The sequence below is a fragment of the Halosolutus amylolyticus genome (assembly GCF_023566055.1).
Classification (GTDB): domain Archaea; phylum Halobacteriota; class Halobacteria; order Halobacteriales; family Natrialbaceae; genus Halosolutus; species Halosolutus amylolyticus.
In genome coordinates this window covers 1-57,671 of sequence record NZ_JALIQP010000008.1, presented here as the reverse complement: position 1 = coordinate 57,671, position 57,671 = coordinate 1, and the positions used below count along the sequence as shown (strand labels likewise).

The 57,671-nt window shown below is 64.7% G+C and carries 40 protein-coding genes (1 of these 40 running past the window's edge); 19 read left to right on the top strand and 21 right to left on the bottom strand.

Annotated elements, in window-relative coordinates; all coding sequences use genetic code 11:
* From MUN73_RS21705 to MUN73_RS21695, 3 genes are all read left to right on the top strand, one after another.
* Positions 1-1,263: the 3' portion of a flippase gene (locus MUN73_RS21705; protein WP_250142605.1), read on the top strand. 207 nt of this gene lie to the left of the window's left edge; only the last 1,263 of its 1,470 coding nucleotides appear in the window; the start codon falls outside the window, past its left edge; the stop codon is at positions 1,261-1,263.
* A gap of 205 nt (positions 1,264-1,468) precedes the next feature.
* Positions 1,469-2,545, top strand: coding sequence for a DUF1616 domain-containing protein (locus tag MUN73_RS21700; protein WP_250142604.1), 1,077 nt, complete (start codon positions 1,469-1,471; stop codon positions 2,543-2,545).
* Positions 2,546-2,883: 338 nt separating this feature from the next.
* The gene (locus MUN73_RS21695; RefSeq protein ID WP_250142603.1) at positions 2,884-3,963 is read left to right on the top strand and encodes a CARDB domain-containing protein; all 1,080 of its coding nucleotides are present in this window, start codon (positions 2,884-2,886) and stop codon (positions 3,961-3,963) included.
* Between the two features lie 198 nt (positions 3,964-4,161).
* Here MUN73_RS21695 and MUN73_RS21690 read toward each other — a convergent pair whose 3' ends face one another.
* Positions 4,162-5,133, bottom strand: coding sequence for a glycosyltransferase (locus MUN73_RS21690; RefSeq protein WP_250142602.1), 972 nt, complete (start codon positions 5,131-5,133; stop codon positions 4,162-4,164).
* Between the two features lie 372 nt (positions 5,134-5,505).
* Between MUN73_RS21690 and MUN73_RS21685 the strand changes: the two genes are divergently transcribed.
* Positions 5,506-7,224 carry a hypothetical protein gene (locus tag MUN73_RS21685; protein WP_250142601.1) on the top strand — a complete coding sequence of 573 codons (1,719 nt, stop codon included), beginning with the start codon at positions 5,506-5,508 and terminating at the stop codon, positions 7,222-7,224.
* A gap of 46 nt (positions 7,225-7,270) precedes the next feature.
* On the opposite strand, the gene MUN73_RS21680 is transcribed toward MUN73_RS21685, so the two are convergent.
* The 4 genes from MUN73_RS21680 to MUN73_RS21665 form a co-directional block, all read right to left on the bottom strand.
* Complete coding sequence (locus tag MUN73_RS21680; protein WP_250142600.1) at positions 7,271-8,239, bottom strand: NAD-dependent epimerase/dehydratase family protein; 969 nt, start codon at positions 8,237-8,239, stop codon at positions 7,271-7,273.
* 2 nt (positions 8,240-8,241) lie between these two features.
* A complete protein-coding gene (locus tag MUN73_RS21675) occupies positions 8,242-9,162 on the bottom strand; it encodes a DUF362 domain-containing protein (RefSeq protein ID WP_250142599.1) in 921 nt (306 codons plus the stop codon).
* Positions 9,159-10,259, bottom strand: a complete 1,101-nt coding sequence (locus MUN73_RS21670; RefSeq protein WP_250142598.1) for a Gfo/Idh/MocA family protein — start codon at positions 10,257-10,259, stop codon at positions 9,159-9,161. Before MUN73_RS21670 ends, MUN73_RS21675 begins: the two co-directional genes overlap by 4 nt.
* 89 nt (positions 10,260-10,348) lie before the next feature.
* Positions 10,349-11,299 (bottom strand): polysaccharide deacetylase family protein, encoded by a 951-nt coding sequence (locus MUN73_RS21665; RefSeq protein ID WP_250142597.1) that lies wholly within the window; start codon positions 11,297-11,299, stop codon positions 10,349-10,351.
* Positions 11,300-11,577: 278 nt separating this feature from the next.
* Here MUN73_RS21665 and MUN73_RS21660 point away from each other — a divergent pair, with 278 nt between their 5' ends.
* On the top strand, positions 11,578-13,170 hold the full coding sequence (locus MUN73_RS21660) for an alkaline phosphatase family protein (protein WP_250142596.1): 1,593 nt from the start codon (positions 11,578-11,580) through the stop codon (positions 13,168-13,170).
* 365 nt (positions 13,171-13,535) lie between these two features.
* A complete protein-coding gene (locus MUN73_RS21655) occupies positions 13,536-14,918 on the top strand; it encodes an ATP-binding protein (RefSeq protein ID WP_250142595.1) in 1,383 nt (460 codons plus the stop codon).
* A gap of 101 nt (positions 14,919-15,019) precedes the next feature.
* Here the strand turns inward: MUN73_RS21655 and MUN73_RS21650 are convergent, their stop codons facing one another.
* A complete protein-coding gene (locus MUN73_RS21650) occupies positions 15,020-16,360 on the bottom strand; it encodes a hypothetical protein (protein WP_250142594.1) in 1,341 nt (446 codons plus the stop codon).
* A 285-nt stretch (positions 16,361-16,645) separates the two neighbouring features.
* On the opposite strand from MUN73_RS21650, the gene MUN73_RS21645 reads away from it, so the two are divergent.
* From MUN73_RS21645 to MUN73_RS21630, 4 genes are all read left to right on the top strand, one after another.
* Complete coding sequence (locus tag MUN73_RS21645) at positions 16,646-18,448, top strand: hypothetical protein (protein ID WP_250142593.1); 1,803 nt, start codon at positions 16,646-16,648, stop codon at positions 18,446-18,448.
* A 62-nt stretch (positions 18,449-18,510) separates the two neighbouring features.
* Complete coding sequence (locus MUN73_RS21640) at positions 18,511-19,740, top strand: GNAT family N-acetyltransferase (protein WP_250142592.1); 1,230 nt, start codon at positions 18,511-18,513, stop codon at positions 19,738-19,740.
* A gap of 312 nt (positions 19,741-20,052) precedes the next feature.
* On the top strand, positions 20,053-21,000 hold the full coding sequence (locus MUN73_RS21635) for a hypothetical protein (RefSeq protein ID WP_250142591.1): 948 nt from the start codon (positions 20,053-20,055) through the stop codon (positions 20,998-21,000).
* Between the two features lie 669 nt (positions 21,001-21,669).
* On the top strand, positions 21,670-23,469 hold the full coding sequence (locus tag MUN73_RS21630; protein ID WP_250142590.1) for a hypothetical protein: 1,800 nt from the start codon (positions 21,670-21,672) through the stop codon (positions 23,467-23,469).
* A 283-nt stretch (positions 23,470-23,752) separates the two neighbouring features.
* On the opposite strand, the gene MUN73_RS21625 is transcribed toward MUN73_RS21630, so the two are convergent.
* Complete coding sequence (locus tag MUN73_RS21625; protein ID WP_250142589.1) at positions 23,753-24,349, bottom strand: DUF7344 domain-containing protein; 597 nt, start codon at positions 24,347-24,349, stop codon at positions 23,753-23,755.
* A gap of 733 nt (positions 24,350-25,082) precedes the next feature.
* Here MUN73_RS21625 and MUN73_RS21620 point away from each other — a divergent pair.
* The gene (locus MUN73_RS21620; RefSeq protein WP_250142588.1) at positions 25,083-26,033 is read left to right on the top strand and encodes a transcription initiation factor IIB; all 951 of its coding nucleotides are present in this window, start codon (positions 25,083-25,085) and stop codon (positions 26,031-26,033) included.
* Here the strand turns inward: MUN73_RS21620 and MUN73_RS21615 are convergent.
* Positions 26,026-26,202: a hypothetical protein gene (locus MUN73_RS21615; RefSeq protein WP_250142587.1), complete on the bottom strand. Its 177-nt coding sequence runs from the start codon at positions 26,200-26,202 to the stop codon at positions 26,026-26,028. The two genes, MUN73_RS21620 and MUN73_RS21615, sit on opposite strands and share 8 nt — an antisense overlap.
* Before the next feature lie 585 nt (positions 26,203-26,787).
* On the opposite strand from MUN73_RS21615, the gene MUN73_RS21610 reads away from it, so the two are divergent.
* Positions 26,788-28,710 (top strand): DEAD/DEAH box helicase, encoded by a 1,923-nt coding sequence (locus MUN73_RS21610; RefSeq protein WP_250142586.1) that lies wholly within the window; start codon positions 26,788-26,790, stop codon positions 28,708-28,710.
* On the opposite strand, the gene MUN73_RS21605 is transcribed toward MUN73_RS21610, so the two are convergent.
* The 3 genes from MUN73_RS21605 to MUN73_RS21595 form a co-directional block, all read right to left on the bottom strand.
* Entirely contained in the window at positions 28,707-29,036 is a 330-nt protein-coding gene (locus MUN73_RS21605; protein ID WP_250142585.1) for a hypothetical protein, read from the bottom strand. The genes MUN73_RS21610 and MUN73_RS21605 overlap by 4 nt on opposite strands.
* A gap of 571 nt (positions 29,037-29,607) precedes the next feature.
* Positions 29,608-30,090 (bottom strand): DUF7970 domain-containing protein, encoded by a 483-nt coding sequence (locus tag MUN73_RS21600; protein WP_250142584.1) that lies wholly within the window; start codon positions 30,088-30,090, stop codon positions 29,608-29,610.
* A complete protein-coding gene (locus MUN73_RS21595; RefSeq protein WP_250142583.1) occupies positions 30,083-30,910 on the bottom strand; it encodes a ParA family protein in 828 nt (275 codons plus the stop codon). Before MUN73_RS21595 ends, MUN73_RS21600 begins: the two co-directional genes overlap by 8 nt.
* A gap of 1,232 nt (positions 30,911-32,142) precedes the next feature.
* Between MUN73_RS21595 and MUN73_RS21590 the strand changes: the two genes are divergently transcribed.
* The gene (locus MUN73_RS21590; RefSeq protein WP_250142582.1) at positions 32,143-33,816 is read left to right on the top strand and encodes an ATP-binding protein; all 1,674 of its coding nucleotides are present in this window, start codon (positions 32,143-32,145) and stop codon (positions 33,814-33,816) included.
* 87 nt (positions 33,817-33,903) lie between these two features.
* On the opposite strand, the gene MUN73_RS21585 is transcribed toward MUN73_RS21590, so the two are convergent.
* The gene (locus tag MUN73_RS21585; protein ID WP_250142581.1) at positions 33,904-35,022 is read right to left on the bottom strand and encodes a DegT/DnrJ/EryC1/StrS family aminotransferase; all 1,119 of its coding nucleotides are present in this window, start codon (positions 35,020-35,022) and stop codon (positions 33,904-33,906) included.
* Between the two features lie 306 nt (positions 35,023-35,328).
* Between MUN73_RS21585 and MUN73_RS21580 the strand changes: the two genes are divergently transcribed.
* Together MUN73_RS21580 and MUN73_RS21575 are read left to right on the top strand one after the other, a co-directional pair.
* Positions 35,329-36,954, top strand: a complete 1,626-nt coding sequence (locus MUN73_RS21580) for an alkaline phosphatase family protein (protein WP_250142580.1) — start codon at positions 35,329-35,331, stop codon at positions 36,952-36,954.
* Positions 36,955-36,956: 2 nt separating this feature from the next.
* On the top strand, positions 36,957-37,967 hold the full coding sequence (locus MUN73_RS21575; RefSeq protein WP_250142579.1) for a lipid II:glycine glycyltransferase FemX: 1,011 nt from the start codon (positions 36,957-36,959) through the stop codon (positions 37,965-37,967).
* A 61-nt stretch (positions 37,968-38,028) separates the two neighbouring features.
* On the opposite strand, the gene MUN73_RS21570 is transcribed toward MUN73_RS21575, so the two are convergent.
* Together MUN73_RS21570 and MUN73_RS21565 are read right to left on the bottom strand one after the other, a co-directional pair.
* Positions 38,029-38,289 (bottom strand): MarR family transcriptional regulator, encoded by a 261-nt coding sequence (locus MUN73_RS21570; RefSeq protein WP_250142578.1) that lies wholly within the window; start codon positions 38,287-38,289, stop codon positions 38,029-38,031.
* Between the two features lie 873 nt (positions 38,290-39,162).
* The gene (locus tag MUN73_RS21565; protein WP_250142577.1) at positions 39,163-39,372 is read right to left on the bottom strand and encodes a DUF7563 family protein; all 210 of its coding nucleotides are present in this window, start codon (positions 39,370-39,372) and stop codon (positions 39,163-39,165) included.
* 286 nt (positions 39,373-39,658) lie between these two features.
* On the opposite strand from MUN73_RS21565, the gene glmU reads away from it, so the two are divergent.
* The gene (gene glmU / locus MUN73_RS21560; RefSeq protein WP_250142576.1) at positions 39,659-40,840 is read left to right on the top strand and encodes a bifunctional sugar-1-phosphate nucleotidylyltransferase/acetyltransferase; all 1,182 of its coding nucleotides are present in this window, start codon (positions 39,659-39,661) and stop codon (positions 40,838-40,840) included.
* Positions 40,841-41,326: 486 nt separating this feature from the next.
* Here glmU and glmS read toward each other — a convergent pair whose 3' ends face one another.
* Positions 41,327-43,141: a glutamine--fructose-6-phosphate transaminase (isomerizing) gene (gene glmS, locus MUN73_RS21555; RefSeq protein ID WP_250142575.1), complete on the bottom strand. Its 1,815-nt coding sequence runs from the start codon at positions 43,139-43,141 to the stop codon at positions 41,327-41,329.
* 969 nt (positions 43,142-44,110) lie between these two features.
* Here glmS and MUN73_RS21550 point away from each other — a divergent pair.
* Positions 44,111-44,296: a DUF5786 family protein gene (locus MUN73_RS21550; RefSeq protein WP_250142574.1), complete on the top strand. Its 186-nt coding sequence runs from the start codon at positions 44,111-44,113 to the stop codon at positions 44,294-44,296.
* 252 nt (positions 44,297-44,548) lie between these two features.
* Here the strand turns inward: MUN73_RS21550 and MUN73_RS21545 are convergent, their stop codons facing one another.
* The 6 genes from MUN73_RS21545 to MUN73_RS21520 form a co-directional block, all read right to left on the bottom strand.
* On the bottom strand, positions 44,549-45,271 hold the full coding sequence (locus tag MUN73_RS21545) for a helix-turn-helix domain-containing protein (protein ID WP_250142573.1): 723 nt from the start codon (positions 45,269-45,271) through the stop codon (positions 44,549-44,551).
* Positions 45,272-45,608: 337 nt separating this feature from the next.
* Entirely contained in the window at positions 45,609-48,767 is a 3,159-nt protein-coding gene (locus MUN73_RS21540) for a bacterio-opsin activator domain-containing protein (RefSeq protein ID WP_250142572.1), read from the bottom strand.
* A 413-nt stretch (positions 48,768-49,180) separates the two neighbouring features.
* Positions 49,181-49,600, bottom strand: a complete 420-nt coding sequence (locus MUN73_RS21535) for a universal stress protein (RefSeq protein ID WP_250142760.1) — start codon at positions 49,598-49,600, stop codon at positions 49,181-49,183.
* Between the two features lie 202 nt (positions 49,601-49,802).
* Positions 49,803-50,513, bottom strand: coding sequence for a cytochrome c biogenesis protein CcdA (locus MUN73_RS21530; RefSeq protein ID WP_250142571.1), 711 nt, complete (start codon positions 50,511-50,513; stop codon positions 49,803-49,805).
* 26 nt (positions 50,514-50,539) lie between these two features.
* Positions 50,540-51,133: a TlpA family protein disulfide reductase gene (locus tag MUN73_RS21525; protein ID WP_250142570.1), complete on the bottom strand. Its 594-nt coding sequence runs from the start codon at positions 51,131-51,133 to the stop codon at positions 50,540-50,542.
* A gap of 1 nt (position 51,134) precedes the next feature.
* On the bottom strand, positions 51,135-51,938 hold the full coding sequence (locus tag MUN73_RS21520) for an SCO family protein (RefSeq protein ID WP_250142569.1): 804 nt from the start codon (positions 51,936-51,938) through the stop codon (positions 51,135-51,137).
* Positions 51,939-52,270: 332 nt separating this feature from the next.
* Between MUN73_RS21520 and MUN73_RS21515 the strand changes: the two genes are divergently transcribed.
* Entirely contained in the window at positions 52,271-53,395 is a 1,125-nt protein-coding gene (locus MUN73_RS21515) for a DUF7350 domain-containing protein (RefSeq protein ID WP_250142568.1), read from the top strand.
* Between the two features lie 2,378 nt (positions 53,396-55,773).
* Complete coding sequence (locus tag MUN73_RS21510; protein ID WP_250142567.1) at positions 55,774-56,994, top strand: orc1/cdc6 family replication initiation protein; 1,221 nt, start codon at positions 55,774-55,776, stop codon at positions 56,992-56,994.
* Positions 56,995-57,671 lie beyond the last annotated feature (677 nt).

Below are 57,671 nucleotides of genomic sequence, written 5' to 3'. Positions count from 1 at the left end.
TACGTCTCCGAGTTCAAAGAAACGGATCCCAGGCAAGTACCACACATCCTGACGTCCTCGCTACGGTACCGGTTGCTACTCATCGGCCTGGTCGCAGTGACTCTCGTCGCGAGCCGTGAGTTCGTTGCCGCGATTCTCGACGAACCGGAACTCGCCACGTTGCTGGTCGTCGGAACCGGATATCTCGCGGTCCAGTCGATTAACAACTTCAACATCACGGTCTTCCAGGGATTCAACGCAGTCCAGTACAGCGCCGTCGTGTCGATCGTCGACCACGTCGGCAGAATCGCGTTCATTCTCCTCTTCGTCTCCCTCGGCTGGGGCGTTCTCGGGGCCCTCACCGGATACGTCGTGAGCGGCGCGATCGCGGCCACATTCGGGCTGATTTTTCTCTACCTCCGATTCTACCGATCGTTCGACGCGGCCGAAACGATTCAGGACGGCCTCCAGCGTCGGATACTCGAGTACAGCGTGCCACTGACAGCGTCTCGGAGCGCAAACATCATCGATCGCCGGGTCGACATCATTCTCATCGGGTTCTTTCTCAATCCGGTGGCCGTGGGATTCTACACGCTTGCAAAGCAGATTTCAGATTTCGTCATCGCACCCGCGGATTCCGTGGGATTCGCACTCTCTCCCAGTTACGGTGAGGACAAGGCCAACGATCGGCTGGTACGTGCCGCACGGATCTACGAATCCTCGCTACAGTACGTGTTGTTACTGTACGTCCCGGCCGTGGTCGGACTGATACTGGTCGCCGATCCGACCGTCCGGTTCATTTTCGGTTCGGATTACGCCGAGGCCGTTCCGGTCTTGCAAGTGCTCAGCCTCTTCGTGTTGTGCAAGGCAATCAACAGCGTTACACAGCAGGCGATCGACTATCTCGGCCGGGCGCGATTTCGGGCCGTTGCGAAAGCGGTCACGTCGGCCGGAAACCTCCTCCTCAACATCGTTCTCATCCCGACGATCGGCGTCGTCGGCGCGGCCGTCGCGACCGTGTTCACGTTCGGCCTGTACACGATGACGAACGTCTACATCATGCACGTCGAACTGCCGCTACAGTACGATCGGCTCGTCAAGATCGGTGCCGGCGCGACCGTCATCTCGGTCGTGATGGGCGGAATCGTCGTGGCGGCGTCGGCGCACATCACGGGACTGGTATCGCTGGCGGCTGTCGTCGGCCTCGGCGTCGCCGTATGGGGTACCCTCGCGACGGTCAGTGGCCTTCTCGACGTTCGAGAGACGCTCTCACTGCTGAGCTGACGGCCCACTGCTGGTCGCCGATCGACGGTTTCAGCGATGCAACTCGCGCCGTCGAGTCGCCAGCCGCCGGTCAGCACTGACGTCGGGAGAGACGGAGTCGATCCGTCGCTCACGGTTCCCGTTCACCGGCCATTGGGCGCTCCAGCGGTTACCCGACGACTAACAATAGCTGGCTCGGTCGAGGAATCGATAGTTCCCACGCTCTATGAAAGACGTCTTGACCAAACCGTTCGCAGCCCTGCAGCGACGCGGCCGACAGCTTCTGGGCGGTGTCCCGGGTGACCTGCTGGTCGTCGCGGGGTTCGTCCTCGTCGCAATGGTCGTGCTGGGAGTCGGGAGCGTCTCGTCCTCGCTCGTGCGGGCAGCGATCGCCGGGCCACTGCTGTTTTTCGTCCCGGGGTACGTCCTCGTCTCGCTGTGTTTCCCGCGATCGACGCCCGTCACGGCGACGGCTACCGATCGGCCGACGCTGTTCGTACAGACCCGGTCGATCGACGACGCCGGGCGCGTCGCCCTGTCGTTCGGGACGAGTTTTGCTCTCCTGCCCCTGCTGGGACTGGTAGTCGCGTCCACGCCGTGGGGGGTGACCGACGGAACCGTCCTCGGAGTGATCGGCGGCCTCGCGCTGGTCGGCACCTGTCTCGCGATCGGCCGCCGGTTGGCCGTGCCATCCGTCGATCGATACCACGTGGGGTTCGCTCGTCGATTCGACGCCGCTCGCGCGGCGATATTCGAGACCCGATCGCCGGTCCACACCGCCATCAACGTCGCGATCGTGCTCAGCATGATCCTCGCGGTAACGACTGTGGGCTACGCACTGGTTGCTCCCCAGCAGGGCGAGGAGTACACGAACCTGCAACTGCTCACGGAGGACGAGTCGGGCGAACTCGTCGCTGGCGGGTATCCCGACGAGATCAGCCCCGGTGAGTCGATCCCGCTCGTCATCGCGGTCGAGAACCAGGAACAGGAGGAGATGAACTACACCGTCGTCGTCCAGGAACAGCGCATCGAGGACGGCGACGTCGTCGAACGCACGGAGTTACGCCGGATCGACTACGTCCTCACTGACGGTGGGACCGGGTACGGCGAGCGGGAGATCACCCCGGTCGCGGAGAACGGAACAGTCCGAATCTCGGTGCAGGTCTACCAGGACGACGTCCCCGAGACGCCGACGCAGGAGGACGCCTATCGTCACACGTACTTCTGGACGGCGGTGACAGATGGGAGCGACGGAGCTACCGACGACGGAGCAGACGATACCGACGACGGAGCGGACGAATGAACGCGATCCCTCGAAGCGACCGCCGACCAACAGTTGCGACACACGGGAGCGTCGTGATCGATCGGGGAGACCGCAGAGCGACCGGGACACCCGATGGACGGAGTAACACGTGGTCGAAGCAGCATCGATCGATGCCGTACCGATACCCTACGGACGCGTGATCGAGACACGACCCGCAGACCCGGCTGGAACCGCCGACGGAACTCTGATCGTACACTGACCGTTCGACCCGATTGTCGTTTTGGGAAAGCGAACTACCAGCTGTAGGTACATATCCCCGTTCGGAAACTGTGATATAACAAATTGCGAACTCGGCAATGACAGTGCTGAGGCGAATAATGACACAGCGAATCATCACGGCCATCACTACGCTCGCCGTCGTCGCCGCGCTCGTGGTCAGTGCGACGGTTGGCGCCGGAAGCGTTACGGCGAATACCGCACCCCCGATCGACGACGAGTACGCGGTCGTGCAAGGAGACGAGTGTATCCCGATCGAACCGCTCGGGTTCGGCCACCAGACGACCGAGGAGTACTACGACTATCGAACGCCGGAGAACGTGACGGAGACGATACGTAGCGGGACGACGTACAGTTCCCACGGAACGACACAATTCCAGGAGGACGATACGAGTATCCTCTTCCTGCACGAGAGCGCCGACGGGCTCAGTCTCGTGATGGTTCACGATCAGTACGATGGTAGTTCCGATGGTGGTGCGGCGACGTTCCAGATCAGCAACCTCCCCGAAGAAGGCGAGTGGGTCGTCGAGGACGACAACTACAGTGACGGCGAAACCGAGTGGGACCACCGCGAGACGTCGAGTCGGATCTCCTGGGCGTGGTCCGCGAACCGGACCGACGGCGCCGCGTTCAACGGCGGCCTGGACGACGAGTTCGACATCGAGATCTACCCTTCGTTCAACGAACAGGCCACCCTGTCCGGCGTCTACGACGGCGAGGTGAGCGACTGGGAAGTGATCTCCGGCCCCGAACACGATACCGAACGCCACTCGCTGAACATGGACCGGCCGATCAGGATCACGTCCGAGAGCTGTAGTTCGTACACGGTCACGGATCTCGACTACGACGACACGGTCGCGCCCGGCGAGACGACCGAGGTCGAGGCGACCATACAGAACGAGGGGTCCAGCAACGAGACGTACCCCGTTCGGTTCACGCTCGACGGCGAAACCGTCGCCGAGAAAGAAATCTCGCTGGAGGCAGGTGAATCGACCACGGTGTCGACGTCACTCGAACTCGACGAGCGCGGTACCTATACGATCGGCGTCGTCGACGAGTCTGCCGAGATAACAGTGGGAGACGAGGGCGGAGGCGACGACGACGAACTCCCCGGCTTCGGTGTCACGGCAGCTGCACTCGCCGCGATACTCGCGGCGCTCGTCGCACGATACCGATCGTAGCCGATCGGAGTCGATCGCGTCCCGGACCGACGAACGCATCAGGCTCGTTTTTTCAGCAGTTCGTGACCCGGCGAGAGAAAGAGCGGAGCGAGACGAGTACTGACGAGCTATCGACAGCAACGTGGCGGACGACACAGAACGTCGACGAAGCGTGTCGGTACTACGGGTGACCGTTCAGGTGGTTCGAGCGTGTCGGTACTACGGGTGACTTGTCAACCGATTCGATCGATCCCGTTCGGCCGACGGCTGCCCGGCACAGACGTCCCGGTAGACCTCGTGGATCCGGGCTGCCATCCGGTCCGTGCTGATTCTATCGGCCAGTTCACGGCCGTTCGATCGCGTTCCCCGGTCGAGAACGGTGGCGAGCGCGCGCCGGAGTTCGGCGTCGGTACGACAGACTTCCGAGGGTGAGACGCCGTCGAGACGCTCACGGACGTCGCCGACGTCGACGGAGACGACCGGGAGGTTACACGCCATCGCCTCCTTGACGACGTTCGGCGATCCCTCGCGATCGGACGTGAGCAGGAGACAGTCCGCGGCGTTCATGTAGCGTGGCATCCGCTCGTGTGGGACGTCACGGGCCGTCTGGAGACGGACTGGGTTCGAGACGTCGTCGCGAACCGCCTCGACGATCCGTTCCGCCCGGGGATAGTTTTTCACCTCACGTTCGGCCTTGTACGGGAAGAGCACGTGTTTCGCGTCCGGGTCCCAGCCGAGGCGATCGATCGCCTCGGACTGGGGCATCGGTTCGAACAGGTCCACGTCGATCCCGTGCGGGATGACGTGACTGTCCTGCCCCAGTTCACGCTTCATTCTCTCGGACATGACGATCGTTGCGTCACAGCGTTTCGCACACAGTTTGCTTAGCCAGCCGAGTTCACCGTCGAGGTCGGTCCCCCACAGCGACAGCACGACCGGGAGGTTCGGTTGCGCGAGCGCGAACGGTGCCGTCAGCCCGTAGTTCGCGTGCACGAGATCGTACGAACCGAACGATTCCGAAAGCACCGTCGGGTGAAACCGAACGTAATCGAGGACCGATCGACTCGTATCCGCCGTCACCGCACCGGGGACGGAGATCGTCGTACAGTCGATACCGCGCTTCTCGAGCGCTCGTACCTGCGTTCTGAACGGTGGCGAGTTCTCCTTGGCCGTGAGATGCAAAACGTTCATCTGAAAGAGAGTTATTCCCAGGATTCGCGTCTCGGGACTTTGTTATGCATCAACTGGGCGGCGGACGGCCGGGATACCACCGCTGGCGGACCCGTCGACGATCCAGCTGTGGACGAACGGGCGGGACGCTCGACGGCTGGCCAATGCAGGCACGGAGCGTTCCAGCGGCGATCGACCCCGAACCCCGCCGTGGAACCTGGCTCGGTTTCGAAAGCCGAACGAAACCCATAGATCGGTACTACCGCCGTAATCGCCAGCATAACAAGGACGGTCCCGACGGACTGCTCGATAATGTCGCACGCGAGAACAGCGTCGCCGCGGTTGGTCGAGAGTGTCCTCGTCGTCGTCGGATTTCTCTCCGTGACCAGTGCCGTGCTCGTTGCGCATCGGACACCGGCGACGGGGTACGAACTCTCCCCGTACGCGACGGCGCCCCGTGCGTTCTGGGCGTTGCTCGGGTGTTCACTGCTCGTCTCGTTGCTCGTCTCGCTACAGACGTCCGTCGGCTGGCTCCGCCGCATCGCGCTGGGACTCGGCGGCATCGCCCTCGCGGCGTTCGTCGGGCTCCCGGTCATCCGGGGGTACCAGTACTACGGCGCCGGCGACGCGCTCACACACCTCGGCTGGATGCGAGGCATCGAAGCCGGCGCGTTTCACCCGAGCGAACTGTACTACCCGGCCGTCCACACGATCGCGACGCTCGTCGGGGTAACGTTCGGGATCGACCTCGCTCAGGCTGCGCTCATCGTCGTCGTCGCGCTATCCGTCCTCTTCTTCGTGTTCGTCGCGGCGACGACGTCACGGCTCTTCGAGAGTCCCTACAGCTCGATCGTCGGCACGTTCTCCGCGTTTCTCCTCCTCCCGATCACCAACCTGAGTACGTTCGTCGTCATCCACCCGATGACCCAGGGAATCCTGTTCTCGGCCGTCATCACGTACCTCCTGTTTACGTACCTCGAGGACCCCTCACCCGCCGCCGTTCGATCCGCGACGGGGGCCGTACTCGCCCTCACGCTCGTGTCGACCGTCGTGTACCACCCCCAGCTTGCGGCCCACCTGCTCGTCTTTCTCGTCAGCATATGCGTCGTCCAGTACCTCGCCCGACGGTTCCGGCCCGAGCACCCGATCGCATCTCACCGCCGGATGTACGGCCAGACCCTCGTGCTCGTGGCCGCGTTCGCCCTCTGGGCCTCGAAGCACGGACTCGTGGTCGACGTGATCGAGTTCACGTTCTCGAACGTCGTCGACTACTTCGCGGGTGACGGGGACGCGTCCGAAGCCGTCGGTTCCCAGAGTGCGTCGCTGGCCGAGCTGGGAGCGAGCGTCGTCGAACTGTTCGTCAAACTGTTCGGAGCCAGCATGGTGTATCTCGGGCTGACGGGACTGATCGCGCTGCCGACGATGACGCCGTTCGGCGATCGGCTCACCGACGAGACGAGCGGAACGATCCCGTACTTCGTCGTGGGCCTTGCGGGCCTGGGCGTACTCGCCGGGGTCTACTACGTCGGCAACGTCTCACAGATGTACTTCCGCGTGTTCGGGCTGATGATGCTGTTCGGGACGATAGCTGGTGCCGTCGCGATCTCGTACGGGCTGTCCCTCCCGTCCCGGAGACACGCCGCGGGTATCGTCCACGGGATCGCGATCGCCGGGATCGTGGTCCTGTTACTGGCGTCGTTGCTCGCCGTGTTCCCGTCACCATACATCTACAAGAGTTCGCCCCACGTGACCGAGATGTCCATGCACGGTCACGAATCGGCGTTCGAACACGCGGACGAGGACGTCACGTTCGTCGGCATCCGGGCTGGACCCAACCGGTACATGGACGCGTCGAACGGACGACTCCAGCACACCCGTGGACACAAAGGAGCCGTGACCGGCGAGGAAATCGACGAGGGCATCGCGTCACAGTACTCGGCGGACCGGTATCTCACCGTGACACAGAACGATCGCGATCGGGAGGTGGTCGCCTACCAGGAGTTACGCTACTCTCGGGACCAGCTGAACTCGATATCGGGCCAGCCAGGCGTCGACAAGGTACAGTCGAACGGGGAGTTCGAACTGTACTACGTCCACGGTCGGGCCGAGTAGCCGCGCGAAAGACGTCGGCGCGTGACGTACGACCGCAACGACCGCGCTACTGCAGTTCCGATCGGTACCACTCCATCGTCGCCGGCAGGTGCGCCTCGATCGGCCGGTAGGTGTAGCCCAGGTCCTCGTGGGCCTTCCGGGAGGTGTAAAAGAGCCGTCGCGTGGCGAGCCGTGCCATCTCCCGATCGAACGGGAACACGTGTCGATCGCCGACGGCCCGTGCGGCTTCGGCGACCGGACCGGCGGCGTGGATCGCCGTCGCGGGAACCCGAACGCGGGCGGGGGAGCCGCCGGTGTACTCGGCGATTCGCGAGACGGCCCGATCGTAGCTCAAATTCTCACCGCCGAGGATGTAGTGCTCCCCGGACACCCCGTTCGCGGCGGCCGCGAGCAGGCCGTCGACGACGTCGTCGACGCCGACGATGCTGAGGCCCCCCGGAAGGCGCGCGGGCATCGTCGACTCGTACCCCATCGCGATCAACTGGGCCGTGAACGCGTCGTCGCCGGGACCGAATATCGACGTCGGATGGACGGTCACGGCGTCGCCAGTCGCGGCGTACTCGTCGACGAGATCCTCCGCCGCCGCCTTCGCGGACTGGTAGGCCCCGATCGGTTCGGCGACGTCGGTCTCGTCGGCGACCTCACCCTCGGTCTTCGGGCGGCGCGTCCCGGCGGTGCTCGTGAAAACGAGTCGACCAGTGTCACATGCCCCACAGGCCTCGACGACGGCCCGCGTCCCGTCCCGGTTGACGCGCTCGACCGTCTCCGGGCCGGCGCTCCAGAGTCCGACGCCCGCGAGGTGGAAGACGACGTCGGCCCCGTCGACGAGCGATCGAAGCGTACCCTCGTCGAACAGGTCGCCGACGTACCACTCGACGTCTTCGCGTCGCTCCCGGTCGGAGGTGGCCCGGCTGAGGCCCCGGACCGTCCAGCCGTCCGCGAGCAGTCGATCGCAGAGGTGGGTGCCCAGAAAGCCGGTCGCGCCGGTGACGGCCGCGGTCTTCGTTCCCATCATGGTCATCGACCGTCGAGCTGTGGCGGCACACCGTCGCCGCTGACGGCCGCGTAGGTCCGGTAGGCGATCGAGACAGCCGGGTGCGGATCGGTGGGCGGCGGTAACTCGCCGGAGGGACACCGATCGCGGAGCGCCGCCACGTCGACGCCGTCGACACGGATCCCGTCGGGGTCCCCGGCCCCGAGCCCGTACTCGAGCGCCTCGTCGTCGGCGAGCGATCGATCGAGCAGCCTGGCCCCGACGGCGTCGACCGCCGCGGTCGGCCCGGCGAACAGCGTCTCGGCCGCGTACGGCTCACCCGCGTACGCGATCGTCGCGTCGAGCACGGCGAGTTCGGGGTCGACGACGGCCGCGGCCGCGGCCCCGGCGACGCCCCCGTCGATCGAGCAGTCGACGTGGCGGGCGAGCGTTCGCATCCCGCCGGCGATCGGGCCGTCCCGGGTCGGTCGCAGCGCCGGGACCGGGATCACGGACCCCGACGCCAGTCGATCCGGGACCGCGAGGGCGACGGGCTGGTCGCCGAGTCGGACGGTCTCGTCGTTCCTGGGAGCGTCGGCAGGGTCGAACAGCGACGCGTCGAACCGCTCGAGGACGTCGTCGTAGCCGAGGTACTCGCCCGTTCGCTCCGCGGAGACGTACTCGCTCGATCCGGCGACGGCGATGGCGGCGCTCGTCTCGCGTTCGAGATAGGCGACGAGCGCCCCGATCACGGCCGGATCGGTGACCACGCCGGACGACGGGTGGAACGGGTAGTGTGCGTCGGGAACGAGCGTGATCCTGTCGGCGTCGGCCAGCGACGCGGTGCGTGGCTCGAGCAGGCGACGGATCGGCGTCTCGAGGGCCGCCATGCGTGCGTCGACCTCCGGCGTCCAGCCGCGGCCGCGTTCGTGTTCGTCGATCGTGACGCCACGGACGGTGCTCACGGCATCACCTCCGACAGTTCCGTCTCCGTCTCGTCCGTCCTCACGCAGTCGTAGGCCGCCTCCGCCAGTTCGAGCGCCCGTCGTCCGTCCGCGCCGCCGATCGGCGGGCGTTCGTTCGCACGGATCGCGTCACAGAAGTCCGCCAGCGCGTCGTAGTGCGCCTCGAGGTAGAACGTCGGGGCGAAAACGTCCGGCTCCTCGCCGGTGAATCGCTTCGCGACGTTTTCGAGGGCGGCGCGAGCGGCACTCGCATAGAAGTTCTCGGGGAGGAACTGGTCGTTGCTGATCGACCCCGTAATCCCCTCGAGGCGGAGGCGGGTATTCACCTCGGGGAGTTCCTCCCACTGGTAGGAGCCACAGTGGAGGGTGATCATGGTCTCCGTCGCCGGCGATCGCAGGAGGACGGTGGCCGCGTCCTCGACCGGCACGTCGAGCGAGTGGCCCGTCGCCGCGTCGCGGACCTCGAGGTCGCCGAAGATCCACTCAAGGAGGTCGAAGCAGTGAATGCCGAGTTCGAACAGGGACCCGCCGCCCGCGGCGTCGGGGTCGTGGGGCCAGGCGGGCGGGTCGTCCTCGGCGGGCGGCCGACCGAGCGGGCTGTCGTTGAGACGCGTCATCGAGGCGTAGGGAACGTGGCCGACGCGACCCTCCTCGTAGGCCCGCCGGACGCCGCGCATATCGGTCTGGTAGCGGAGGGTATGGTCGACGCCGACAGCGATCCCCCCGCGATCGGCGGCCGCGAGCATCTCGTCCGCCTCCTCGGTCGAGCGAGCGAGCGGCTTCTCGACGAAGACGTCGACGCCGGCGTCGGCGGCGTGGCTGACGGCGTCGGCGTGGAGGAACGGCGGCAACGCCACGATCGCCGCGTCGATCGTCTCGCTCTCGAGGAGATCGACGTAATCGTCGTACGTTCGCGGAACCCCGGCGCGCTCCGCGCGGTCCCGATTTTCCGACAGAGCGTCGGCGGCGGCGACGACCGAGACGTCCGGCATCGCGAGCGCCGATTGCAGGTGGACCATGCCGATGTTCCCGACCCCCAGCACGCCGACGGTGAGCGCGCTGGAGTCGGAACGCCGGTCGAAAAGTCGTGCTCTCATCTGCCCGAGAACGGGGCGTCGGCGGGCTTTGTTATCATCGTCGTACAGCGAGTGCCGTCGCTGTAGCCCACAGTTCCGATCGCAGGCGCTCAATAGCCGCTCATCGGCTGGCTGTTGACCGGGCTTACGGTTCCATCGACCCCCCTGGGGACGTCGACGCGGCGCGCGACGTCGCCGATCGTCTCGATCGTGAGATCAGTCTCGGCGCGCTTCCGGTCGAGATACGAGAGGATCGTCCGCATCCGGCGATCGTCGCGCTCGTGCGTGAGATTGTTCGGATGGAGCCACATGTGGAAGATGCCGTCCGATCGCACCGCTTCGTCGATCCCCCGCCGCGCGACCATCACCATCGGATCCGTCCAGATCGACTCGGCAACGGTCCGTGCGGCCCCCTCGAACCCGAAGAGGAACAGCGATGCCGGGACGTTCACCAGCCCGTACTCGTCGACGAGCGGTTCGACGAGGAACGATCGGTCGCGGACCGTCGAGTCGAAGACGGCGCGGGCCCCGTGGCGGTTCGGCGTTCGGCCGCGGTACGCGGTCAGCCCCTGTTCGGCCAGGACGTCGCGGTGGCCGACGTCGTTGCGCGGGTAGATGAACGAGTCGATCGTCCGATCCCACTCGGCCGCGATCTCGCGGCTCCGCTCGAGTTCGGCGACCGCGAGTTCGCGGTCCGTCTTCGGGTGCCCGAACAGGACGTGTGAGAAGGAGTGACTGGCGAACTCGTGGTCGACGTCGGCCTCGAGCAGATCCGTCACGAGGTCGGGGCCGAACCGGAGGTCCTCCCGATCGCGCCAGTCCGTCCGCTCGCGCTCGAACCAGCCGTCGGGCGCAGGGTGATCGGCGTGGCGACCGTCACAGGACGAGAGCATCAGGTGGCCAACCACGCCCCAGGTCGCGGGAATCTCGAACTCGTCCAGCAACGAAAGCATGGTCGCCCAGCCGCGACGGCCCGCCTCGACCCGTCGCGGCGGCGGCGACGTGAAGTCGTGAAACCCCCACCCGAGTTCGGCATCGAGCGAGAGCACGACGCTACCCACGGCACCCACCCTGGTTACGGTATGACATACCCGTGTCGAATTCGGTTCGGTCGTTTTGTTATTGATCACTTTTCGATCCTAACGACGGCGGAGAGTGTCCCAGTAAGGAGAATCAGAGGACGGAACGGACACAACGTTAATGTGCGTCGGTCGGTAGGGGGAGCGAACACCCCTCGCCGGGCGACCACAGGGGGCTGTTACCTCTCTATAACAAAGCGCTCGTCTCGCCACCTGCTTTCCAGCAGGCAGTCTCCCGATTCAATACTCACTACTCAATCATGAGCGGATCCTCACAGACGGCCGAGCGAGCGTTCGTACTCGGTCTCGACGGCGTACCGTGGCGACTCATCGAACAGTGGAGCGAGAGCGGTGAGCTCCCCAACTTCGCCCGACTGCGCGAGGAGGGTGCTTCCGGATCGCTTGAGAGCACCCGCCCGCCGACGACCCCGCTCGCGTGGCCGTCGATCGCGACGGGCGTATGGCCCGACAAACACGGCATCTACGGGTTCCAGAACCTCTCGGCGGAGTACTCCCACGAGATGTACACGGGTTACGACGTCCGACAACCGACGCTCTGGGAGCAGGTCGGCCCGGCCCACGTCGGGAACGTCCCGATGACCTACCCCGCACGCGAAATCGACGGCACCATGGTGACGGGGATGATGACGCCGTCGACGGATCGGGAGTTCACCCATCCCCCCGAACTCCGCGACGCGATCGACGATCGGATCCCGGACTACGAGATCAGCCTGGACTACCCCGATTACGCCGGTCGCCTCGACGAGTTCCGGGATGCCGTCGCGGAGATGCTCGCGAAGCGCCGGGAACTCCTCCGGCTGCAGATGGAGGAGGCGGGCGACGACTGGCGACTGTTCTTCTTCGTCTTCACGGCACCCGATCGCTTCCAGCACCTCGTCTGGGACGAGGACCTGTTGCTCGAGCATTACGAACTGCTCGACGACCTGCTGGGCGAAGTCATGGCCTACACGGACGACCACGACGCCGACCTCTACGTGGTCTCCGATCACGGCTTCGGTCCGATCCACGAACTGGTCTACGTCAATCACTTCCTCGAGCGGAACGGCTACCTGTTCCGTGAGGAAGACGACGGGACGCGGGGTGCGCTCGCGAGTCTCGGGATCTCCCGGGATCGGATCACGGACGCGCTCGATCGAGTGGGCATCTCCGAGGAGGTGATCGTCTCGACGCTCCCGCGGCGACTCGTCGACTCGGTCGCCGAACAGATCCCGGGCGATCACGCGCTCTACGACGTCGATTACGATCGAACCAGGGCGTTCGTCCACGACGCCGGCAACGTCTACGTCAACGACACCGACCGCTTCGAGGACGGCGTCGTCGATCCGGGCGACATCCCGACCCTCAAGGCGGAACTCACCGACCTCTTCGAGTCGGTCACCGACGAGGACGGCAGGTCCGTCCTCGAGGTCTTCGACGGCGACGAACTGTTCCCCACCGACGAGGACTCCCCCGATCTCATCGTCAACGGCATCGACGGCTACGAGGCGCGCAACTCGATCACGGACGAACCGTTCGGCGACACGGGATCGACCGCAGCGAGCCACCGTATGGACGGGATCGTTCTCTGCCGCGGCCCGTCGATCGACCCGGGGGCGACGTTGCGCGGCGCACGCGTCGTCGACGTCGCACCGACGCTCCTGCACGGGATCGGCGAACCGGTCCCGAGCAACGCCGACGGGCGGGTGCTGTTCGACGCGTTCGACCCGGACGCGACGCCGTCGACGACGAAAGTCGACCGAATCGACGTAACGCGTCGCGAACAGGCCGATTCGGTCGACGACGATTTCACCGACGTCGAGGATCGGCTGAAGGGACTCGGCTACATGGAGTGACGGCAGGCCGTTCGGACGCGGGAGAGTCTTCGTTCGGACCCGATCTGTCCGCCACACGGATCGTCTTCGGATCAGAACGCACCACCGCGCTGTCCGTTCCGAGTACCCCGATCGTGACGCCGACCGCGACGTTCTAAACGACCTACACAGTCTACACATTCTAAACGTTCTACAAGCGTGACGGTCCGTCACCGCCGGCGTTCGTCGTGTCTCGGGTGTCTCGGAGACGAATTTACAGTCGGGCGTCGTCGAACGATGCCTGGTAGCTGTCCCAGAACCCGGCCCCACAGAGAAGAAATTACGATTTCAGAAATCGCGGTTTCCAAAATCGTAACACCCATATCGAGCGCGAGCGAGTGGTACCCATGGATACGTTCGTCGATCGAGAGCGCGAACTCGACGACCTTGAGTCGCGATACGATGCCGATCGCGCCGAGTTCGTCGTCCTCTACGGGCGTCGGCGACTCGGAAAGAGCGAACTCGTTCGCCGGTCGATCGCCGACCGGGACGACGCGGTCTACTACCAGGCGATCGAGTCGACCGCGCAGAATCAGCTCGAGGGGTTCGTCGACGCGGCGTCGGACGCGTTCCCCGCGCTGAGAGACGTCCGGCGCGACTGGGAGGCCCTGCTGGGCGCGCTCGGCGACCGGGACGCGATCGTGGTGATCGACGAGTTCCCGTTTCTGCTCGAGGAAGACGGCTCACTCCCGTCACGGGTACAACGCGTCTGGGACACGCGCCTCCAGGAGACGGAGACGACCCTCGTCCTGGTCGGGTCGTCGATCAGCGTGATGGAAGACGAGGTCCTCGCGGGCGGGAGCCCGCTGTACGGTCGACGGACGGCGACGATCGACCTCCAGCCGCTCTCGATGGGTGACGCGGCGCAGTTCTATCCGAACTACGACGACGAGACCGCGATCATCGCGTGGGCGATCTACGGCGGGACGCCGTACTACCTCCAGACGATCGATCCGGATCGATCGATCGCGGAGAACGTTCGGGCGTCGATCCTCTCGGAGCGGGGTCTCCTGTACTCCGAGCCCGAGTTCCTCCTGCGAACGGAACTGCGACAGCCGAACACCTACTTTAGCGTCCTCCGGGCGCTGGCACACGGTCGGCGCACGCCGAACGAGATCGCCGGCATGGCAGGCATCGAGTCGGGGTCGCTCAGCACGTACCTCCAGAAACTTCGCCGCCTCAGACTCGTCGAGCGCCACATTCCGGTGACGGAATCGCCGACGTCGTCGAAACGCGGCCGCTATCGACTCGCCGCACCGCTGTTCCGGTTCTGGTTCCGGTTCGTGTACGGGAACCAGGACCGACTGCGGCTACTCGAGGACGACGCCTTCGACGATATCGTCGCATCCGAACTGGCCGATTACGTCAGTCCGCTGTTCGAACGGCTCTGTCAGCGCGTACTGCCGGACCTCGTGGATCGACGCTTCCACGACGTCGGCCAGTGGTGGTTCAGAGAGCACGAACTGGACGTGCTCGGGCTGACCGAGAGCGGACTCGTCGCTGGCGAGTGCAAGTTCACCTCGTCACCCGTGAGCGAGGGCGTCCTCGCCGATCTCGAACGAACCGTAGACCAGGTACGCTGGTCCGACGAACCCGCGGACGCGACGACGCAGTACGTCCTGTTCAGCCGAAGCGGGTACACGAACGACCTCCGGCGGACCGCCGGCCGTCGCGACGACGTCCGCCTCTTCGACCTCTCGGACGTCGTCGACGCGTCGGTCGGGAAATAGCGGTCCGCTCGTCTCCCCGCCTGTCGTGTTCGCTCGCCGTCGGGTCCCGTCGATCCTCGCCGATAACGGGACGCGGTGACGGGAGAACACGCCGACGACGCTCACCGAGAACGGACTCGCTCGAGCCCGGACTTCGCCGTCGAGTAGGCTGGATAGAGGGCGTTGTAGGCGCTATTCGGAGCGTTTCGCGCACTCGCACGGAGGAGACGATCGAGAAGCGGCGGGGACGACTCCGCGACGAGGTCGTCGAGGTCGGCGTCGACGAGCCACTCGAAAAAGGCACGCTCGGGCGGCGAGGTCGGTTCGGTCTCCCGAATCCGATCGCGGATGTCCTCCCACATGTACCGCTCGTCCTGGCCGAGCACCCACTCGCCACGATCGAGCGATCGGCGAACGTCGCGGTAGTCCGCGTCGTCGAAGGGGTAGCCGTGATCGGTCGGATCGAGTCCCGAGAGCCGAAGCCCGATCGCGGTCCGGTAACACTTCTCACACTCCCCGCAGTTGCCGTCCATGCGATCGTTGCAGGTCTGCAACTGGAGGTCGGGGTCAGCCTCGCGAACGTAGTCCGCGATCACGTCCACCCGTTCCTGCCGGGTGAGTTCGTAGCCGTCGTGGTGACACTGCGTGCCGGTCCACCGGACGTAGTCGTCGATGTCCGGCCGGGAACCCCACTCGAGGTCGATTCCCTCCCAGTGGGTCGCGGCGACGTAAACGTCGTTCATTCCGCGCGCGTAGGCGAGCGGCGCACAGAGGCCGAGCAGGCCGATTCCGTGGCCGACGGAACTGTACCACGCACCGTCGACGAACCGCTTGTAGTGGGCCAGCAACATCGGGTGGTCCAGCGCGGCGAGCATGTTCGACTCGACGAACGCCGTGTCGAGGCCGTGGTCGTCGGCGAACCGAGTAACGCGCGTGCGTAGCTGATTCCACTTCTCGTCGTCGCTCCGATCGGGCGTGATCGTCCAGCCGCGAACGCTGATCAGGGTCGGGGAGTCCTCCCGGTGGCGGACGTACGAACACGTCGAATCGACGCCGCCAGTGAACAGCAGGCCGCTCCCGCCGTCCGCATCCCCGGCGCGATCCGAATCGGGTGCGCCGGCCCCGTGAATCGGGTCCGGATCGATCGTCCGGCGGGCGTAGAGCTGTCCGCCCTCCATGAAGTCGTACATCGAGAGCAACGTGGCCTTGACGTCCTCGAGCGCCCGGGCGAACGTCGCGTCCACCTCGTCGACGTAAACGTCGGCCCCGTTGGCCCACGCGACGGGACAGAGCTGTGCGAGCACGGGCACGGCGAGCACACCCTCGGGAACGTCCTCGATCGGGACGTCGTAGCTGGTTCTGAACGGTTCACCGGTGAGAAACCGCCGGAGATCGGGTGACGCCCGGACCGTACACTCGAGGATCGTCCCGTCGGCCGTGAGATCGGTGATCGTGAAGGACATTGGGGGTCGCGTTCGCCCTGGACGGATCACGAACGCGTACAAAAATCGCCACCACCGTTGAATCCCCGGTGGCGCAGAAACCGACTCGTAGCCACACGCGCCGGGCCGTCAGGGATCCCGTACAGGCGTCGACCGACTGATCGGCGGAGCGGCCGATCGAGCGTCCAGAGACGGCGAATTCGGCTCGCGTGCGTAAGAGCACTATAACAAACCGCACGATGAACGTGGCTCCGCTCGACACATGCGTATCGACAACCCATCGGATCGCGCCGGGAGGGAGGCGAGATGAGACGATCGAGGCTCGACGGCACCTTCGCCGCGGGGTTCGCCGCCGTCGCGATCGGCATCCTCGTCGCACGGGCCAACCCGGCGACGGCGTACGAGGCGTCGCTGTACGCGGCGACGCCGACGGTGACGTGGGCCGCGTTCGCGATCGCGCTCGCGGTCGCCGTCAGTACGGCTCTGGCCTGTCGCGGCCGCCCGCAGGCGATCGGGATCGGACTGGGTGCGCTGACGACGACGGCGATCGTGAGCCTGCCGCTGATCAGGAACTACCGCTTTTCCGGCATGGGTGACGCGCTGACGCACCTGGGGTGGACGCGCGACATCGTCGAGGGGCAGGTCGCGCCGCACGAGCTGTTCTATCCGGGCGTCCACTCGCTGGCGTCGGTCTTTCACTTCGTCGGCGGCGTCCCGATCGAGCGCGGCTTGCTCCTGTCCGTGGTCGCGCTGTTCGTCCCGTTCCTGCTGTTCGTCCCCCTCGTCGTCCGGGACGTGACCGGCGACGAACTGGCGATCGGCGTCGCGGCGATCGTCTCCTGGATGATCCTGCCGATCAACAACATCGCGACGCACATGGGGGTGCACACGAACTCGAACGCGCTCTTCCTGGCACCCGTCGTCATCTTCGCGTTCGTCGCGTACCTCCGGCGGCGGGCGACGATCGAACGGCTACCGTTCGGTCTCTCGCCATTCAGCCTCCTCATCTACCTGACCGGGCTCACGCTCCTGTTCGTTCACCCCCAGCAGATGCTCAACGTGGTCGTCCTGCTCGGGGCGATCGCCGGCATCCAGTTCCTCGCCCGCAGGCGGTACGACGACCACCCGATCGTCGAGCACCCGACGACCTACGCCCACACGGTCGTCCTCGGGGCGCTGTTTGCCCTCTGGGCGATGACCAACGAGACGTTCAGGCGCGCCGCCCGCGGCCTCGTCTACGGACTCTTCTCGTCGGACGTCGGCGCCGGCGCCGAAGTCGATCAGACCGAGTCGTCGCTGACGGATATCGGCGGCAGTCTCGGCGAACTGTTCGTCAAACTGTTCTTCGAGATGGCGCTGATCGCCCTGGTCGTCGGCCTGTTCGTCCTCGCGACGTGGATCGGCCGGACGAAACTCGATCGAGAGACGAAGTCGTTCGTCACCTACTTCGGCCTCGCGCTGGTGCCGCTCGGCGGAATCTTCCTGGTCTACATGCTCGGCACGCCGACGATGGCGTTTCGCCAGATCGGGTTCATCTTCGTCCTCGTGACGATCCTCGCGGGGATCGCCGTCGCACGGGCGATCGGCGGCCTCTCCAGGGTCGTCTCGCGTCCCGGCGCGAACGCGATCGCGGCGGTGGTGCTCGGGGCCTGTCTCGTCCTCGGGCTGATGACGGTCTTCTCGTCGCCGATCATCTACGATCCCGGCCAGCACGTGACCGACGAACAGTTCAGCGGCTACGAATCCGCCTTCGAGCACGACGTCGAGGACCGTCCACACGTCGGCCTCGGCTACGACCCGTACCGGTACGACCACGGAATCAACGGCGTCGAACGCGAAGGAGTGCTGAGCGGGGCGTCGGCCGCGAGCGGCGAGGTCAACGCCACCGAGTTCGAAGCCGGGAACTACAGCGGGGCCTACCACGGTGTCGACTACTACCTCTCCGTCACCGAGTGGGACGAAACCCGCGAGATCGGCGTCTACAACGAACTCCACTACAGCGAGGACGGGATGGCCGGACTGGAGGCCGATCCGGGCGCGAACAAGGTGATCTCCAACGACGAGTTCCGCCTGTACGCCGTCGACGGCGACCCGCCCGACGCGTCGTAACCGATCCAAGGACGCTCCTAACAAAGCCCGCACCGGTCCTCGGTCCGGTTCACCGAGTTACCATGGCCAGGGACGAGTCAGTGAGCCGATCGACCAGCCCGGAACCGGAATCCACCCGCGGATCGGCCACCGAGACCGATCGCACGGCGGAACGCGATCGTGGGCCGGACCGATCGATCGACCAGCCGACTGCATCGACGAGAGACGACCTCGACGTCAGACCGTACACGACCGCCGATCGGGACGACGTCCTCGCGCTGTACGAATCGAGCGGACGACGGGCGGTCGAGGCGTGGTTCCGGTGGAAGTACGAGGAGAACCCGTACGCCGACGGCGTCCCGATGGTCGTCGCGGACCGCAACGGCGAGATCGTCGGCGCTGCACCGTGTTTTTCGCTCTCGTTCTCGGTCGACGAGCGACGACTCCGCGTGGGCCAGCCCGCAGACGTCGAGATTCGGCCCGACGAGCGCGACCAGGGGCTCGAGTCGCAGCTTCTCGGACGGCTCGAAACTCACTGCCGGACCCATGACCTCGATCTCTGTACGACCGTCACAAGCGGCAGGGACGTCGCGACGCGACGAGAACGCGGCTGGGAACCGGTCGGAACGGTCCCGACGTACTACCGGCTACAACGACCGACCGCGATGCTCGGCGGCGGGGAGCGATCGGCGCAGCTCTCGCGCGTTGCCCGTCCGCTGGCGCTAGTGTATCACCGCGCATGCGAGCGACTTGCCGAGCGGCCGGCGGACGTGACTGTCCATCGGTTCGCCGACGTTCCCGTTCGTCAGTTCGTGACGCTCGCGGACCAGGCGTCGCCGGGGGCGCTGCACGCGACCCGGGATGAGCGGTTCTACGAGTGGCGGTTCCGGAACCCGCTCTGGTCGATCGACGCGTACCTCGCGACCCGCCGGGGCGACCCGATCGCGGGCGTCATCACGGGAACGAAGACCGAACGCGACGGGACGGAGCTGACCTGCCTCTTCGAGGTCGCACCCCTCGCATCCACGCGACGCCGGGCCGACGGGCTCCGGGCGATCCTCGATCGCGTCGTCGCGGATCGCCGAGACGTCGACCTCCTCGCCGCGAGCGGTACCGCGATGCCCGGCCCGGTGCTCGGCCAGTGCGGGTTCGTCGCCGACGACTCGGGCCCGCTCTCGCGGGTCACCTCGCCGACGATGCAACTGACTGTGCCGCTCGCCACCGACGGCGACGGTCACGAGTGGACCGTCGCGGGGAGAGCGATCGTCGACCCGTCGAACTGGTCGCTCGCGTACGCCGACCGGGCGTGGTAACGACCGATTCTGCCGATCGTAATCCGTGACTGCCCGATTCGGTCGACCGTTTCTCGGCAATATCTGACGCTACCGATCGGGGCCACACAGCCGGTCAAACAGCCGAATTGGGGTAGTAGTGAGGTATTTACCCGGGTAACATGGAGTTTGTCGTGGCGATCGATCGCTTCAGTTCAGCGTCTACAGTCATAACTTTGGAACGATTTCGTCGTACATTCTGACCGTTTCTATAGCGTTGAGAACACATTCTGTAAATTTAATCCATATCGGCAAAGAAAAGTTTATGAGTGTAAGCCGAAGTTACGGATGTGTATGGCGCAGAATCCCCGTACGTCCGAAGCGGACACCGCTCCGAACAACGGCCGTAACACGCGATTAACCCGCCGCAACTACGTGCGAACGATCGCGACCGCCGCAGCCGCGACGGTCACCGCCGGCGCGGCCGGCTCCGCAGCGGCCGACGAGGAGTACGAGGAAATCCCGGCCGAGGGCCAGACCATCGACATCGGCGATGGAGAGACCTGGGAGAACAAGCTGATCGACCTCACCACAGGCCAGGACATCGTCATTACGGCCCAGGGAACCGACTGGACGATCCGCAACGTCGGGTTCAAGGGCAAGAACACCTCCGGGACCGGCTCCGCGACGTTCGGGGTCGCCGACACGGGTGGGAACACGAGTACCGTCGAGAACGTCTACCTCGGCGACGGCGCCGACGACCGAAACGCGAGTTCGAGCGGTCACGGCCAGACCGCGTTCTGGGTCCACCCCGACCACAGCGGCCACCTCGACATCCAGAACGTCAACATCCAGGGCTACGCGGACAACGCGATCTACGCGTCCGCGCCCGGGACGGGCGGCGGCGGGACGGTCCACATCGACAGCAGTTTCGCCGCCAACTGTTACGTCTCGCACTTCCGGCTCGCAACCGAGGGCAGCAAGGTCACCAACTCCAGCATCTACGTCGACGAGGAGGGGTACGCCGGCCGTGGGGTCTGGGCGTGGGCACCCGGCACGATCGAGGTCGAGGGCTGCCAGATCGAGATGAACGGCCAGAACACGGCGATCGACGCCGGCGCGAACGGGAGCGCGACGACCGTCTCCGTCCGCGACTCCGACTACGACGAACAGGCCGGTATCGCCGAACACGCCGGTTCGACCGTCCAGCTCGAGGACGACGTCGGCACCGATCCCGAGGCGTTCATGCCGGAGGGCGTCCCGACCTCCCCCGAAGAAGCCGCCAGCGGCTCCGGCGAGTAACGAGGAGCCGCCGCGACGATAGGCCCCTCGTCGAGATTTCCCGAGGGTCCCGCTGACGCTTCCTCCACCGCTCCCCGCTGACGCACCCGCCGCCGATCCCCGCCGACGCATCGGCCCAGCAGAACTCCCCGCCGACGCCGTGCGGTCCTCCCGACGTTTCGTTTGCTTGCCGCCGACATCGTTTTGCCGACGCTTCCCTCGTCCCGGGTCGCGTCTCGTCCGATCCGCTTTTCTCGTCACCGCAGTTCCACCACGCGACGTCGGACGCGATCGGTTTCGGCCGGGGATCGACGACCCGGTTGCGGGAGCGCGGACGAAACGGGTCCGGGAGTACGGACGGTCCAGGAGTACAGTCGCCCTCGCAGGAGTAATGCTGTATTACCGCCGATCGAACGAGTGACCTCTCGGGACATAGACCGGTTGCAGAGCGATCGGTAGCGCTTCTCCACCGTGAATACGGCCGAGCAGCGGCTCTCGAGAGGCCGCTGGACCGACGGGATCGAGTAATATCGAGTTACTCGACTGCTACCCTGAATTTCAAACACCGATGTTTCCACCGGCAAACAGTCATAGAATACGTAACGAATACTGAGATAACTATTACAGTCTGTTAATTTTAGGGTTAGAATAGCGGAAAGTTTATGCAGGTAGTCTCGAATTACCGCCTATATGGCACGCGAACCTTCGGTACTGAACGACGCGGATGCCGACGCCGAGTCGGCCGACGAGCAGGGTAACGACGGATTACTGCACCGGCGATCGTACATGAAGATCGCCGGAGCGACGACTGCAGCAACGGCCCTGGCCGGCACCGCCGGCGCGAACGACGACTACGAGGTGGTGGAAGCACGCGGCCAGATCGTCCGGGTCGGTTCCGGCGAAACCTACGAGAACAAACTGATCGATTTCACGACCGGGAACGACTTCCTGATTCTCGTCGAGGGCGGCGACGCCACGATCCGGAACGTCGGGTTCGAGGGACTCTACCGCGGCAGCCAGTTCGTGATCTCGATCACCGCCGGCAGCGGCGACGTCCTCGTCGAGAACGTCTACCTCGGCGACGGGGCGACCAAAGAGGGGTCGAGTTTCGTCCACGGTCCCGGTGCCGTTTTCATGCACAAGAACAGTAACGCGGACCTGACCTTCCGCCGCTGTAACGTGCAGGGATTCCCGAACAACGGCTTTTACTGTTCCAACACCGCCTACGGCGGCAGCGTCCGCTTCGAGAACTGTTTCGGCAAGAACAACGGCGTCTCGACGTTCCGGTGTGCGGGCGGCAACGACGAGATCGTCGACTGCGTCGCGTACAACGACACCACCGACTACGGCCCCGGCTACGGCGGGTTCAGCGAGACGAGCGGCCGTCCGGTCTGGGTCTGGAACGGCGGAGCCGTCACGATCCGCGACTCCCACTTCGCCGACGGACCGTACCCGTACGCGATGGTCGCCGGGGCCAACGGGTCGCCCGGCCGTGCGAACTTCGAGAGCGGCGGCTACCGCGGTACGATCCAGCGAGCGAGCGGTTCCACCGTGAGCGTCGCCAGCGGCGTCTCGCGCGATCCTGACCTCTCGATCCCCGAAGGCGTCCCGACATCCGCGGAAGACGCCGCTTCGGGCGGGAGCGGCGGAACGAGTGCCGTCACGTCCGACAGCGCGGACGCAGACGAGGTCCGGGAACTCGAAAACGTCGTCCTGATCGACGGCGACAGCTCGGACGTGACCCGCTACGAGTTCGAGGTCGATGGCGCAGTGGAGAAGTCGAACGCCGAGGGTGCCTCGATCGACGAGGAAGACACCGTCGAGGACGGCGTCGTCCAGGGCGTCGTCGCCGACTGGAAGGACGCGTTCCGGTTCAGCGGCGACCTCGAAGCGCTGACCGTCGACGGACCGGGGACGGTCCTGGTCAACGGCGACGAAGTCGATCCGGCCGAATTCGGGCCCGACCTGCCCCACGTCCTCGAAGTGGAGGGAGACGGGACGCCGGCGAGTTACGAGATCACTGTCGACGGGACGATCGAACTCGATGGGGAAGCGGACCCCGACGACGACGTCACCACGGTTTCGGGATCGACCGTCCAGAGTTCGATCGTCGACGAGACCCAGACGTTCCGATTTGCCGGTGCGCTGACCGACGTGACGTTCACCGACGGCGACGCCGACGTCTTCCTCGACGGCGAGGCGATCGACGTCGACGAGTACGGCGAACACGAATTCCTGCCACACGCGCTGGTCATCGACGGCACCGAATCCGACGGCGCCTCGAGTTACGCCTTCGAAGCCAGCGGCTCGGTCGTCCGATCCGACTATCGCGGCGCGTCGATCGACGACGAAGACGTCGTCGAGGGATCGGCCGTTCGCGGCGTCGTCGGGGACTGGCTCGACGCCTACTGGTTCGACGGGAACATCGAGGAGTTCACGCTCGTCGGTGACGCGACCGTCGACGTCCAGCACAACGCACGCAACCGGTAGCTCGGCTCACGGGTTCTGCGCGTTTCCGTCGCGTCCTCGAGTACTGGAGACGAGTCTGCCCGATCGGATCCGGCGTCAGCACTCGAAAGCAAGGGTGGCTCCCGCGCACGGAACGGCGAGCTGGCACGCGAACCGTTCCAGTACTGGCTGACGGTCACCGGGAGCCGATCGAGCGTACGGGTGCTCGCAGTAAAAGTCCTTCCCGGAGTTAGAGGGGGCGCTTCCGGCGACGCGAGGAGGCTGGAAAGAGCGATCGGTGCCGGTCCATCGAATCGTTCGGGAGTCACTCGATCCGGGACAGTTTCCCGTCGACGGTCCGCTCGCGTTCCCGGTTCGTCACGACGTGGGCCACCGAGAGCACGAAAAACGCCGCGACGACGACGCCCGCGATCGCGATCGTGGGTATCGCGGACAGCACCGGAGCGCCGAGAAACGCGGCACCGACGAGGGTCGCTCCGACCACGCTGAGCAGGGCGTACCATCGATCCCAGCGGTCCTGGCGATGGGTGTCCGTATCCAGGTACATCATCAACAGGTCGGCGTTATCCGAAAGCGAGATCAGGCCCCGGTCCTGGTCGTACTCGACGATTCCGGCGTCGTCCATCTTCGGGAGGTGGGTCTGGTAGAGGGCGACGTACACCCGTTTACGCTGGTCCGAACTGAGGGCGTTGACCTCCGTATCGTTCTCCCAGGCGGCGATCTGTTCGGCGAGTTCGCCGAGCGTGACCGTCTCGTCGGCCTCGAGCAGGTACGTAAGGACTTCCCGGCGGCGGCGGTTCTTCAGGAGTTCGAAAATGACGTCCTTCGAGAGTCGCTCGTCTTCGTCGGAATCCGCGACCGAGGCAATCTCGTCGGGCAACGATGTATCGATCGAGGACATTATCGCTGACCTCCGGACGACCGTCGTCCACGCCAGCAGTCCCAGAGTCGACGATCGAAAAGATCCCCGGGCTGGCGGACCGACAGTGACCGTTGTACGTTCGTTGGGCTCGCAATCACGATTGACACACCAAGTTGTACACCAACAGAGACACTCTTAAGCACGGCCACGTTTTGCACCGGCTGCAAACGCGGTACGGATCGTCTTCGGGAGGTACACCCGCTCGAAGTCCGCGAACGCGAGCGACGTCGCGGGCCGCAGAGCGAGACGACTGGCGGTATCGAACGATTGTGTGAACGTATCGTTCGCGTACGTCGCTGGCGGACCCGAGGATGCGGCCGTCGACCACGGTCCGGCGGGCAGATCGGCAACACGGCACTGGTAGAGAACATTCGACTGCAGCGACATAAAAGCAAACGTCGGTTCGTCCTGGAAACACCCATTTACGCGATGAACACTCGGTTTACTTCGTGACCTCGCTGGAACGATGGAAACGTTTCATGTGCCACGTTCACGTCGCTCACGCTGGGGCGACGGATCGTCGATCGGTCCGTCGCGCCCGGACGACCCGATGGGACACGATTTCGACACGATCGTCGACCGCCTCGAACGGGCGGCTCGAACGGGCGTGTCGGTCATCTTCCTCCTCTCTTTGCGGTTCACAGTAAGTCGGGGTTTCCCGCGAAACCATGTGAACCCCTTACAGTGCCTGCACGGTTTTCACCCGGTACTGATGACGCGGTCTATAATCGACACCAGGACCGAATCCGAGGAGACGGAGCCCGGCCTGTGTCCCGACTGCGAAACCGACACGATCGTCCACGACCCGGACCGAAGCGAACGTGTCTGTGAAGAGTGTGGGCTCGTCCTCACGGAGGATCCGATCGACTACGGTCCGGAGTGGCGCGCCTTCAACGCACAGGAGCACGACGAACTCTCCCGCGTCGGCGCACCGCTCACCCAGTCGATGCACGATCGGGGGCTGACGACGACCATCGACTGGCGCAACCGGGACGCGAACGGCCACTCGATGTCGGCCGACAAGCACGGCCAACTCCACCGGCTCCGCGTCTGGCAGGAACGAATCAGGACGAAAAACGCCGGCGAACGGAACCTCAAGTACGCCCTGTCCGAGATCGATCGGATGGTCAGCGCGCTCGGGGTCCCGAAACCGGTCAAGGAGACGGCGAGCGTCATCTACCGGCAGGCGCTCGAACAGGACCTCATTCGCGGCCGATCGATCGAGGGGGTCGCGACCAGCGCGCTCTATACGGCCTGCAGGAAGGAGGGCATTCCGCGCAGTCTCGAGGAGGTTACCTCCGTCTCCAGGGTCGACCAGCGCGAGATCGGCCGCACGTACCGGTACATCGCCGACGAACTCGGCATCAACCTGGAGCCGACGAACCCCCGGCAGTTCGTGCCGCGGTTCTGTTCGGAACTCGACGTCGACAAGGACGTCGAGACCAAGGCGGTCGAGATCATCGACGAGACGACCGAACAGGGGCTCCACTCGGGCAAATCGCCGACCGGGTTCGCCGCCGCCGCGATCTACGCCGCCGGCCTGCTCTGTGACGAGACGATCCCGCAGCGTGCGGTCGCCGACACCGCCCAGACGACGGTCGTCACGGTCAGGAACCGGTATCGCGAACAGCTCGAGGCGATCGATCAATCGCCGGCTACATGATCGATCGATCGTCCCGCAAGTAGGTGTCCTCGTCGACTACCGCGTGGAGGTTGTCGTACGGAACGAAGGCGATAAACTGGTCGTGCTCGTCGTACAGTTCGACTCCTTCCGCCACCTGTTCGTACCGCTCACAGGTGATCTGTCCCTCCGGGAGGATCGCACGGAACATGCGCTTTCGTACACCGCCCGTGTGGATATACTGTCGGGCGAGAAGCCAGCATCTGGGTTTCGCGGCGACACCCTCTATAGTAGCCACTGAAAGTCGATGCACACCTGATCGCAGGACGACTTTGTGATCAGTGTGTAAATCGTTTCAGTGGCTACTATAGCGCGACCGGACCGCAACACGGGAGCAGGGGGACGGACGATCGATCGCGATCGAACCGATCCCCGTTCGATTCCCCTACCCCGGAGATCGAACCGGTCCGTGACAACTCGACCGGCCGCGCCGGCGGTCGGTTTCCGATAGTACTACCATAATAGTTATTGATTTTGCATCGCAACCGTCGAACGCGGTATCCGCTCACCACTACCGCACCCGTCCGGTCACCGACCGGGCGAGGATTTTCGCGTCGCCGGCCGATCGACGCATCAGTCTCTCGGTTATAGTAGCTACTGAAACGATTTACACACTGATCGCACAGCCGTCCTGCGATCAGGTGTGCATTGACTTTCAGTGGCTACTATACCCCGAGCGACCGCTCCCGTACCGGCGAGCGAAATCGGTTTACCCCCACCGCCGTTAGCCTCGGCAGTGACTGACGACCGGTCCTCGCCAGCCGATCCCGACGAATCGCCCGACAGCGAGCAGTCAGCGAGCAGGGAAGCGTCATCCGAGGAGACCGAGGCCAGCGACGCGACCGATCGGCTCTCGATCGCGGACTTTCACGACGCCTCCCAGGAGGTCGGCCGACCGGTACTGACCGCGGCCGCCGTCTCCCGCGCGCTCGATCTCACCCACGAGGCGGCCAGCGAGGCGCTCGAGAACCTCGCCGACGGCGGCGACCTCCAGCGGCTCTCGGTCGGGACCGATCCCGTCGTCTGGTACCCCAGCGAACTGGAGGACCTGACCGATCGGGAGCGCGTGGTCGTGTTCCCGAAGCGCCGCGAGATCGTCGTCGATCGACCCGCCCAGTTTACGCGCGCGCAACTCTCCCAGTTCGCCCACCTCGCGGACGCCAACGGCGACGACGGCTACCGCTACGTCGTCAGGCCCGAGGACGTCTGGGGGACGCCCCACGACAGCTTCGACGCCCTCCGTCGAACGATGCGGCAGGCGATCGGAGAGCGATCGGACGCGCTCGAGGACTGGGTCCAGAGCCAGTGGGACCGGGCCCACCAGTTCCGACTGACGACCCACGAGGAGGGCTACACCGTCCTCAAGGCCAGGAGTGCCGAGATCATGGGGAACGTCGCCCGCCAGAAACTCGACGAGGAGCACGTCCACGCGCCGATCTCCGACACGGAGGACTGGGTTCGCGAGGGAGCGGAAGCCGCGATCAAGCGGATCCTCTACGAGGCGGGCTACCCGGTCCAGGACCACCGGGACCTGGAGTCCGGCGAGGCGCTCCCGATCGACCTCGAGGTTCGGCTCCGGGACTACCAGCGGACGTGGGTCGATCGGTTCGCCGAGGCGGGCGAGGGCGTCTTCGTCGGCCCGCCGGGCAGCGGCAAGACCGTCGCGGCCATGGGCGCGATGGCCCACGTCGAGGGCGAGACGCTCGTGCTCGTGCCGAGTCGGGACCTGGCCCGACAGTGGGCCGAGACGATCGCCGACTTCACCTCGCTCGAACCCCACCAGATCGGCCAGTACCACGGCGGCCGGAAGGAGGTCCGCCCCGTGACGATCGCGACCTACCAGATCGCGGGGATGGATCGACACCGATCGCTGTTCGACGACCGCGAGTGGGGCCTCGTGATCTTCGACGAGTGCCAGCACGTCCCCTCGGACGTCTACCGGCGGAGCACCCACCTCCAGTCGCGGCACCGACTCGGCCTCTCCGCGAGTCCGATCCGGGAGGACGATCGCCAGCAGGAGATCTTCACCCTCGTCGGCCCGCCGATCGGCACCGACTGGGAGGCGCTGTTCGAGGCCGGCTTCGTCGCCGAACCGGAACTCGAGATCCGGTACGTCCCGTGGGGCGACGAGGAACAGGCCAACGCCTACGCGTCGGCGGAGGGCCGCGAAAAGTACCGGATCGCCGCCCGGAACCGGGGCAAGGTCGACGAAGTGAGATACCTGCTGTCGGCCCACCCCGACTCGAAGGCGCTCGTCTTCGTCGACTACCTCGAACAGGGCCGGGACATCGCGGCCGCCCTCGACGTCCCTTTCCTCAGCGGGGAGACGCCACACCACGAGCGGCGACGCTTGCTCGACGAGTTCCGCCGGACCGAACGCGACCTGCTCGTCGTCTCGCGGGTCGGCGACGAGGGGATCGACCTGCCGACCGCCGACCTGGCGATCGTCGCCTCCGGACTCGGCGGGTCGCGCCGACAGGGCACCCAGCGCGCCGGCCGAACGATGCGCCCCGCCGGCGGCGCGCTCGTGTACGTCCTCGCGACGCGTGGCACCCGCGAGGAGGACTTCGCACGCCGCCAGCTCCAGCATCTCGGGCGCAAGGGGATCACGGTCCGCGAAGAAACCGTAGACCGCGACGGCGATCGCGAGGACCGCTAGCCGACTTCCGCCTCGATCGGTTGCGTCTCGGCGTCGGCCGACTCGACGGCGTCGACGCTGACGACGCCGGCCCCGCGCTCGAGGTCGCGTCGCAGGACCGCCTCGTCGGCACCTCGATCGGTGCCGTCGAGTGCGACCCGGGCGTGCAGATCGACGGTCGTGTCGTTCAGGCCGGGCGAGACGCCCCGGACGGTCGCGCGTTCGAGTCGATCGACCGCGTCGGTTCGTTCGACGATACGTCGTGCGCCGTCCGCGAGGTCACCGGATGCGCGCAACGGGACGCGAACGGTGAGCGTCGCGGTGACGACGGTACTGGTACTGTTCATGAGCCCCCCGTCGAGAGTCGAACTCGACGGCCGGACCCGATACTGAGTCCGGCCGGTCCCGCTACGTCGGCTGGACCGGGATTCGTCGGGAGCGACCGACGATCCACCACACAGGCGGCAACCGACAGTAGACATCGGGGAGACCCACACCACGTGAGGCGCTCGCACCGGACTCGCAGCACACTCCTTGCACACGCGTCGAGACGTGTCCAAAAACAGTGTCGCCGTCCGGCCGGGCGCGAGATTACGCGGCGTGGACGGCGGCGGATCCGACCGGCCCCGTCGTACCGGAGCGGGCGAGATCCCGTCCACGACCACCGATCGCGAACCCAGCGCGATTCGGGCTGGACGCGAGGACGCGCTTCCCGGCGAGCGTGAGTGCCGGAACGCGAGTCGATGGAAGAGTCGGGATCATCGGTCGGAACGTATCGTATACATCCGGCGTCGATGACATAATTGTTACCGAGGTGTGTTCACAGGGACCAAGACACCGGAACGACCGGGGCCGCCGGTCGATCGCGCAGTGAACGCTCGCCAGATCTCTCGAGAACCGATCACGATCCAGCGACGGCTACTCGTCTCGAGCCGCCAGAATCTCGTCGATCAGGCCGTCCGTATCGGCGGCGGCGAGTCGGAAGGCCGCGTCGTAGAACTCCCGACCCGTCAGGTCCCGCACGTCGTGCTGGGTTCGCAACTGGGCGTCGACCAGCGCGCGGGCGTCCTCGAGTTCGTCGAGCGTCCCGGGGCGAACGTAGACCGTCTTCTTCGTCGTCTCGTCGAACGCGAACGCAGTCGGATCCCCGTCGGACGCATCGGACGCGGAATCGGACCCACCGTCATCGCCGTCCCGATCGTCACCGGTCCCGGTCTCCAGGACGGTCTCGGCATCGGTCGTCGCGTCCGTCTCCGGTGCCGATGCGTCCGACCCGGTCCCCGGTTCGTCGATTTCGTCGTCCACCCCCGTCTCGTTCTCGGCCTCGCCGTCCGCCGGACTCGTCTCGCCGTCCTCCCCGACCGCCTCGCTCAGGCCCGCGAACCGGTTGTCGTCAGGCATCGTCGACACCTCCACGCTCGACGATCGCGGCCAGTTCGTCGAGTCGTTCGAGCATGTCGCTGTCCGGATCGTACTCCGCGAGCGGGACGCCCTCGCGCCACGCCCGGCGGAACGCGATCCGTTCGCGCAGGCCCGGGCCAGGCGAATCCGGATCGTCGAAGTGAGCCGATCGACCGAACTCGGGGAGATACTCCCCGAACTGCGACGCTTCGAGGTCGCCGATGATCCGCTTTTCCTCGTTGTCGCCCGACAGCGAGTTCGGGACGATCGCGAGGATGTCGAGGTCGATCTCCTTGCGGATCGGGCCGATCTGCTGGGTGTACATCCGTTCGAAGCCGCTCACGCTGGGTTCGCTCATCCGCAGCGGGACGATGACGTTCTGGGTCGAGATCAGCGAGGCGTCCGCGAGCGGTCCCAGGTTCGGCGGAGAGTCGACGACCACGTAGTCGTAGGTGTCGCCGAGCACCGGGTCGACGATCTCGTTTCTGATCCAGAGTTCGCCGAAGGTCGCGCTCCGGATGCTGTTCTCGACGCTATCTAAGTCCTCGTGGGCCGGCAGAACGTCGAACGCGTCCGTCGATCGGACCACGTCCCCGAGGGTCACGTCGGAGCCGTCCTCGAGGACGTCGCCGATGTGGACCTCGCCCGTGTAGGCGTCGCTCAGGCCGACGCCCTCCGTGGCGTTGCCCTGCTGGTCGAGATCGACCAACAACACGTCGTTCGATCGGTTGGCGAGCCGTTCCGCGAGGTTGATCGCGAGGGTCGTCTTGCCAACGCCGCCCTTCTGCAGGGCGACGCTGACGGCGCGTGGGTCTGTCACGTTGAATCACCTCCGCCGCGTCCACCGTCGAGACTGCGTCCACCGTGCTCGTCGTGTAAAAAGTCGACACTGTGTAGACCGTGCGAACAGTTTCCGAGGTACAGGTGTTGTGCACGGCGTCCACGGCGTGGACCGGGCCCGATTCGCGAGCCACCCGTGCGGCCCGGACCGTCGTCCCCGTGTGAACCATCTACACTGTGTAAACGCTGTACACTGTAGATACTGTGTACACCGTGTTGAATCCCAGAAGCGCGATCGCGATCGGAACCGGCCGCGACGCCACCATGCCGCACCCCACTGAAACGTCGAGACTGTCTAAACCTCCTAAGCCTCCTAAACCGTCTAAACAGTTCACAATGTTCGAACGTGTTAGGAAGTGCAAGCGGTCGAGACCGCCTGCTCCGCGTGGACAGTTCGAACAGTCTTCTGGATCCCAGCCGTCGGGACCGTTGACACGGTGTGCACATTCTCCTGGATCGGCTGTCAGCTCGATCGGTCGGACGCGACGACTGACACGTCTACGATACCCATGAGATAACTTAACAGTAGCGGAAACTTTCTACACCTCCTACATCGTTCAAACAGTATAGACGGTGTACACATTCTACACCGTCCACACAACCCCCCAGTGATGCCATGAAACGGGCGTATTCGACCGGCGATCGAGAATGGCACTGTGCCTACGGTTCAAGCGTCGTACACCATATAGACAGTTTACACCGTGTACACCGTGTAGGATTCCTGCACTGGGAACGCATCGTAGACCGTTCGACACCGAACCCGGGTCGCGACGATCGGCCGGGACGGAGGTAACGATCGGACCGTATACACTGTTCAGACAGTGTATACGTTTTACACAGTTCGGGCCGCAACGAGGGAGCAAGGAATCGTGTGTTCGGATGACGACCACACGTGGCGGATCGGATGAAACGTGTCTACAGTTCACACTGTGTGAACATCGCAGACTGTGAACACGGTGTATAAACGTCATCGCGGGCCGTCAGGAGTCGGCGTCGAACGGCGATGAAGAACTCGAGGCGACGGAAACGTTCTACACAGTGTGTACGGTGTAGAAAGTGCAAACCGTGAAGGACTGGTTTCCCGGGTCGAAAGGCGATCGACGGGCGCGATATCGGAACGATCGGAGGGAAATCGGGGCCAATATTCAAGGTCACGTGATGGGACTGTATGGATAACATGAACAAGTCGCGCCCAACCGGGGTGGGTGATCGGTGAGCGAGCAGCGGGAGATTCACGTCGGCGAGAGCGCCGACGGCACCGACCTGCACCTGCCCGTCGTCGAGATCCTGACCGGTCGCGGGTTCGTCACCGGGAAATCGGGGTCGGGAAAGTCGAACACGGCCTCCGTCCTGGCCGAGGAGTTGCTCGACGCGGGCTTTCCCCTGCTGATCGTCGACACCGACGGCGAGTACTACGGGCTCAAGGAGGAGTACGAGATGCTCCACGCTGGAGCCGACGAGGAGTGTGACATCCAGATCGGGCCGGAACACGCCGAACAGATGGCCAGCCTCGCGCTCGAGGAGAACGTCCCGGTCATCCTCGACGTCTCCGGCTACCTCGACGAGGAGGTGGCCGACGAACTCCTCCGGAAGATCGCCCGCCAGCTGTTCGTCAAGGAGAAGAAGCTGAAGAAGCCGTTCCTGCTGATCGTCGAGGAGGTCCACGAGTACATCCCGGAAGGGGGTGGCGTCGGCGAAACGGGCAAACTCCTGATCAAGATCAGCAAGCGCGGCCGGAAACACGGCCTCGGAATCCTGGGGATCAGCCAGCGGCCGGCGGACGTCAAGAAGGACTTCATCACGCAAGCGAACTGGCTCGTCTGGCACCGGCTGACCTGGGACAACGACACGAAAGTCGTCGGCCGAATCATCGACACCGAGTACTCGGAGGTCGTCTCGGACCTGAACGACGGTCAGGCGTTCGTCCAGACCGACTGGACCGAACTCGACGTCCGGAAGGTGCAGTTCCGCCGCAAGCGAACCTTCGACGCCGGGGCGACGCCGGGGCTCGACGACTTCGAACGGCCCGAACTGAAGTCCGTCTCCGACGCCCTCGTCGGCGACCTCCAGGACATCTCGGAGCGCAAGGAGCGGGAGGAAAACCGGATCGTCGAACTGGAGAACGAACTCGAGAAGAAAGAAAAACGCATCGAGACCCTCGAGGACGAACTCGAATCCGCGCGGGACGTCTCGAGTGCGGCCAAGCAGATGGCCGACGCGCTGACCCGGCCCGAAACCGTCCAGACCCACCTCCCGAACACCGACGAGGATCGGCGGCGACTCCACGAGGAACTGGCCGAACTCGAGGCGGAGCGCGACGACCTGGCGGCCGAGCGGGACGCACTCGAAGACGAACTCGCCGATCGGGCCGACCGGATCGACGACCTCGAAGCGGAGGTCGATCGACTGCGCGCCGAGAACGATCGGCTCCGGAACCGACTCGAGGACGCGAGGAGTGACGCCGGCGGCGACTCCGAACGCGATACGGCCGAGGACGGGATCGTCCAGGCTGCCGGCGACGATCACGAGTTCGGTTACACGAGCGAGGCGGAACTGGGGCCGGACGGTGAGATCCTCGTCGCCGACGCCGGATCGGACGGTCCCGACGAATTCGGGCTGACGTGGCTCGACGAGCGGATCACGCGCGCGTGCGAGAATTCGCAGTGTTCGGAACCGACCGCACGAGAGGTCGTGACCGAACTCGCCCGATCGGGATCGCTCCAGTCGGAAGCGGTCGCACGGACCGTCGGGCGGTCGCCGGTCGCCGTCCAGAGTCTCCTCTCGGAACTGCGTACCGAGTCCGTCCTCGACCGGCCCGCAGAACGAACGTACACGCTGAGCGAGACGACCCGATCGAAACTGCGGGCGGCGATCGCCGGGGACTGAGATGGTCTGCTGTAACTGTATTCCCGAGCGACCGGAGCATGCCTCGGGTCGCTCCGGGAACGACGTACAGCAGTCCGTACGAGACCGTCACGATTCGGGGAGGCGCTTCCCCACCGCCTCGATCGTCGTCGGGTCGAGGCCCTGGTGAACCGGGAGGACGACGACCTCCCGGGCCAGTCGCTGTGCGGTCTCGTACTGGGGATCCCCCACGACTGGGGGCGAGAGACGCGGCCACGTCTTCGGGTTCGAGACGCCACAGCGATCGAGTGTCTCCCGGAATCGTCCGGGATCCGACGCCCTGACGGGATACACCTGTGGACAGATTCCCGGTGGGAGCGACTCGTACAGGGGGTCGACGTCGTCGTACGGATCGAGGACCCGATGCCACGCACGATAGTTCTCACGGCGGGCGCGGCGGATGGCCTGCAGATCCGCGTCGGCGATCACGCACGCCGAGAGCTTCGACATGGGGGCTTTGCCCGCTTCGTATCGCTCCCGCGGGCCGGGAACGGACGGCCGAACCCGGTCGGGGACGATCGCGTCGATCACCTCCCGAAATCGACCGTCGCGATCGAGCACCTCCGAGACGAGCGACGTGAGGACGTACCGGACGTCGGCCGCGGTCAGCCGATCGCGAACGCCGGCACAGTGGGAGGGCGTGTAGACCTCGGCGACGTCGTCGTCGTTGCAGTAGAGCACCGCGCCGTCGGGGATCGGCAACAGCTTCCACAGACTCGTGACGCCGAGGTGGCCCCGCGTCCCGAGGAGGGTCCCATCGTCGACGCTTATCGGGCCGTGCGCGTTGTCGTCGACGTGGTAGCAGTCGTACTCCTCGACGAGCGCCCTGAACTCCCCGAGCCCCGGCATGGGAAACCCGAAGTAGTTGACCGACACGACAGCGGCCGTCCGGTGGTCGATCCTGGACTCGAGATCCGCAAGGTCCGGTGCGAGAGTCTCCTCGACGGCGTAGTACCGCGACACGAGGCCGAGATCGTGGAGCGGTTCGACGACCGCGTCCGGAAGGTAGGCCGGAACGAGGACGGTGTCCCCCGACTCGACGAGCGCGGCGAGGCCGTCCCGGAGCGCGACCTTGCCGGATCCGTAGAACGTGGCCTCGCGTGCGTGCCGGTCGAGCATCCCCTCGATGCCGGCCGGCGACCGATCGATCGTGGCCCCCTCGAACAGGGGCGGCGAGTTGCGGATCATCCTGTCGAACGGCCGGCCGATGAGTACGACGGTACCGTCACGACGTTGTCAGTTGCCAGCAGGGGGATTAGTGATGCACAGAGTACACGACGCCCGACGGCGACAGGCAGAGCCTACAGTAGCCACCGACAGCCAGCGCACACCCGATCGTACAGCCGTCGTGCGATCGGTGTGTGAACGGTTTCGGTGGCTACTGTAGCCGCGGCACGCTCGCGGATCCGCTCGTCGACGGCGAGCACGAAGCGGCGGCATACAGCCGCGCAAAGCGGTTGCATAACAAAGCCCGAACGGACGCACCACCAGCCCATGGAACGTGCGACGGACGACGACGGCGTTCGGCTCCTCGTGATCGGGCTGGACGCCGGCTGTCGACCGGTCCTCGAGCCGCTGTTCGAGTCGGGGGTGATGCCGACCGTCAGGCGACTGTTCGACGGGGGAACGAGCGGCCCGCTCGAATCGGGGATTCCGCCGTGGACGGCGAGCGCGTGGCCGTCGCTGTACACGGGGAAGAACCCCGGGAAACACGGTGTTTACGACTTTCTCTCGTTCGACGGCTACGACTGGGACGTCGTCAATTCGACCTACGTCAGGGAACGGACGATCTGGGAACTGCTGAGCGATCACGGACGGACGAGCGTCGTCGTCAACCTCCCGGTCACCCACCCAGCGCGCGAGTTCGACGGCGCACTGATTCCCGGACTGACGGCACCCGAGGAGCCGGTCTGTCACCCCGAGGGCATCCTCGCGGACGTCGAGCAAGCCTGCGGCGAGTACCGGATCTACCCCCAGAGCGGCCCGGAACCCGATCGATCGGTCGAGGGATACGAGCGAACGATCGCGGGTCGGGGAGCGGCGTTCAGGTACCTCTGCGACCGGTTCGATCCCGAGTTCGGTTTCCTCCAGTTCCAGCTCACGGATTCGGTCTTCCACGAACGCCCCGGCGACAGGCGGGCGATCGAAGCGGTCTACGCCGCGGTCGATCGACAGATCGCCGAGACGATGGCGGAGATCGATCCCGAAAACGTCCTCGTCGTCAGCGATCACGGCATGGGGAAAGTCGAGGGCCACGAGTTCCGGGTCAACGAGTTCCTCCGCGAACAGGGGTACGTCAGCGCCCGGAGCGGCGGCGAGGGCATGCCCAACTGGACGACAGCCTGGGAGAACGACCTCCTGAAGGGCGAGGACGCGAGCGACCGCGATCCGGGGCCCCTCCAGCGAGCGATGAACGCCGCCGCGACGGTCGGACTCACGACACAGCGGGTCGCCGCCGCACTGGACCTGGTCGGCCTGAAGGAACCGATCGGCAGTCGCGTTCCGAACGACGCGATCAGGGCTGCGAGCGAACAGGTCGACTTCCGTCACTCGCGCGCGTACGTCCGATCGAAAAGTGAACTCGGCGTTCGGATCAACCTCGAGGGTCGAGAACCGAACGGGCAGGTCCACCGGGAAGAGTACGACCGGGTTCGAGACGAACTCGTCGAGGAGTTGTCGGCCGTCGAGACGCCCGACGGCGAGCCGATGTTCGAAACCGTCGCGCCGAGAGAGACCGTCTTCGATGGGCCCCACGTCGAGGCCGCCCCGGACATCGTGACGGTGCCGACGGCGTTCGACAACGCGATCGCCGCCGACCTCGGAACGGGAACGTTCGGCGAACCGATGGAGCCGTGGAATCACAAGCTGACCGGCGTGATCGCCGCCGTCGGACCGGCGTTTGACGAGTCCGCCTCGCTCACCGACGCGTCGATCTTCGACGTCGCGCCGACGATCTGTTCGGTCTTCGACGTCCCCGTCGACGCCGCGATGGACGGCCGCCCGTTACCGATCGTCGACGGGAGCGCGATACGGGAGTACCGGGCCTACGACGGGGACGCGATCGCGGCTACGGACGACGCAACCGTCGAGGACCGGCTGTCGGATCTCGGGTACCTGTAACGATGAGTGTCGAGGTGACAGTCCTCGATCCGCGGGACGACGCGGAGGCGTGGAACCGGTACGTGGAGCGATCGGACGGGACGAACCCGTTCTGTCGGGCCGAGGCGCTCCGGTTGCAGGCCGAGGACACCGGGACGACGCCGCACCTCCTGGCCGGGTTCAAGGGCCACGAGCCAGTCGGGCTCTTTCCGGTCTTCGAGTACTCGAAGGGACCGGTCACCGGGGCGTTCTCCCCCGCACCGCGGTCGTGGTCGTGCTACCTGGGTCCGTCGGTCCTCAACGTCGCCACACTCAAACGGCGGACGGCCGATCGGCGGATCCGGGGGTTCATCGACGGCTGTCTCGAGTGGATCGACGACGAGATCGCGCCGCTGTACACCAGGATCGTGGCCGCCGAGTTCGACGACGTGCGCCCGTTCGTCTGGAACGAGTACGACGTCGAACCGGAGTACACCTACGTCGTCGACCTCGAGGGCTCCGCGGCGGACCTGCTCGATCGGTTCAGCAGCGACGCCCGGAGTAACGTCCGCAACGCAGACGAAGACGCCTACACGATTCAGGAGGGCACCGCCGACGACGTCGAGCGGATCGTCGAACAGGTCCGGCGGCGCTACGAGAACCAGGGCCGATCGTTCCATCTGGGAACCGGGTTCGCCCGGTCGATGTACGAGACCCTTCCCGACGGCGCGATCCGACCGTACGTCTGTCGCGTCGACGGCGATTTTCTGGGCGGCATCCTCGTCGTCGAATCCGATCGAACGCGCTACCGGTGGCAAGGCGGCGTCAAGCCGGACGCGGACGTCGACCTGGCCGTCAACGACCTGCTGGACTGGCACGTCATGCGCGACGGGCTCCGATCGGGGATCGAACGGTACGACCTCGTCGGGGCCGGCGTCCCGAGCATCAACCGGTACAAGGCGAAGTTCAACCCGCGACTCGAGACGAACTACACCATCACGGCCGGGTCGTTCGGAGTCGACCTCGTGATCGATACGTATCGCAAACGTCAGTGAGCGCGGACACCGCCCGTCCCAACCGAGAACCGTGGTCTCGGGACTGCGTCCGACGGGACGCTCACTCCTCGATCCAGTACGTGGACTTCCGGGCGTCGTTCAGACAGACCCGACTGGCGACGAGGTCCGCCCCCTCGAGTTTCCCGAGCGCGTAGCGAACCGTCCGGGCGCACAGTCGTGACTCCCGTGCGATCTCGTCCTGTGTCAGCTGTCCCTCGTACTCGAGGACCTTGTAGACGAGTTTCGAACTGGGTGGAAGTTCGCCGATCGAGGGGGCCGGTGTGTCTCCCTCGAGGTCGGACTCGTGTTCGGACGTGCTCATCGTTGCCCCGATCGGCCACCGTGATCGTCTCGCGTCGGAGTCGATCGGGACGATTCGCGTCGCGACTGCGATCGTGCCCGACCCGTGGCGGGACCCGAGGTCGAGCGGAGGGATGCTGGCGAAGCCATGTGTACGCAATCGTGGGTGAGTGAGACGGTTATACGATGACGAACGTTCAAAAATATAGGTCGTGACTAATCGCCACGTGAACGTTCACCACTATTGCGGACGATCGTCCCACCGGAATAACGGGAACAAAATACCCTCCCGCGAGACGAAACCGTCCCGTACGCGCCTTCGCTGGACCCGCCCCGGCGTCCCGGTAGGCACTCCGTAGTATCGCGAGTGAGTGCGAGAACGGGCACACCGGTCCGGACGAGCGTGATCCGGACGCCAGTCGGAGCGGCTGTCACCGCCGAACTCGCACTCGCGCAGGTCGCAGTCGCCTCCGATGGGGCCGCGTGGTGGGACGAGACGCTCGCGCCAGCGGTCGACTGCTCACCGAGGCGCTCACGGTAAACCGTCACCAGCGGGAGCCATCGACGTCGGTCGGTCCCCAGCCAATACGACGTCGGCGACTCGAACCGGATGCGGCCGCCACCGATCCGTGCGGGGGACACGCAACCGCACGCAGGGTGACGGGACGAGAACGGGCGGTGGACGCCGCCGAGACGTCCGTCGGCGAGGCAACCGGTTCCTGTCGGGGTCGACCGAGGTCGCGACGGGCGATGGGGACGGACACGCCGTCATTCCGATTCCCTGAATATGGATTCCCCGTCGCTACACCGCAACCCAGTTCTAACCCGACCAGCAGTCGATCCGGCCGAACGCGCAGTCGGCCGGGCCACCGATCCGGGAGTCGTCGATCCGCGACTAGCGACGTTCTTTCGGGATGAAGTCGGAGGTCTTCATCTCGCGGTAGGTCGCACACTCGGGACAGGCGTGGACCACGTCGCGGTTGTCTCCGAACACGCGGGCGAACTGACGGGTGACCTGGTGACCACAGTTGACACAGCGGGGGGCGCTCGTTTGCTGACCGGACGTCATCGGCGTCCACTTGGCGTCGGTTGGTTCAGTCGACATCACCAACGCGTAGCCACAGAACGGTATTTAATATAGACCGCATAACTCGCGACGAGTACCGTAGTGGAACGTTTCAACCCGAATTAACCGCCAAACGACACAGTTCAGAGATCGGCAGTGTTACGGTTCACATCGCGAGAAATCCATCGTTTATAGACAGTAACACGCAGTTTAATGTCCGTCAGCGGGCGGATTCGAGCCACTCGCCCGAGCGAACGAGATCCGGACCGACGGTCGGTGAGTAGTGGCTGTATAGTAATCCCCTCGATCGCCGTCAGCAATCGCCATGCAAGCCGTCGTTCTCGCAGCCGGTCAGGGAACCCGGATTCGACCGCTCTCCGAATCGATGCCGAAACCGATGTTGCCCGTCGCGGACAGGCCGCTCGTGGCCCACACGGTCGACGCAGCGATCGACGCCGGGGCGGACGAGATCGTCCTGGTCGTCGGCTACGAGGGGGAGACGGTCCGGGACTACTTCGGGACGGAGTACCGCGGCGTCCCGGTCACCTACGCCGAACAGCACGAGCAGGCCGGCACGGCCGACGCAGTCGAAACCGCGAGCGATCGCCTCGACGGCCCGTTCGCGGTCCTGAACGGGGACAACCTCTACGATCCGGCCGCGATCGAACGGCTGTTCGACGCCTGTCCGGCAGTCTGTGCCGTCGAAGTGCCGGACCCCAGCAACTACGGCGTCCTCAGCACTGCCGACGGCACCGTCACGGACATCGTCGAGAAACCGGCGGATCCCCCGACGAACCTCGCGAACGCCGGGGCGTACGCGTTCCCGGAACGGGCGGCCGAGTGGCTCGACGTGCCCGCGAGCGAACGGGGCGAACACGAGATCACGGACGTCCTCGCGACCGTCGTCGGCCGGTTCGCCGTCACGCCGATCACCCTCGATCGGTGGCTCGACGTCGGTCGACCGTGGGAACTGCTGGAGGCCAACGAGTGGAAACTCGCCGACCTGGACCGACGAATCGACGGCGAGGTGAGCGACGCGGCCCACCTGGAGGGGAACGTGGTGGTCGAGTCCGGAGCCACGATCGAACCGGGCGTCCTCGTCGAGGGTCCGGCCCTGATCAGATCGGGCGCGTCCGTCGGGCCGAACGCCTACGTTCGGGGCGCGACGCTGATCGATCGGAACGCGTCGGTCGGCAACGGCGTCGAGGTGAAAAACAGCGTCCTCTCCCCGGGAGCCGCCGTCAACCACCTCTCGTACGTGGGTGACAGCGTCCTCGGACGGGACGTGAACTTCGGTGCGGGGACGACCGTCGCGAACCTCCGACACGACGACGGGGACGTCCGGTTTACCGTCAAAGGCGACCGCGTCTCGACGGACCGACGGAAGTTCGGGGTCGTCGCGGGCGACGGCGTCAAGACCGGGATCAACACCAGCCTCACGCCCGGTCTGAAACTCTCGACCGGCGCGACGACCCATCCCGGCGAAGTCGTCGACCGCGATCGCTGACGAGCGACGGGCGACGCTCCGGCGCCGTCCCGCTCGAACGACCGATCGATCGGCCGACTCGTCTCGACCGGTGTCAGATCGCGTGACTCGGGTGGATTCGCATTCGGTCCGTGAAACTTGTAGACGAGGCCGTAGTTATCAGGTGTGGGATTTATAAGACCGGGAATAGCTAGTCCAACTGGAGGGAATCGATCGGTACCACACGTTGTTCGATCGCCACTGCCCCTCCAGGTACGATTCCGACGTCGTTCGAGTGCGAATCGTCACCGAGGTCGTGTGGACCCGGGACTATGGGGGTGGTCCCGTGGTCCTTCGACCTCGATGATTCGTACTCGATCGAGGTTCCGGGATGCTATTGATTACCGGTGAGCGACGTCGATACCCGGCAACGAGTCCGGTATCCGACGCGACCGACACGAAACCGTGCCGGTCCGAAAACGAACCGGGCGTCGATCGGGAACAGAAGCGCCCCGCCACCCGTCGAGCCTACTCGACGGTGACGCTCTTCGCGAGGTTCCGCGGCTTGTCGATCGGCCGATCGAGGAGGTCCGCCGCGTGGTACGACAGGAGCTGGAGCTGGACGTTCGCGAGCAGTCCCGCGAGGTCCGCATCCGTCTCGGGAATCCGGAGGTGGTCGTCGGCGACCGCGACCGCCCGGTGGTCCTCGGGGCAGACCGCGACGACCGGCGCACCGCGAGTCTGGGCCTCCTCGGCGTTCTTCAGCGTCTTCTCGTCTTCCTCCCCGGTGAAGATCGCGAAGACCGGCGTCTCCGGGGTCACGAGCGCGAGCGGCCCGTGTTTGAGTTCGCCCGACGCAAACCCTTCGGCGTGCTCGTAGGTGATCTCCTTGAACTTCAGCGCCCCCTCGAGGGCGACCGGGAAGCCCAGCCCTCGGCCGATGAAGAAGTACGACTCGCTGTCTGCGTACCGCCTCGCGACCCGATCGGCCGTCGAGGCTTCGAGTATCGCGTCGATTCGGTCGGGCATGGCGGCGAGTTCCGGCAGGAGCGAGTCGAGATCGGCGTGGGGCTCACCGCGGACGTCGTCGGCCAGTCGCTGGGCGAGCAAGAGCAACATGACGGCCTGGGACGAGAACGTCTTGGTCGCGGCGACGCCGATCTCCGGCCCCGCGCGGATGAAGAGTGCGTCGTCGGCCTCGCGTGCGGCGGTCGACCCGACCACGTTGGTGAGCGTGAGCGTCCTGGCACCGCTGGCGCGAGCCTGCCGGAGGGCGTTCAGTGTGTCCGCCGTCTCGCCGCTCTGGGAGACCGCGATGACCAGCGTGTCGTCGTCGACCGGCGGTGCCGACACGCTGTACTCGTTCGCCAGCAGCGCTGTCGCACGAATGCCGGCCGCGTTCAGGGCGAGCGAGCCGTACAGTGCAGCGTGGTAGGACGTGCCACAGGCAACCAGCTGGACGCTCTCGATCCCCTCGAACGTCCCGGGTTCGAAGTCCTCGAGGGCGATCCGGCCGGAGCCGTGATCGATCCGGCCCTCGATCGCCTGGGCCAGCGCGGTCGGCTGTTCGTGGATCTCCTTGTGCATGAAGTGATCGTACTCGCCCTTGCCAGCCTGTTCCGGGTCCCACTCGACGGTCTCCGGGTTGCGGGAGACGGGGTTTCCCTCGAGGTCGGTGAACTCGACCCCGTCCTCGTCGACGATCACGACGTCGCCGTCCTCGAGATAGACGACGGTCTCGGTGTACTCGAGGAACGCGGGGACGTCGCTGGCGAGGAAGTATTCGCCGTCCTCCATGCCGACGACCAGCGGTGAGCCCTGCCGCGCGGCGTAGAGGACGTGTTCGCCGGAGAACATGGCAGTGACGGCGTAACTCCCCTCGAGGTCGTCGATCGCCCGCCGGAACGCGGTTTCGTTCGGAAAGCCCTCGTCGAGGTAGTACTGGACGAGGTGCGGGATGACCTCGGTGTCGGTGTCGCTGGTGAACGCGTGGCCTCGATCGCGGAGCCAGGACTTCAGTTCGGCGTAGTTCTCGATGATCCCGTTGTGGACGACCGCCACGTCCTCGGTCCCGTCGGTGTGGGGATGGGCGTTCTCGTCCGTCGGCGGGCCGTGGGTGCTCCAACGCGTGTGGCCGATACCCACCTCCCCCTCGAGCGGGCGGTCGTCGATCGACGCCTTGAGTTCCTCGACCTTTCCGGAGCGTTTCTGGACGGCGATACCCGATCCGTTCTGGACGGCGACGCCGGCAGAATCGTAGCCACGGTACTCGAGGTTCTCGAGTCCCGTCAGGAGCGTCTCGATCGCGTCACCGGATCCCACCCGGCCGATAATTCCACACATCGGAACTACCTCCCGCCCACCGTGGGGTCGATTGGCCGCAGAGAGCGGTCAGTCGTCGAATCGAGACTGGCGCGTGGAGAGACGTGAAGCCGCCAACGTCGAACCGTCGCCCGTGACAATCGTGGTCGTGTCATGGTCAGTTGATCGTCCGTGAAGACCCGTCGAGACGGCGACCGGTGCACGGACATGCTACAGGGAAGCAGGCACGAATCCATTACTATAGACGGGCTACCAGAAGCCGTAGTTACCGGATAAAACGGGAACTCCGTCTTCACACCGTGTCCATACCGTAACGAAGACTGTGATACGTTCAGAACGATTTTTGCGTGAAACGTTCAGTTCTCCGTGAAATCGTGTGTATATCACGTTACGAACGATCGAAAACACACAGTATGTCGTCCCAACGATTCGTCGTCGACCCGACCGCCCGGCTGTAGCATCAGTTGAACTGCCAGTATGGAACGTCACACGGGGTATCGAGTCCACCCCGGCAGCGATCCGGGGACTCGATCGAAGCGGACTATTTCGGCCGGTCGTCGTACCTGTACCGCACAAGCATCCACTTATTTTCGATTTCGTCTCGGATAACACCTGGAAGGTGTTTCCTCAATGGATATCCGTGAACGGTCGTCGAGTTCTATAGTGGATCGGCCACCGGCTCACATCGAGGCTGCCGGGTCGAAATTCCTCCGACTGCCACCGTTCGATCCGCCTTCTTCGACGGTACTTCGACGGCAGTCCCGATCGGGCCGGACCATCGCGACAGTTCGACCGCCCGATCGGGCCGTAGAGAACGGCTATCACGGCGGCGGTCGTCGGCTCCGTGATTGGACGGGTCGTGGAAGACTCCGCAGATACCGAGGTCGTCCTGGCCGGGACGTACGATCGGCGAACGGGCACGGACGTCAACGAATCGCGGGGACGCTCCGAACCGGCACGCCTTTGACCGTCGGGGTCGCACGTGTGGATATGGGTTTTGGTAGCTACGACGAATCCGAACAACAGCAACAGACGGCCGACGACGAGGACGACGTAGAGGCCGTCAACGTCCACGAAAACGATCACGACGGACAGATGTCCTTCGAGTCCGACGTCACGACGGACGAACTCGTCTCCCAGCTCGGCTCGATGAAAGACGACGAGTCGGACGACTAACTCGTCGCGGTCACGACTCAGTTCAGGATTTCTCGGTACCCGATGTAGACCGTTTCGCGTGCGCTACCAGTAGTTCGTCAGCGACCAGCGTCTCGATCGTGGCTCGGTTTTGAGCCACAGATCACGGACGCGGGGCGACACGATTCAGTTCTGACTCCTGCGAAACAGTATCTGACTCCCGCGAAACAGTACGGTGGGTCACGCGGCCAGGTTCGGCCGTCCTCTGGCCACCGATCGGACCGACAGTTCCGACTACCGGGCGGACAGCGAGGACGTACAGAGCGCACCGATCGCACGCCGGAGTCGCTGGGAGATCGCCGACTTCGAGACGCCGAGGCGATCGGCCAGTTCGTCCTGCGAGATGCCCCGGGGAACGTCGAAGTACCCCTCCTCGTGGGCGACGGTGAGCAACTCCTGTTGTTTCTCCGTCAGGGCGACGACGCCGTCGTCCCCGTCGTCGGAGACGCGCAGGTGCTCGACCGCGACCGAGACGTCCTGTTCCCGACAGAACTCGTTGAAGTCCACGAGTGCGTCCCGGTCCGGGAACCGGAGTTGCACCAGCCAGCCGTCGCGGCTGCTACAGCAGTCGAGGAGGCGCCCGTCGAATTCGGCGGTCTTCGACACGACGCGGATCGTCCGATCGGCGATTGCGACCCGGTAGACGCGTCGATCCGGGTAGCGATCGACACAGACCGGATCGGAGACGGTCGGGTCCATCTCGAGACTGGACTCGAACCGATCGAAGTCGCCCTCGGAGCCGTACGCGGTGACGAAGACGAGCGTTCGGCCCGTCTCGGTGGTGGTCCAGTAGTCGGGTTCCACCGTCACGTCCCGTTCGCGTCGCAGGGTCGGCTGGAGGAACAGCGCCGGGTGATCGAGACGGAGTTGAGCGACGATTCCGCCGTCGGCCACCGAACGCACCCCGGTCCGCTCCGTCGTGGCGGGGCGTTCGGCGTCGGCGATTTCGATGCTCACTGCGGCATCCGCCGTCCGGATGAACGGCCGGTGTAAGACTGGCTTACCACGAACTCACTCATTAACAGCCCCTTTCCACCCCGAGTACATGATCGTAGACGCTAGATACGAAATCGATCAGTTTGCTGTCGTCAATATCTATTCATCGGTCGACTATCCGACGGATCAGGGCGTGGCCCGAGTGCCGATTTCGACGCGGAGAAATCCCGTGTTACCCGTCGATTTCGCCCGGTAAGGCAGGACTACTCCGACGGAACGTCATCCCCGTCCATCGCTCCGTCAGAGGTTCGCTTCGGCGCGTGGGATGGCGCCCACGGTCGTCCGAAGCCCACCGCGATTACGTCTCGTTGGCGGTCGTCCCGTCCGACTCCTCGAACAGGAGCGTGAACACCTTCTGCTGGGCCAGCCGGAAGTGACGGCTGAACGTCGGCTGGGAGACCCCGATCGACTCGGCGACCTCCTCGCCGGTACTCTCCCGGGGCCACTCGAAGAAGCCGCTGTAGTAGGCCGCCTCGAGCGTTCGTAACTGCCGTTCCGAGAGCTGGTCGCGAAGTTCCGCGTCGAACGACCGATCGGCCCGTCCGGTCCGGTCGTGTTCGCGGCGCGCAGTCAGTTCCGCGCCGGAGAACTTCCGATCGAGCATTCCCACGAACGATCGCACGTCGACGGTACTCGAGAGGTCGATCACGAGGCGAGACCGATCCTCACTCGGTGAAAGAGACCTGAGGATGGCCCCGTGCTCTGCGAGCGTCTCCGCGACGGTCTCGCCTGCACAGCCGAGTTCCACGAGCGAGTCGGTCGCCCCGTCGCCGACGAACCGGGATCGTTCGATCGCGTCGATCGCGGCCACGGCGTCGCGAATCGCCGCCTCGTCTGCGTCCGGAATCGTACAGAACACCGTGGTCCCGCCGGACGACCGCGGGACGACGGTCCGGACGTCGAGCCGACGGTCGAGCCGATCGGCGAGCATCGTCAACGGATCCGATTCGGCTGGGACGGCGACCTCGAGTTCGGTGACGCTGTCGCTGACCAGCGCGCGTTTGCGTTCGATGGCCGTGATCACGTACCCGGCGACCGTCGCCAGGTGCTCGCAGATCGCCCGCGTTCGCTCGTCGAACGCCCCCGGCCGATCGGCGTACACCGTCACCGTCCCGTACGACAACTCGTCGTAGCCGAGCGGAACGCTCATGACCGCGTGGAAATCGCGCTCGAGCGCGAGCCGTTGCCATCGGTCCGGCTCGACCGCCTCGAGATCCTCGACGAGGGTCGGCTCGCGGCTGGCAGCCGTCCGACCGGCCGGTTCTCCCGTCTCCGGATCGACCGAGAGGGAGAGGGATTCGAGGTGCGATCCGTCCCGGCCGGCCCACGTTCGCAGCGTCACCGCGTCGCTCCCGACGGCGGCCTCGCCGATCCAGGCGAGTTCGATCGACCCGGTGCCGGTGTCGAGGTCGACGAGTCCCGACGCCAGTCGTTGCTCGACGGCCGGCCGGGTACTCGCCGCGAACAGATCCCGTTCGAGGTCCAGGACCGCGTCCGCCCGCTCGACGAGTCCCTCGAAATCCGCTCGACCGCGCTCGAGGGTCCGGCGTCGGCTCTCCGCCGCGAGCCAGTCGAGCGCGGTGGCGGCCATCGTCGCCAGCGTCTCGATCGGCGCGAGGTCGATCCCCTCGAACCCCATCGGATCCGAACTGGTCGCGAGCAGGATCCCTGCCCCGTCGATCGGGACGGTGAGCACTCGCTCGGCCCGGATTCCCGACCGCAAGAGAACCGGCTCGAGTTCGTCAGGGTCGGCGACGCTGGCACCGTCGGCATCGAGCACCCCCGCGAACGGGTCGTCACGGCGATCGATCGTCGGCAGATCCGCGTCGCCCGGGGCCGACGCGGAGACGGACGCCGGCCGGATCACCGATTCGTCGACCTCGTACCAGACGACCACGTCGGCAGCCGAATACGATCCCACTGCGTCGACGATCGCCTCGCGAACGTCGGGTCGGCTCTCGGCTCGTCGGAGCGACGTGGCGGTCTTCGCGAGCGTCGAGACGGCCGCAGACGGCGACCCCCGTCGATCGCGAACGACACAGCACGTTCGATCGCCGTCGGCCGATCCGAGCGACACGACGGAGACGTCGACCGGCCGCCGGTCGCCGTCGGTCTCTAGCGTGCCGGTGAGCGGCTCCATCCACCGCACGAGCGGGGAGTCGGCTCGCTCCCGGATCCCGGCCGCGAGATCGTCGTCGACGAGCGTCTCGATATCGCGCCCGACGAGTGTCTCGGCGTCAGCGAGATCGAACAGCGCGGGATTCGCGTCGGTGATGGTCGACCCCTCCAGGACCGCGATCCCGTCCTCGAGGGCGTCGACGATCGCTTCGAACTGCTCGAGTCGCTCCCGCTCGGCAGCGGGCGTCGTCGCCTCGGCTCCCGGCCGTGCGGTCACGGAGACGCCGCTCTCCGAGGGATGAGCCTCGACCACGAGCCGCTCGTCGACGGCCGGATGCGTCGTCTCGAACGCGACCGCCGAGCCCGTCGCCGCCGCCTCACGAAGCCGATCGGCGAACTCGCCGCGAACCGACTCGGGCAACGCGTCCCAGACGACGGTTCCCGGCTCCGGGGTCGCGGCCGTAAACAGCGCGCTCGCCCGCTCGTTGAACAACTGTAACTCCCATCGGGAGCCGACCGCGAAGAACGCGGCATCGAGTCGGTCGATCGCGTCCGCGAGCGCGTCGTCCGCCAGCCCGTCCGGCGTGGCGTTCGTGACGGTCACGACGAGTCCGTCGACGTTCGGATCCGATTCGCGGTTGACGACGGCGAGATCCGAGACGTGCCACGTGCCGTCCGCGTGGCCCAGCCGAAGCGTCGTCCGTTCCGTCGCGCCCAGCGATCCGTCGGCCGCCGCCGAGAGGGTCTCACGGGCGAGCGATCGATCGTCGGGGTGGACCAGTCTGAAAAGCGTCGTTCGTTCGAGTTCCGCCGGCGTGTACCCCATCCTGTCGTCGACCGCCGGGTTCACGTAGTCGATCGCCCCCGACTCGTCGACGACGCAGACGAGTGCGGTCGACCCCTCGAGAATCGACCGATAGCGACGCTCCGTCGGTCCAGTCGCTTCCGTCTCGAGCCGGTACCGTTCGGCGGCGTTCCTGACGCGCGTCGCGACGAGTCGGCCCGGGGACGACGGATCGATCACGTCGGTCGCACCCGCCTCGATCGCCGCTTCGGCGAAGGACTCGTCGGTGACCGCGACGATCGGAACGTCGCCGTCAGCCTCGAGCAACCGATCGAGGGGGGACTCCTCGCCCGACCGATCGTACGCGCAGACGAGACAGTGAACGTCGGTCGCCGCAAGTCGCTGTCGGGCGTCCGCGACCGTCCGTTCGCGAAGCAGTGAGACGGGTTCGAACGCCGACGACAGCGCGGTCGCCGTCGCGTCGATCCGGTCCGATTCCCCGACGACGAGCACGCGGACCACGTCACCGACCACGGTTGCGCCGCTGTCACTCACGGAGCGATCACCTCCGAACGCCGATCGGACCGGAGGCCAGGGCCGAGAACGGTCGCGGTCGGGGTCTCCAGCCGGCTCCCCCGGACGAACGAACCGACGCCGATCGGCGATCGGCGCGCGACGCCGAGACGGACAGCCACGATAGCCGTGCTTGGCGGCCCGTGCCGTTAATTATCGATTCCGTATTCGTGAGTAACACTGTCTTACCGAATTCGTGTCCCGATGACTGACGATCGGTCGGACCCGAACGGGGCCGAGGTCGGACTCGGACCGGGCCGGCTTCCGAAGGGCCGGAATCGGGCAGAATTCGCGTCCGACCGCCGAACAGTCGGTACCGGACGTGACTGATCAGAATGCGGCGCTGGCCGGGCCGTTACGCGGGCGCCTCGCGGCCCGTCACGTCTCGCGGTCCGTCACGTCTCCCGGACCGTCACCACGGGCATCGTCGCCTCGCGAACGACCTCTTCGGCGACGCTGCCGACGACGAGGTGATCGAGACCGCTGCGGCCGACCGTCCCGACGACGATCATGTCGACGCCGTTCGTCTCGGCGAAGTCGACGATCTGCTCCTGTGGGACGCCCTGACGGACGTCGGTCGTCGCCTCGACGCCCCGTTCCGACGCCATCTCCGCGGCGTGCTCGACGGCCCGGTGTGCTTCGCTCTCGGGATCCGATCGCAGTTTGTCCTTCTTCTCCGTACTGTGGGGTCCCTCCTCGGAGACCGACAAGACGTGAAGCCTCGCGCCGAGCTGGTCGGCGAGGGCGATCGCGTGTTCGGTCGCCCGTCGAGACCCGTCACTGTCGTCGGTCGCGATCAACAGGTCCTGGTACATTTCTCGGTGGCACTTCGTCGGGGATCCCAATACATCCCGGACCTGCCCCTGCCGGCCGAACCGGATCCGTGCTCGCCCGTGAACGGACGAGGCCGATCGTCCCAGGAGGGAGTCGGAACTCATACGGATTGCTGTACCGATGTACCGGCGCAACCGCGATCCGGGCGGCGGTTGCGCCGGAAATGACCTACAGTAAACCGTATCAGAGCACGTCGAGCACGAAGATGGCGAGGTACAGCTGCCCCAGCCCGGCGACGATCATCACGGCACCGGCGATCTGCTTGATCGTCTTGCTGTGGGTAACCAGCCGACCGCCAGCGACCAGCCCCATGCCGGTCGCGACCGTCAGCGACACCATGAGGAGGACGACGATCCCGACGTACGTGCCGACGACGAGCGCCGCTTCCGCCGGCGGATACGACAGCGCCCGCCCCACCACGCCGACGAAAAGCGGCGCGACACAGCCGGCCGCCGCGAGCGCGTAGCCAGCGCCGAAGATCCCGAACCCGAGGACGTTCGATCGCCGCTTCGGGAGGCGAACGGACAGCGTCGGCGCGCGATCGAGGACGACGAGGACGCCGAGGACGACGAGCACGGCCCCGACGATCGGTTCGAACACGACCACGTTCGACAGCGTCGTGTGACCGATCCAGTAGGCCGCCCCGACCAGGGCGACGAACGTGGCGAGAACGCCCACGCCCGCGACGAGGCCGCGACTGACGGCACCGCCGAGCGACGCGTCGTCGCCCTCCGTCTGACTCACGTAGAAACCGACGTACCCGGGTAACAGCGGAAACGCACAGGGAGAGAAGAAGGTTGCAACGCCCGCCGTGAGCGCGAATACGAGCGTCGTTAACAGTGCCGCGTCCGAGGTCAGCAACGCCGCGTCGGGGACTGCTGCCAAACTCGCCATGACCGCAGGTCCTGAAACCGCCGCGATCATGTTCCGTCCTCCCCAGCGGAGAGTGCCTGCTCGATTCCGGCGACGAGTTCGTCCGCCGACTTGACCCCGGAACCCGACCACTGGACCGTCCCCGTGGCGTCGATGGCCGCAGCCGTGGGGTAGCCACCATCCAGGTACCGTTCCGTCAGTTCCGCGCGGGGATCGAGGCCGAGCGTCCAGTTCCCTCCGTGTTCGTCCCACCAGTCGACGAGTTCGGCCTCGGTGATCGCTCGGTCTTCGCCGACCGATTCGTTCGTCACCGAGATGAACAGGACCTCGTCGCCGATCCGATCGTGTGCCTCGGCGAGTGCCGGCATTTGCTCGATACACGGCGGACACCAGGTGCCGAAAATGTCGACGAACGTTGCACGATCCGGAGACGGCACGAGCACCTCCCCGGCCTCGCTTCCCGGCGCGTCGACGGTCTCGATCGCAAGTGGGTCGTCGGGCACCTCGTACGACCCGTCATCGGACGATCCGAAATCACCGGGCAGGTCCTCGCCCGAGGGAAGTCCGAGGATAGCGATCGCACCCCCCGCGGCGATAACACCCCCACTGGCGATCCCCGCGAGGGCCTCTCGCCGTCGCATCTCAGTCGGTCACCACCGTTCGCGTGTCTTCGACGATCGTCTCGATACTGACGTCCTCGCGATCGGCGATCGCGTTCGGATAGGCGCGTTCGACGATCCCGTCCTCGTTGACGAGCGTGATCAGGTTGTAGTGGGTGAACATGTACTCGCCGTGATCGTGTTCGTCGTGGTCGCTTCCGGTCTCGTTTCCGTGGGATCCCTGCTCGCTTTCGTTTCCGTCCGCGTCCCCGTCGTTCGCGTCGTGGGACCCGTCCTCGAGTTCGTCCATGTCGTCGACGCGTTCGTATCGCATTCCGAAATCCTCGTAGATGACCGCTCTGGCCTCGTCCTCGCCCTCGGGCCGAAGGAAGTGCCAGTTTCCAGCGTCGAGGTCGACGCCCTGTTCGACGGCGTACTGCTCTAAGGTCTCCCCCGTATCCCGTTCGGGGTCGAACGTCACCGCGAGGAGGCCGACGTCGTCCTCGTAGCCCCGTTCCGCGGCGTCCTCCTGGATCCGCCGCAGTCGCAAGAGCAGGGCCGGACAGGCACCGTCCGGGCAGGACGAGTAGAAGTACGTCATCACGAACGGCGTTTCGCCGACGAAATCGTCCCGCGAGACCATCTCGCCGGTGATCGGATCGGGAATCGAAAACGACGGGAACTCCTCGCCGTGGATCGGATGTGACGGATCACCGCGGTTCACCTCGGGCGGGTCGAGGACCGTCTCGTCGTTCGAGCCGATTCCAGCGAGTCCGTCGTCGAGACAGCCGGCGACGCCGGCGAGGCCTGCAACCCCGAGTGAGCGTAGATAGGTCCGCCGTTCCATAGTTCAGCCTAGGATGGGAACGCCAAATGGTCATTGGTTCGATCGACGAACGCTCTCGTTCGCTTTCAACGATCGAACTGTCAGGCGATTTTATCTCGCTTTCAACGATCGAACTGTCAGGCGATTTTATCTCGCTTTCAACGATCGAACTGTCAGGCGATTTTATCTCGCTTTCAACGATCGAACTGTCAGGCGATTTTATCTCGCTTTCAACGATCGAACTGTCAGGCGATTTTATCTCGCTTTCAACGATCGAACTGTCAGGCGATTTCACCTCGCTTTCGACGATCGAACCGACAGGCGTTTTTTCGGGCGCTTCCAATCCGTCGACAATGAATCGTCGGGGCTTTCTCCGTGGAACGGCCGTCGCTGGCGGGGTCGCGACCGCCGGCTGTCTCGAACGCCTCGGCTTCGAAGAACAGTCGGCCTGGGCGAATCCGCCGATCGTCGAGGATCGACCCGACGCCGTCTACCTCCCCGCTGGCAGTGAGATGATGGACACGTACGGACGGGCGGCCGACGGCGACGTCGCCCTCGAGGTAACGTACACGATTCCACACCGATTCTGGATTCCGGGCGAAGGCGGCAGTCTCGTCGACGTCGACCCCGACGACAGTCTTCACCTGATGCTCACCGTCTGGGATCGCGAGACGGACACCGTCCTTCCGGTGAACGTGCAGTACGAGATCCTCCGGGACGGCGACCCGATCGACGGCGTTGGGAACTCGCCGTGGCCGATGCTCGCCCAGCGGATGGGATTTCACTACGGAGACAACGTTCCGTTGCCCGACGAAGGTTCGTACACGGTCCGTGCCAGGGTCGGGCCCGTCGACGCGGTCCGGACCGGCGCATTCGAGGGCCGTCTCGACACGACCGCGACGCTTACGGTCGACTTCGAGTACGCAGAGTCGGACGTTCACGACATCGAGGTAGAACTGATCGACGAGGAACGGCGGGGGACGCGAGACGCGCTCCCGCTGATGGAGCACGGCCACCACGAATCGGGGAGTGAGACCGATCACGACGACCACTCTAGCGATCACGACGTCGGCCCCGCACCGACGTCACGGGGACCGTCGATCGACGACCTCCCCGGGGACGTGCTCGGCACCGAGCGAAGCGGGGACGCGAAGATTTCCGCCGTCGTCACCGACGACGATCGGTACTCCGACGGCTCGACGTCGCTGGCAGTCTGCCCCCGGACGCCGTACAACGACGTTATCCTGCCGTTTACCTCGCTGTCCGTCGCGATCGAACGCGAGGGAACAGTGGTCCACGAGGGGACGCTCAGCGAGACGCTCGACGACGAGTTCGGACACCACTACGGGACGGGACTCGATCGACTCGAGTCGGGTGACGAAATCACGGTTTCGATCGACACCCCGCCACAGGTATCGCGCCACGACGGTTACGAAACGGCATTTTTCGACTTCGAAGACGTCACGTATTCGGTGTGATCGCGGGTATCCGGTGTGATCGCCCAGTTCGGTGCTCCGGGGAACGGACGCTGACCGATCGGTCAGTGCGCACAAAGGCCGTTCTTCGAAATGGCCGACGATCAGTCGAACTGACTAGCAACTGGTGGCGGCACTGTTCGAACTAGTGGTGGCACCGTTTAGGCCGATCGGATCGAATTAATCTCTCCGTAGGACACGTGAACAGTGGAAATCGGACCCAAGTAACGTCGTACGCTTAGTATAACTAACGGGTGACGTCGACAACGTACGGGTCATGTCTCGTGCGAACCAATCAGGGATGACGATTGGATGCCCGGAGTGCGATACTGACGTTTCCACGACCGTCCCGCCCGGTCCCGGGATCGGCGGTGAAAATTCCAACCGGCTACAGGGAAAAGAGACTACCTGTGGAAACTGCGGCCACGAACTCGAACTCTACTACTATTGAGTCCCACGGCGGAGAGTAGACGGTTGTAGCGGAGACGGGCCTCGGATCCAGTACGTTTGCGGCGGTTCCCCACTGTCGGAGACACGGACTGTCGGAGACACGGACTGCCGGAGACACGGCGACCGGATTTCTCTACGGGGCAACGGGGTTCCGGACGTCTGTATCGGGGAAAGACACACCGGGTTTCCGGTGAAGTGCTTGACAGCCGTTACTGGAGCCTCGTCTCCAGGTCCCTCGATCGATGGTTGCATCCGGAGCACTGGTCCCACAAGAAGTTTCGATAGTCCCGGAGGAAGGTTCCACAGGAAGTTTCGATAGAGGGCAAATCGATGCTCGGTCTCTTCATCCCTAGAATCGATGCTCGATCTCTTCATCCCTAGAATCGATGCTCGATCTCTTCATCCCCAGGGTGGAGCACGTGATTAAGGTGGAGGGACACACCACGTTTCCGGTGAACGTAGAAGAAGTGGTTTTCCGGTGAACGTAGAAGAAGTGATGGTGCGAACGGTGAGGTGATGAAGCGATAGGCGGAGAGGATTGGTGCGACGTTCGAAACGCACACTTCCCGGTGGTTCGAAACACACACCGTATTTCCGGTGAATACGACGCAGAACGAATACGTCTGGAACAATGTTGGTCCCGAAACAGTCCGGAAAGTTCGAAAAACTGTGTACTAGTAATCGACACACACTACGTTTCCGGTGAATTGGGACGATTCCGCTATCCAGACGGTTGATTACGACGGGCGACTGATTACGACGAACTCGTCAGTAGTGAAAGACGGATGAAGTAGAGTAGCGAAAGAGAGAGAGGTCGAGTCGAAACGAATCTCGCCCGAGTTCCGTACCCATCGAAGAGACAGTCACCGATCCGATCTGAACGACTGGGCGGGCCACACGAGTCGCGTTTCTGGTTCCCCACTGCGAAACAACGAGCAATGGGAACCAAGAGGTACTTAACGCGGGTACTGAAGAACGATAGATACCAAACTGTGACAGTCACTCGAGGAGACACACACACCGGGTTTCCGGTGAAATGGGGTGAGCAGGTGGGATGGTCTCGATTCGAACTGGTGAAGAATTCGAACTGGTGAAGAAAAAGATGCCGCGCGCACACACCGGGTTTCCGGTGAAATGGTGGTGACTGGACGGGTGGTGGTAGCTGGACAGGTGGTGGTAGCTGGACGGATAGTAGTTTGGTGGTGTCCGGAAGATTTGAAGCGCCAGGATTCCCGAAGCCGTGTCCGACTAGGAATCAAAACACATTGCTGATCCAGGGGAAACTAAACCAGAATAGTAACTAATAAGTCATAGTAAGGAGTATAGTCCATTGACTAGATCGAATTAGAATTACTAGCAGTAGTCGACAAAAGGCTTCCACCGGAAACGTCGATCGGAGCTCAAGAATATTCGTTACCGGGTTACCGAAATTCTGAGTTCGCACTCACCGACATGAAAGGTCCTCAGTGCGTCTTCTCAATCTTCGTCAGTATGACCCCTCTGCGCGGTTGATGATCCTGGCATAATTCGGTTCTGTGGTCTATGTCCGCCGGTTCTGTGGTCTATGTTCACCGAGATCTATGGTCAACGTTTGCTGGGTACTATGGTTGAACCCCGCTGTTCTATAGTCGAAATCTGCTAGTTCTATGGTTAACACCTGTGTTCTTCGATCAGATCTTCCTTCTCTCCGATCGGGCACACACCACGTTTCCGCTGAATCACGACCCCCGCTTCAACTGCACCACCCCCACCCTCACCCCATTTCACCGGAAACCCGGTGTGTGTGTGCTCCAACTATCCCACCGATCCCCACTGTTGTTCCCAAACGCGTTTCAGGCCCTCAAACTCCCATTAATAACCTTTTCACCGACTGCCGCCACGCAAGTCCAAACAGTAAAGACGTTTCACCGGAAACGTGGTGTCTGAGACCAATGTCGAGTTCCGGCGACGACCTCTTCACTCGAGACGATCCGATCTTCGAAAACAAAGAGCTACTCGAGATCAATCATCTTCCCGAGGAAGGTCGTATCGTCGGCCGGGACGACGAAATCTCTGATCTCGCGAACGCGGTCAACCCCGCGATCTTCGGGCAGAGTCCGAGCAATCTCCTCATCTACGGCAAGACGGGAACCGGAAAGTCACTCTGTGCCAAGCACATCTCCGAACGGCTCGTCCGGGTCGCGAAGGACGAGGGCGTCACGGCGGAGTTCGCGTACGTCGACTGCGCCCAGGACAGCACCGAGACCCAGGCGGTCCAGACGATCGCTCACTCGCTAAACGACGCCGAGATCACCGACGTCAAGATTCCCGACAAGGGGTTGAGTACGTCGACGTACTACAAACGGCTCTGGACGGTGCTCGACTCGCAGTACGATGTCGTGCTGATCATTCTCGACGAGGTCGACAAACTCGACGACGACGACATTCTGATGCAACTTTCGCGCGCGGGCGAGGCCGGCAAACTCGATCACTGCAAAATCGGCGTCATCGGGATCAGCAACAAGATCAAGTACAAAGATCGGATGGACGAGCGCGTCAAATCGAGTCTCTGCGAGCGCGAATTCGTCTTCCCACCGTACGACGCAAACCAGCTTCGGGACATCATGCAGGCGCGCAGTGACGCGTTCAAAGACGACGTCCTCGAACCGTCGGTAATCCCGCGCGCCGCCGCACTCGCGGCCCGGGAACACGGCGACGCCCGGAAGGCGATCGACATCCTCCGGTACGCAGGGGAGATCGCCCAGTCGAACGGAAGCGAACGCGTTCGCGAGGAGTTCGTCGTCCAGGCCCGAGAACGGGCGGAGACCGATCGGTTCCGAGAACTCATTCGCGGTTCGACGCCACACTCCCGGTACGTGCTCCAGGCTCTCGCCGTCCTCTCGTTGAATACGCCGGACGAGGACGGCTTCCGGACGACGCGGATCTACGACGTCTACGAGGAGATCTGTCGGCAGGAGGGGTCCGACTCGCTCTCGCTTCGCCGTGTTCGTGATCTCCTGAAAGAACACGCGTTTCTGGATATCATCGAACAGTCACGACAGAGCGGTGGTAGTGCCGAAGGAAGCTACACGGAACACCAACTCCTGGAGGATCCCGACGTCGTTCGGAAGGTCCTCGTCGAAACCGGAGAGTCCGAACCAGTCGACTCGTAATGTTCCCGAAATTCGGTCGACTCGTAACGTTCCCGAAATTCGGTCGACTCGTCCCCTTCCTAGAAAGTCGATTCTGACCGATCGCAATTGGTCATCACTCACGCTCGATCAGCCGATATTACCCGTGCTCGCTCAACCGAAATCACTCACGCTCGATCGGACGAGGCCAGTCGACCCCCTCGAATCGGGTGATTCGATCGATCGGTGTACGGATTACACCGGAAATACACTCCTTCACTGCGAATCGCCGCAGAACGAGCAAATTCCCAGGGAAGGGCCGCTCCGACCGGCGTCGTCACTGGAAACCCGGTGTCCAGTTAGCACGCGCAAACCGAGTCGCCACCTGCGGGATTCGATCGTACGTGTCGATGCCCACCAGATTCGATCGTCTGGGACGGTCTTTCGACTGTTCAAGAACCCTGCGCTCCGAATTGGAAGTCTTCGATCGGGCGAATAGGAGGTCCTCGATCGGGAAATCGTATCTTTTTCACTGGAAACCCGGTGTGAACCGGTCGTCGGAACTTCACCGGAAACACGGTGTCCCGACCGATTACCGTTCACCGGAAACACGGTGTCTCACGTAGAAAAATGCGATCGCTTCGGCGTCGAGTACGGGGTTTCGTCAGGTGGACGTCGAGTACGGGTTTCGTCAGGTGGACGTCGAGTACGGGTTTCGT

Coding starts and splice junctions, on each gene's coding strand:
- MUN73_RS21570 (WP_250142578.1), bottom strand. CDS start 38,289: ATGAGCACGTCCGAACACGAGTCCGACCTCGAGGGAGACACACCGGCC.
- MUN73_RS21700 (WP_250142604.1), top strand. CDS start 1,469: ATGAAAGACGTCTTGACCAAACCGTTCGCAGCCCTGCAGCGACGCGGC.
- MUN73_RS21585 (WP_250142581.1), bottom strand. CDS start 35,022: ATGATCCGCAACTCGCCGCCCCTGTTCGAGGGGGCCACGATCGATCGG.
- MUN73_RS21515 (WP_250142568.1), top strand. CDS start 52,271: ATGAATCGTCGGGGCTTTCTCCGTGGAACGGCCGTCGCTGGCGGGGTC.
- MUN73_RS21530 (WP_250142571.1), bottom strand. CDS start 50,513: ATGGCGAGTTTGGCAGCAGTCCCCGACGCGGCGTTGCTGACCTCGGAC.
- MUN73_RS21645 (WP_250142593.1), top strand. CDS start 16,646: ATGAGACGATCGAGGCTCGACGGCACCTTCGCCGCGGGGTTCGCCGCC.
- MUN73_RS21690 (WP_250142602.1), bottom strand. CDS start 5,133: ATGAACGTTTTGCATCTCACGGCCAAGGAGAACTCGCCACCGTTCAGA.
- MUN73_RS21580 (WP_250142580.1), top strand. CDS start 35,329: ATGGAACGTGCGACGGACGACGACGGCGTTCGGCTCCTCGTGATCGGG.
- MUN73_RS21655 (WP_250142595.1), top strand. CDS start 13,536: ATGGATACGTTCGTCGATCGAGAGCGCGAACTCGACGACCTTGAGTCG.
- MUN73_RS21565 (WP_250142577.1), bottom strand. CDS start 39,372: ATGTCGACTGAACCAACCGACGCCAAGTGGACGCCGATGACGTCCGGT.
- glmU (WP_250142576.1), top strand. CDS start 39,659: ATGCAAGCCGTCGTTCTCGCAGCCGGTCAGGGAACCCGGATTCGACCG.
- MUN73_RS21660 (WP_250142596.1), top strand. CDS start 11,578: ATGAGCGGATCCTCACAGACGGCCGAGCGAGCGTTCGTACTCGGTCTC.
- MUN73_RS21575 (WP_250142579.1), top strand. CDS start 36,957: ATGAGTGTCGAGGTGACAGTCCTCGATCCGCGGGACGACGCGGAGGCG.
- MUN73_RS21620 (WP_250142588.1), top strand. CDS start 25,083: ATGACGCGGTCTATAATCGACACCAGGACCGAATCCGAGGAGACGGAG.
- MUN73_RS21535 (WP_250142760.1), bottom strand. CDS start 49,600: ATGTACCAGGACCTGTTGATCGCGACCGACGACAGTGACGGGTCTCGA.
- MUN73_RS21680 (WP_250142600.1), bottom strand. CDS start 8,239: ATGATGGGAACGAAGACCGCGGCCGTCACCGGCGCGACCGGCTTTCTG.
- MUN73_RS21640 (WP_250142592.1), top strand. CDS start 18,511: ATGGCCAGGGACGAGTCAGTGAGCCGATCGACCAGCCCGGAACCGGAA.
- MUN73_RS21510 (WP_250142567.1), top strand. CDS start 55,774: ATGTCGAGTTCCGGCGACGACCTCTTCACTCGAGACGATCCGATCTTC.
- MUN73_RS21600 (WP_250142584.1), bottom strand. CDS start 30,090: ATGCCTGACGACAACCGGTTCGCGGGCCTGAGCGAGGCGGTCGGGGAG.
- MUN73_RS21520 (WP_250142569.1), bottom strand. CDS start 51,938: ATGGAACGGCGGACCTATCTACGCTCACTCGGGGTTGCAGGCCTCGCC.
- MUN73_RS21605 (WP_250142585.1), bottom strand. CDS start 29,036: ATGAACAGTACCAGTACCGTCGTCACCGCGACGCTCACCGTTCGCGTC.
- glmS (WP_250142575.1), bottom strand. CDS start 43,141: ATGTGTGGAATTATCGGCCGGGTGGGATCCGGTGACGCGATCGAGACG.
- MUN73_RS21635 (WP_250142591.1), top strand. CDS start 20,053: ATGGCGCAGAATCCCCGTACGTCCGAAGCGGACACCGCTCCGAACAAC.
- MUN73_RS21630 (WP_250142590.1), top strand. CDS start 21,670: ATGGCACGCGAACCTTCGGTACTGAACGACGCGGATGCCGACGCCGAG.
- MUN73_RS21670 (WP_250142598.1), bottom strand. CDS start 10,259: ATGAGAGCACGACTTTTCGACCGGCGTTCCGACTCCAGCGCGCTCACC.
- MUN73_RS21650 (WP_250142594.1), bottom strand. CDS start 16,360: ATGTCCTTCACGATCACCGATCTCACGGCCGACGGGACGATCCTCGAG.
- MUN73_RS21550 (WP_250142574.1), top strand. CDS start 44,111: ATGGGTTTTGGTAGCTACGACGAATCCGAACAACAGCAACAGACGGCC.
- MUN73_RS21625 (WP_250142589.1), bottom strand. CDS start 24,349: ATGTCCTCGATCGATACATCGTTGCCCGACGAGATTGCCTCGGTCGCG.
- MUN73_RS21695 (WP_250142603.1), top strand. CDS start 2,884: ATGACACAGCGAATCATCACGGCCATCACTACGCTCGCCGTCGTCGCC.
- MUN73_RS21525 (WP_250142570.1), bottom strand. CDS start 51,133: ATGCGACGGCGAGAGGCCCTCGCGGGGATCGCCAGTGGGGGTGTTATC.
- MUN73_RS21615 (WP_250142587.1), bottom strand. CDS start 26,202: ATGTTCCGTGCGATCCTCCCGGAGGGACAGATCACCTGTGAGCGGTAC.